Annotated in this window: 48 protein-coding genes and 1 other annotated feature (2 of these 49 cut by a window edge); of the genes, 36 read left to right on the top strand and 12 right to left on the bottom strand. The window is 52.8% G+C overall.

All coding sequences use genetic code 11. From position 1 onward, the window contains the following. Positions 1-1,216, top strand: the 3' portion of a protein-coding gene (gene sdhA, locus BLP91_RS04340; protein ID WP_091567027.1) for a succinate dehydrogenase flavoprotein subunit. 560 nt of this gene lie to the left of the window's left edge; 1,216 of the gene's 1,776 nt are visible here — the last part of the coding sequence; its start codon lies off the left edge, out of view; it ends in the stop codon at positions 1,214-1,216. Then, on the top strand, positions 1,213-1,986 hold the full coding sequence (gene sdhB / locus BLP91_RS04335; protein ID WP_091567025.1) for a succinate dehydrogenase iron-sulfur subunit: 774 nt from the start codon (positions 1,213-1,215) through the stop codon (positions 1,984-1,986). The genes sdhA and sdhB overlap by 4 nt, the downstream gene beginning before the upstream one ends. 558 nt (positions 1,987-2,544) lie before the next feature. Here sdhB and BLP91_RS04325 read toward each other — a convergent pair. The 4 genes from BLP91_RS04325 to BLP91_RS04310 all read right to left on the bottom strand — a co-directional run bounded on the left by BLP91_RS04325 (position 2,545) and on the right by BLP91_RS04310 (position 6,378). After that, complete coding sequence (locus BLP91_RS04325; RefSeq protein ID WP_245662102.1) at positions 2,545-3,417, bottom strand: DUF1002 domain-containing protein; 873 nt, start codon at positions 3,415-3,417, stop codon at positions 2,545-2,547. A 237-nt stretch (positions 3,418-3,654) separates the two neighbouring features. Next, entirely contained in the window at positions 3,655-5,193 is a 1,539-nt protein-coding gene (locus BLP91_RS04320) for a fumarate hydratase (RefSeq protein ID WP_091567022.1), read from the bottom strand. 126 nt (positions 5,194-5,319) lie between these two features. Then, positions 5,320-5,574: a DNA alkylation repair protein gene (locus tag BLP91_RS04315; RefSeq protein WP_091567020.1), complete on the bottom strand. Its 255-nt coding sequence runs from the start codon at positions 5,572-5,574 to the stop codon at positions 5,320-5,322. A 186-nt stretch (positions 5,575-5,760) separates the two neighbouring features. Beyond that, complete coding sequence (locus BLP91_RS04310; RefSeq protein ID WP_143003456.1) at positions 5,761-6,378, bottom strand: hypothetical protein; 618 nt, start codon at positions 6,376-6,378, stop codon at positions 5,761-5,763. A 334-nt stretch (positions 6,379-6,712) separates the two neighbouring features. Here BLP91_RS04310 and BLP91_RS04305 point away from each other — a divergent pair, with 334 nt between their 5' ends. Both BLP91_RS04305 and BLP91_RS04300 read left to right on the top strand, forming a co-directional pair. Further along, the gene (locus tag BLP91_RS04305; RefSeq protein ID WP_245662100.1) at positions 6,713-7,948 is read left to right on the top strand and encodes an ATP-grasp domain-containing protein; all 1,236 of its coding nucleotides are present in this window, start codon (positions 6,713-6,715) and stop codon (positions 7,946-7,948) included. A gap of 24 nt (positions 7,949-7,972) precedes the next feature. Continuing rightward, a complete protein-coding gene (locus BLP91_RS04300; protein ID WP_091567017.1) occupies positions 7,973-9,976 on the top strand; it encodes a hypothetical protein in 2,004 nt (667 codons plus the stop codon). Between the two features lie 5 nt (positions 9,977-9,981). Here the strand turns inward: BLP91_RS04300 and ablB are convergent, their stop codons facing one another. Next, the gene (gene ablB, locus BLP91_RS04295; RefSeq protein ID WP_091567015.1) at positions 9,982-10,821 is read right to left on the bottom strand and encodes a putative beta-lysine N-acetyltransferase; all 840 of its coding nucleotides are present in this window, start codon (positions 10,819-10,821) and stop codon (positions 9,982-9,984) included. 508 nt (positions 10,822-11,329) lie between these two features. Between ablB and BLP91_RS04290 the strand changes: the two genes are divergently transcribed. The 16 genes from BLP91_RS04290 (at position 11,330) to BLP91_RS04210 (ending at position 29,602) form a co-directional block, all read left to right on the top strand. After that, positions 11,330-11,797: a hypothetical protein gene (locus BLP91_RS04290; protein ID WP_091567013.1), complete on the top strand. Its 468-nt coding sequence runs from the start codon at positions 11,330-11,332 to the stop codon at positions 11,795-11,797. A 226-nt stretch (positions 11,798-12,023) separates the two neighbouring features. After that, positions 12,024-12,245, top strand: coding sequence for a helix-turn-helix domain-containing protein (locus BLP91_RS04285; RefSeq protein ID WP_040387081.1), 222 nt, complete (start codon positions 12,024-12,026; stop codon positions 12,243-12,245). A 180-nt stretch (positions 12,246-12,425) separates the two neighbouring features. Further along, entirely contained in the window at positions 12,426-12,872 is a 447-nt protein-coding gene (locus BLP91_RS04280; RefSeq protein WP_091567011.1) for a MarR family winged helix-turn-helix transcriptional regulator, read from the top strand. Positions 12,873-13,092: 220 nt separating this feature from the next. Continuing rightward, positions 13,093-13,932: a glutamate racemase gene (gene racE, locus BLP91_RS04275; RefSeq protein WP_091567009.1), complete on the top strand. Its 840-nt coding sequence runs from the start codon at positions 13,093-13,095 to the stop codon at positions 13,930-13,932. Between the two features lie 239 nt (positions 13,933-14,171). After that, the gene (locus BLP91_RS04270) at positions 14,172-15,203 is read left to right on the top strand and encodes a GerMN domain-containing protein (protein ID WP_091567007.1); all 1,032 of its coding nucleotides are present in this window, start codon (positions 14,172-14,174) and stop codon (positions 15,201-15,203) included. 127 nt (positions 15,204-15,330) lie between these two features. After that, positions 15,331-16,098, top strand: a complete 768-nt coding sequence (gene rph, locus BLP91_RS04265; protein WP_091567006.1) for a ribonuclease PH — start codon at positions 15,331-15,333, stop codon at positions 16,096-16,098. After that, positions 16,073-16,717 (top strand): XTP/dITP diphosphatase, encoded by a 645-nt coding sequence (locus tag BLP91_RS04260; RefSeq protein WP_091567004.1) that lies wholly within the window; start codon positions 16,073-16,075, stop codon positions 16,715-16,717. The genes rph and BLP91_RS04260 overlap by 26 nt, the downstream gene beginning before the upstream one ends. A gap of 7 nt (positions 16,718-16,724) precedes the next feature. Beyond that, positions 16,725-17,240: a metallophosphoesterase family protein gene (locus tag BLP91_RS04255; protein ID WP_091567002.1), complete on the top strand. Its 516-nt coding sequence runs from the start codon at positions 16,725-16,727 to the stop codon at positions 17,238-17,240. 620 nt (positions 17,241-17,860) lie between these two features. Further along, the gene (tig, locus tag BLP91_RS04245; protein ID WP_091566998.1) at positions 17,861-19,153 is read left to right on the top strand and encodes a trigger factor; all 1,293 of its coding nucleotides are present in this window, start codon (positions 17,861-17,863) and stop codon (positions 19,151-19,153) included. 497 nt (positions 19,154-19,650) lie between these two features. Next, positions 19,651-20,913, top strand: a complete 1,263-nt coding sequence (gene clpX / locus BLP91_RS04240) for an ATP-dependent protease ATP-binding subunit ClpX (protein ID WP_091566996.1) — start codon at positions 19,651-19,653, stop codon at positions 20,911-20,913. Positions 20,914-21,166: 253 nt separating this feature from the next. After that, complete coding sequence (locus BLP91_RS04235; RefSeq protein ID WP_176757809.1) at positions 21,167-22,294, top strand: lipid II:glycine glycyltransferase FemX; 1,128 nt, start codon at positions 21,167-21,169, stop codon at positions 22,292-22,294. A 12-nt stretch (positions 22,295-22,306) separates the two neighbouring features. After that, a complete protein-coding gene (locus BLP91_RS04230) occupies positions 22,307-23,509 on the top strand; it encodes an alanine racemase (RefSeq protein WP_091566994.1) in 1,203 nt (400 codons plus the stop codon). Positions 23,510-23,650: 141 nt separating this feature from the next. After that, on the top strand, positions 23,651-25,336 hold the full coding sequence (gene lonB / locus BLP91_RS04225) for an ATP-dependent protease LonB (protein WP_091566992.1): 1,686 nt from the start codon (positions 23,651-23,653) through the stop codon (positions 25,334-25,336). Positions 25,337-25,488: 152 nt separating this feature from the next. After that, positions 25,489-27,831, top strand: a complete 2,343-nt coding sequence (lon, locus tag BLP91_RS04220; protein WP_091566990.1) for an endopeptidase La — start codon at positions 25,489-25,491, stop codon at positions 27,829-27,831. Beyond that, positions 27,812-28,411 carry a ribosome biogenesis GTP-binding protein YihA/YsxC gene (gene yihA / locus BLP91_RS04215; RefSeq protein ID WP_091566988.1) on the top strand — a complete coding sequence of 200 codons (600 nt, stop codon included), beginning with the start codon at positions 27,812-27,814 and terminating at the stop codon, positions 28,409-28,411. Before lon ends, yihA begins: the two co-directional genes overlap by 20 nt. A gap of 87 nt (positions 28,412-28,498) precedes the next feature. Continuing rightward, the gene (locus BLP91_RS04210; protein ID WP_091567083.1) at positions 28,499-29,602 is read left to right on the top strand and encodes a D-alanine--D-alanine ligase; all 1,104 of its coding nucleotides are present in this window, start codon (positions 28,499-28,501) and stop codon (positions 29,600-29,602) included. A gap of 518 nt (positions 29,603-30,120) precedes the next feature. Here the strand turns inward: BLP91_RS04210 and BLP91_RS04205 are convergent. Beyond that, complete coding sequence (locus tag BLP91_RS04205; RefSeq protein WP_091566986.1) at positions 30,121-30,600, bottom strand: hypothetical protein; 480 nt, start codon at positions 30,598-30,600, stop codon at positions 30,121-30,123. Next, positions 30,573-31,508: a DMT family transporter gene (locus BLP91_RS04200; RefSeq protein ID WP_091566984.1), complete on the bottom strand. Its 936-nt coding sequence runs from the start codon at positions 31,506-31,508 to the stop codon at positions 30,573-30,575. The genes BLP91_RS04205 and BLP91_RS04200 overlap by 28 nt, the downstream gene beginning before the upstream one ends. A gap of 310 nt (positions 31,509-31,818) precedes the next feature. On the opposite strand from BLP91_RS04200, the gene BLP91_RS04195 reads away from it, so the two are divergent. After that, on the top strand, positions 31,819-33,678 hold the full coding sequence (locus BLP91_RS04195; protein WP_091566982.1) for a GAF domain-containing sensor histidine kinase: 1,860 nt from the start codon (positions 31,819-31,821) through the stop codon (positions 33,676-33,678). Then, a complete protein-coding gene (locus tag BLP91_RS04190; RefSeq protein ID WP_091566980.1) occupies positions 33,668-34,318 on the top strand; it encodes a response regulator in 651 nt (216 codons plus the stop codon). Before BLP91_RS04195 ends, BLP91_RS04190 begins: the two co-directional genes overlap by 11 nt. A gap of 50 nt (positions 34,319-34,368) precedes the next feature. Here BLP91_RS04190 and BLP91_RS04185 read toward each other — a convergent pair whose 3' ends face one another. From BLP91_RS04185 to BLP91_RS04175, 3 genes are read right to left on the bottom strand one after another with little or no spacing between them, the layout of a single operon-like run. Next, entirely contained in the window at positions 34,369-35,202 is an 834-nt protein-coding gene (locus BLP91_RS04185; protein WP_091566978.1) for an ABC transporter permease, read from the bottom strand. Beyond that, complete coding sequence (locus BLP91_RS04180; RefSeq protein WP_091567082.1) at positions 35,183-35,965, bottom strand: ABC transporter ATP-binding protein; 783 nt, start codon at positions 35,963-35,965, stop codon at positions 35,183-35,185. The genes BLP91_RS04185 and BLP91_RS04180 overlap by 20 nt, the downstream gene beginning before the upstream one ends. Before the next feature lie 31 nt (positions 35,966-35,996). Beyond that, positions 35,997-37,004, bottom strand: a complete 1,008-nt coding sequence (locus BLP91_RS04175) for an ABC transporter substrate-binding protein (RefSeq protein WP_143003458.1) — start codon at positions 37,002-37,004, stop codon at positions 35,997-35,999. Positions 37,005-37,226: 222 nt separating this feature from the next. On the opposite strand from BLP91_RS04175, the gene hemA reads away from it, so the two are divergent. The 13 genes from hemA (at position 37,227) to BLP91_RS04110 (ending at position 55,228) form a co-directional block, all read left to right on the top strand. Continuing rightward, positions 37,227-38,600 (top strand): glutamyl-tRNA reductase, encoded by a 1,374-nt coding sequence (gene hemA / locus BLP91_RS04170; RefSeq protein WP_091566974.1) that lies wholly within the window; start codon positions 37,227-37,229, stop codon positions 38,598-38,600. A 17-nt stretch (positions 38,601-38,617) separates the two neighbouring features. Next, positions 38,618-39,436, top strand: coding sequence for a cytochrome C assembly family protein (locus BLP91_RS04165; RefSeq protein ID WP_176757808.1), 819 nt, complete (start codon positions 38,618-38,620; stop codon positions 39,434-39,436). An 87-nt stretch (positions 39,437-39,523) separates the two neighbouring features. Next, entirely contained in the window at positions 39,524-40,453 is a 930-nt protein-coding gene (hemC, locus tag BLP91_RS04160; protein ID WP_091566970.1) for a hydroxymethylbilane synthase, read from the top strand. Further along, entirely contained in the window at positions 40,450-41,943 is a 1,494-nt protein-coding gene (locus BLP91_RS04155) for a bifunctional uroporphyrinogen-III C-methyltransferase/uroporphyrinogen-III synthase (RefSeq protein WP_091566968.1), read from the top strand. Before hemC ends, BLP91_RS04155 begins: the two co-directional genes overlap by 4 nt. 3 nt (positions 41,944-41,946) lie before the next feature. Beyond that, complete coding sequence (hemB, locus tag BLP91_RS04150; protein WP_091566965.1) at positions 41,947-42,924, top strand: porphobilinogen synthase; 978 nt, start codon at positions 41,947-41,949, stop codon at positions 42,922-42,924. 49 nt (positions 42,925-42,973) lie between these two features. Beyond that, positions 42,974-43,306 (top strand): hypothetical protein, encoded by a 333-nt coding sequence (locus BLP91_RS04145; RefSeq protein WP_143003455.1) that lies wholly within the window; start codon positions 42,974-42,976, stop codon positions 43,304-43,306. A gap of 14 nt (positions 43,307-43,320) precedes the next feature. Beyond that, a complete protein-coding gene (gene hemL, locus BLP91_RS04140) occupies positions 43,321-44,610 on the top strand; it encodes a glutamate-1-semialdehyde 2,1-aminomutase (RefSeq protein ID WP_176757807.1) in 1,290 nt (429 codons plus the stop codon). 217 nt (positions 44,611-44,827) lie between these two features. Then, positions 44,828-46,165 (top strand): LysM peptidoglycan-binding domain-containing protein, encoded by a 1,338-nt coding sequence (locus BLP91_RS04135; RefSeq protein ID WP_143003454.1) that lies wholly within the window; start codon positions 44,828-44,830, stop codon positions 46,163-46,165. A gap of 88 nt (positions 46,166-46,253) precedes the next feature. Continuing rightward, the gene (locus BLP91_RS04130) at positions 46,254-47,330 is read left to right on the top strand and encodes a phosphotransferase (protein ID WP_176757806.1); all 1,077 of its coding nucleotides are present in this window, start codon (positions 46,254-46,256) and stop codon (positions 47,328-47,330) included. Positions 47,331-47,783: 453 nt separating this feature from the next. Continuing rightward, positions 47,784-48,006, top strand: a binding site (T-box leader). Positions 48,007-48,052: 46 nt separating this feature from the next. Next, positions 48,053-50,707, top strand: a complete 2,655-nt coding sequence (locus BLP91_RS04125; RefSeq protein ID WP_091566956.1) for a valine--tRNA ligase — start codon at positions 48,053-48,055, stop codon at positions 50,705-50,707. A 51-nt stretch (positions 50,708-50,758) separates the two neighbouring features. Beyond that, a complete protein-coding gene (locus tag BLP91_RS04120) occupies positions 50,759-52,078 on the top strand; it encodes a bifunctional folylpolyglutamate synthase/dihydrofolate synthase (protein WP_091566954.1) in 1,320 nt (439 codons plus the stop codon). A 17-nt stretch (positions 52,079-52,095) separates the two neighbouring features. Further along, positions 52,096-53,490, top strand: coding sequence for a UDP-N-acetylmuramate--L-alanine ligase (gene murC / locus BLP91_RS04115; protein ID WP_091566952.1), 1,395 nt, complete (start codon positions 52,096-52,098; stop codon positions 53,488-53,490). Between the two features lie 214 nt (positions 53,491-53,704). Beyond that, positions 53,705-55,228, top strand: a complete 1,524-nt coding sequence (locus tag BLP91_RS04110; RefSeq protein ID WP_091566950.1) for a glycine betaine uptake BCCT transporter — start codon at positions 53,705-53,707, stop codon at positions 55,226-55,228. Positions 55,229-55,396: 168 nt separating this feature from the next. Here the strand turns inward: BLP91_RS04110 and BLP91_RS04105 are convergent, their stop codons facing one another. Next, positions 55,397-56,626 (bottom strand): ABC transporter permease, encoded by a 1,230-nt coding sequence (locus tag BLP91_RS04105; protein ID WP_091566948.1) that lies wholly within the window; start codon positions 56,624-56,626, stop codon positions 55,397-55,399. After that, positions 56,623-57,354 carry an ABC transporter ATP-binding protein gene (locus BLP91_RS04100; RefSeq protein WP_091567080.1) on the bottom strand — a complete coding sequence of 244 codons (732 nt, stop codon included), beginning with the start codon at positions 57,352-57,354 and terminating at the stop codon, positions 56,623-56,625. The genes BLP91_RS04105 and BLP91_RS04100 overlap by 4 nt, the downstream gene beginning before the upstream one ends. A gap of 181 nt (positions 57,355-57,535) precedes the next feature. Between BLP91_RS04100 and BLP91_RS04095 the strand changes: the two genes are divergently transcribed. Beyond that, positions 57,536-57,671, top strand: the 5' portion of a protein-coding gene (locus BLP91_RS04095) for a prepilin peptidase (RefSeq protein WP_176757805.1). Its footprint extends 500 nt past the window's final position; 136 of the gene's 636 nt are visible here — the first part of the coding sequence; it begins with the start codon at positions 57,536-57,538; its stop codon lies off the right edge, out of view.

The following is a 57,671-nucleotide window of genomic DNA, read 5'->3' as shown; positions in this document are numbered from 1 at the left end:
CCCGGCGGATGCGGTGATCCTGGCTACCGGCGGACCGGGGATTATCTTCGGTAAATCGACCAACTCCCTGATCAACACCGGAACAGCGGCCAGCGCCGTTTACCAGCAGGGTGCTTACTACGCCAACGGCGAGTTTATCCAGGTGCACCCCACTGCTATTCCAGGGGATGACAAACTGCGGCTGATGTCGGAATCCGCCCGCGGGGAAGGGGGTCGCGTCTGGACCTATAAAGACGGGAAACCCTGGTATTTCCTTGAGGAAATGTATCCCGAATACGGAAACCTGGTTCCCCGGGATATCGCCACCCGGGCGATCTTTAAGGTTTGTGTCGATATGAAACTGGGAATCAACGGGGAAAACATGGTTTACCTCGACCTGTCCCACAAAGATCCGAAAGAGCTGGATGTTAAGCTGGGCGGCATTATCGAGATCTATGAGAAGTTTATGGGTGAAGATCCTCGCAAGGTACCGATGAAGATCTTCCCGGCGGTCCACTATTCCATGGGTGGTCTCTGGGTGGACTACAATGGCATGACCAACATTCCGGGTCTGTTTGCCGCCGGTGAGGTGGAGTATCAATACCACGGCGCGAACCGTCTGGGTGCCAACTCCCTGCTTTCCTGTATCTACGACGGCATGGTGACCGGCCCCAGTGCCCTCGAGTATATTCGAGGTCTGGACAAATCCTATGAGGATCTGCCCTCCAGTCTGTTTGAAGCCCAGGGCAAGAAGGAGCAGGAGAAATACGACAATATCCTGCGCATGGATGGGGACGAAAACCCCTACCAGCTGCATAAGGAGCTGGGTGAATGGATGACCGATAATGTGACGGTGGTCCGTTACAACAAAAGATTGAAGGAGACGGACGATAAGATTCAGGAGCTGATGGAGCGGTACAAGCGGATTAACATCGCCGACTCCAGCACCTATAACAACCAGGCCGCCTCCTTCACCCGGCAACTGTGGAACATGCTGGAACTGGCCCGGGTGATCACCATCGGTGCCTACAATCGGAACGAAAGCCGCGGGGCCCACTATAAGCCGGACTTCCCGGACCGTAACGACGAAGATTGGTTGTATACAACCAAAGCCAAGTATACGGAAAACGGACCGGCCTTTGAATATGAAGAAGTGGACACCTCCCTCATCAAACCGCGTCCGCGTCGGTATGACGTGGCCAAGCAAGCTGACAGCAAGGGGGCGGAGAATAAATGAGTGAACAAACGAAGACGGCGGAGGAAAAACGTACCGTCCGCTTCATCATTACCCGCCAGGATTCACCGGATAGCCAGCCCTATGAGGAAGAGTTTGAGCTGGAGTATCGCCCCAATATGACGGTGAACTCCTCCTTGATGGAGATCCAGCGCAATCCAGTGAATGCCAAAGGGGAACGGGTCAATCCGATCAGCTGGGAGGCCAACTGTCTGGAGGAGGTTTGCGGTGCCTGCTCCATGGTGATTAACGGTACCCCCCGTCAGGCCTGCTCCGCACTGGTGGATAACCTGGAGCAGCCGATTCGGGTACAGCCGATGGACACCTTCCCGGTGATCCGGGACATGGTGGTAGATCGGAGTCGGATGTTCGATGCGCTGAAACGGGTGAAAGCCTGGATACCCATCGACGGGACACATGACCTGGGCCCCGGACCGCGGATGCCTGAAGTGGACCGGCAATGGCGCTATGAGTTGTCCAAGTGCATGACCTGCGGTGTCTGTCTGCAGGCTTGCCCCAATGTCAACTCCCGCTCCGACTTCATCGGTCCCTTTGCCATAGGTCAAGTGGATCTGTTTAACGCCCATCCCACCGGGGCGATGAACAAACATGAGCGGACTGACGCCCTGTTGGAAGACGGCGGCCTGCAGGAATGCGGTAACTCCCAGAACTGTGTCCAAGCTTGTCCCAAAGGGATTCCGCTGACCACGGCCATCGCCCGTATGAACCGGGAAGGAACCAAGCATATGTTCCGCAAATGGCTCTCCCGGTAAACGCATCACACAGAAAAACTCCCCTGTTCACAGGGGAGTTTTTTTATGGGCCCGTTAAGTGCGAGAGGAGGAAAGTACTTGTGCCTGTGAAAAGGAAGGTAGGTCGGTGGGCGCCTGTCCATCCGGACACACCTGCTGAGAAGCATTGCGAGAATGAGCATGGCATTTACCCAAAGCCGCTCCCACTGCTGTCCTGTAGAGAAGATGGGTTGATCCGTTCATATGATTCTGCTACGGGCAGGGGTAAAGCCGGGGTGAATTTGAAGGTGGTTGTTGCCTCTTGCCCCCTTGTTAATTCTCCGCGAGACAGGAGAGTAAGTCCCTCTTTCGGCAAACGCCCCCTCGTATCGGACCTGCCATTCATCATAAAACATCTAGTGGGCGGGCGTCTGATCATGGGGGATCACCTTTCGATGAGCGCTGGCCACCGATTGCGGGAAGTTAAAGGATTAGAAGCGAAACGCCCGAAACTGACCGACAGTTAAGAAGGGTTGTGGTATATAAACAACCCGGCGGAGCGGTTTTCTGCCGGGTTTTTAATGGATCGATCGGTTGGTTTTAAGAGGAGAAAACACCTTTCAAGGAGTTTAGCAAATCGGAGAGCCAGCTGATCAGCTTGTCGAAAAATCCTTGGGCCTCCTCGGAATTGACCACATCCTTCAATTTGTCCAGCTGGTTGGCCAGATTGTCCCAGTCGATGTTTAGTTCGGAGAACTTCACCATCAGGTTGGTGATGTTCTCGATATCCTGGTTGTTTAAGTTGATATTCATGTCGCCGGCCACGTTGACAATGATATCCTTCACTTCTTCAGGGGACTGGGGTTGCTGTTTGGCGATTTCTTCTTTTACCCGATTCATAAAATCGGCCGCTTTTTGGTTATCTCCGATGTTTTGTCCCAGTTCGGAGGTACGGACCATCTCTTCGTTGGCCACCTGTTTCTGTTCTTCATTGATGTTTTTACCGGCAGCTGATTCAAAGGCTTTCAGAATTCCGGTCAGGCCGGCAGTCCCCGAAACTTTCATCGGAGCGGTGACATATACTTCGGCATCCTTGACGCCGGCGGTGGTTAGGGCATTGGCATACATTTGTTCCGTGATGGAGGTGATGTTGTTGGTCTGCACCTGGATGCCGGATCCTTCCTCGGTCAAGGTGATTTTGGCGGAGGAAAGGGCCCGGCTGCCGATTGTGGCTTTATCCAGGTATTGCCCCAGGTATTTATGTTCCTCCTCGTTAGTCACTTGAATCTGCTTCACATTAGAGTCGGCATTCATCTCCTGCAGGATCTGTTCCTTCTGCTGCGGAGTCAAATCCTGTCCCAGCGTCACCACGGTTTCACCGGTCACCGCATCAGCGGAAACGGTGGTTGGAAGAGCAAAAGCGAATAGGAGCAGTCCGATCAATGTCCAAAGTGGCATTCGTTTCTTTATCAAAAAGAAAACCTCCTTTTCAACTTATAAAGACGAGGAAAATGTTAGTGTTGTTTCATGTATAAAGGATTTTATATGTTTTGCCCTGCTGTGGCTGTGTGAGATATTCAAGGTTTTTCCCGTCTTCCCTGAGGGAGCAATTCTCAATACAGCCTTATTTTACATGGAAATCGACAGGGTGTGAATAACAAAAAAAGGCGGTAGCGATCCCGCCTTTCATTGAAAATATTTTTGTTGCCATCAGGCAAAAACTTTTTCTTTGAACTGGGCCAGCCGTTCCAGAGAGTCCATCTCCACATCTTTGTGGAGGCTGTTGCCATGAGCATCCATGGTGACAATGGCGGCGAAATCTTTGACCTGCAGGTGCCACATGGCTTCCGGTACACCAAATTCCATAAAGTGTACGCCTTCCACTCCGGTAATGCAGTTGGCGTAATACTGCGCCGCACCGCCGACCGCGTTCAGGTAGACCGCGCCGGACTCCTTCAAGCCTTCCAGGGTGCGGGCGCCCATGCCGCCTTTTCCGATGACAGCCCGGATGCCAAATTTCTTGATGATATCCGCCTGGTAGGGTTCTTCCCGGATGCTGGTGGTAGGGCCGGCAGCTTTCACTTCCCAGTTACCCTCTCGATCCTTCAGCATCACCGGACCACAGTGGTAGATGACTCCTCCCTCCAGATCGACAGGGGCATCATGATCGATCAAGTATTTGTGCAGAGCATCTCGACCGGTGTGAATCAATCCATCCAAGACAACCACGTCGCCGACACGAAGGTTGCGGATGTCCTCTTCGGAAATAGGTGGAATCAATCGCACTTCCCGGGTGCTGGATTGGGTCTGTGGCTCCTCCGGCTCGGTGACAGTGACCGGTTCAGTGTCGGGTTCATCTTTATAGAGCCAGCGGTTGATTTTCCCCGTCTCCGGGTCGATGGTGACCCCTTGTCGGCGGAAGGCCCAGCAGTTGTAGGCGACGGACACATAAAAGCTGGCCGGAATGCGGTGCATCGAACCGATCTTGCAGCCGAGCAAGGTCGTATTTCCACCGAAGCCCATCGTGCCGATGCTCAGCTTGTTGGCATTTTCCATGATGTACTCTTCCAGGCGAGCGAGGTCGGGGTTGGGGTTGGTATCGGTGGATTTCCGGAACAGCTGTTGTTTGGCCAACTCATAGCCGGTGGTGCGGTCGCCGCCGACGCCGACACCGATAAAGCCAGCGCTGCATCCTTGTCCCTGGGCCTGGTAGACACTGTGCAAGATGCACTTCCGAATGCCGTCCAGGTCGCGGCCGGCCCGTCCCAGACCTTCCAGTTCCGTGGGAAGGCTATACTGGATATTCTTGTTTTCGCATCCGCCGCCCTTCAGGATCAGTCGGACTTCGATCTCGTCCTTTTCCCACTGTTCATAGTGAATGACCGGGACGCCTTCTCCCAGGTTGTCGCCGCTGTTTTCACCGGTGAGGGGATCGACAGCATTGGGGCGGAGTTTTCCGGTTTGGGTGGCTTCCACGATGGCCTCCCGGATGGCGCGGGTTAGCTCGATCTGGTTGATGCCGACAGGCACTTTGATATAAAAAGTGGGCATCCCTGTATCCTGGCAGATCGGAGAGACATTCTCCTCAGCTGTTTCAATATTGTCGGAAATGGTGGACAATGCCAATGCGGCCCGCGTCCCGGAATCTTCTTTTTTCTTTGCCCGTTGAATGGCAGACCGTACATCCGGAGGCAGGTTGGTGGAGGTTTCTGTAATTAATTCCAGCAAGGATTCCTTCAATGATTGCATCACTAGACAAACTCCTTTTTACATTTTCGGATTCCTCTACACTTCTATTATATAATACTGTGGGCGAAGTGCCGAGATGTATAGATAAAGAAAGACCCGGGATCTGTCCCGGGTTTTGGAGTCGTTTTATCCCTTTCGGGCATGGGATTCATGCTGAGCGGTTTTGATGAAACGCTCTTCTGTGTCCACTACGCCGCACACCCCGCACTGAACACGGACATCTTCTCCCCGGTAAGGGATATGGAGGGGGTCGGCTCTGTCCACCTCTTCCATGATTTCCCCTGTCCGAGGATCTTTTTTTACTGGTCGCGCTTTTTGTTCAATCAGGTTAAAGCGCATGCGATTGGTACCGCAGACCGGACACAGGTAAGGGTTCTCCACCGCTAGACACCTCCTCGGGGGGAGTGATCGCGAAGGGAGGAAACACCCTTGTTCAAGGCAATATCGAAACCCAGGAGATCATTCCCCCCACTGATCCCGAATCTCGCTTCTATTTTTCCGTGATTTTCCCTTCTTCATTCCCTGGGTAGGGCGGAAACACGACAAAACCCCCGCATCCAGCGAGGGTTATGTTCTTGCTTCTCGGTCGGATTCCGTGATCTTTTGATACTTTTGGTGCAAAAACTGAAAGTGTTCCCGAATTTGGCTTTTCGTCCAGCCTTTTTCCGTCAACAACAGCAGATGATCCAACCACAACGGGGACCAGGTTAAGCCCATCGCTTCCTGAGTAAAGGCGTGAGCGGCAATCTCCCTGAGCCGGTAAACCCGTTGTCGGAAAACAAGCGGTCCCCACTTTTTTTTCCTCACCTTGGGCAAACGGTAGTCGGTTCGTCCCAGTCGCGTCGACTCCAGATGATGAAACCACTCGTGATACAGATGTAGGGCGATCAGGTCTTCTTCAGCGACGCGGTACCCACATTTGGCAAAAAATTGTTCCAACTGCTCCATGGAGGAACGATACACATCGATTGTGGGCGGTTTTCGATGATACTGTGCGCGAATCCAGCCGTTTCCCTTCGCCCCGTTTTGCTCGATCAGGCGAACCCGTACACCGGATTGAATGATCCGATTGAACAGACGGGTGAGATCCCCATCATCGCTCTCATTTGTCGCCGCCTCCCGCCCAAAAGCGGTCGCCTCTTCTAAATAACGGGGAATAGCGGTGGCTGTGAGTAACGGATACATCTCATCCTGTTCCAATTCTGTCAACGCCAAAACAGCGTGTGGCAGATGGGGCCATAAATTGTCCAGCGGAATCGACGACAGGCGACGGCTTCGAGGTGGGACTGAGGTCATTCTTGAAGTGCGGTCGGTACGGTTCGTGTTCCATCCCCCCTCTTTCAGACAGGAGATATGGTCCCATCATATCTTCCGCTACCCCATGCTATGTGGACGGCGGCTTGACCTATCACAAATCCGTAAGCACGGTTCGTCTCTTTTTTCTGCCCCCGGTATTTCCCAAAGGGCCAATGGAAAAGATGAGAAATGTGGAGAAATATGAAGTGGAGGGAAACCAACTGTGGAAGCAAAACAACCTGTAGCCTTGATTGGATGGAGTTTACCGATGATGGAGGCGGCCGACCGTCTTAATCGTCCTTTTGTGGTCGTGGGACCGCCCAGTTGTGAAAGTTACGCCAGAAGATACGATATTCCCTTCGTAGGCTGGGACTTTGAGAGACTAAACAACGAGATTCCTATGGAACAACGTCTGGAGCACGCCGGTGAACTATACGACCGTTTAAAAGAGTACGGGGTTCGTTTGGCGATTCCGCTGTTTGAAGAGACGGTGGAGTGGGCCGGGGCGCTGAACGGGATGTTCAGAGAGGATCCGCGTCTCTTTTACCATTCGCTTTTGTTCCGTCACAAGGCCAAAATGAAGCGGAGGGCGTTGATCGGGGGCCTCAGCGTGGGCGTATTTGAGGAGGGGAATAATAGAGAGGATGTGCGTCGTTTTCTCCAGCGGATCAATGATGTCCATCTCCAAGCGGATAGAGAAGCACCGATTCATATCAAACCTTTCGACCGGGCCGGAGCAGCGGGCCACCGGTTGATACAGTCGGAGAAGGATATCGAAGAGAAGCTGGATGACAGCAACTTTCCGTGCCTGATGGAAAGCCACCTGGAAGGGGTGGAGGTCTCCTGTGAAGTTTTTATTCACCGGGGGAAGATCAAGTTTTTGAACATCACGGAATATGTGGTCTTCGGCTATTCCATGATGGCTCCTCCTTCGCCTGAAATTGAAAAAAAACGCCCCCAGATTCGTAAGGCCTGTCAACAGTTGATCGACGCCTTTCAATTGGAGTATGGCGTGATCCACCCGGAATTTTTTTTGGCAGATGATGGACGAATTCACTTCGGTGAAGTCGCCTTCCGAGTCCCTGGCGGCCATATCTATGAACTCATCCAAAAAACTTATGGGTTTAATCCCTTCGAAGCCCATCTCTTGTGCTTTGATCCCGATGTGAAGGATGAGGAGTTTAAAAGTCTCTTTCCCGATGAGAGGAAAGCGAACGGTCATGCGGGAAGCTTGCTGGTTTATCCCCGTGTCAAACGGATCCAGGGACTTGATATTCCGAAAGAATTGGAGGAACACCCGGGCTTTGACAGACACAATATGTTCACCCCGGTGGAACGGAAGGTCCCCGACCGGGAAGGTTACGGAAATCACCACGGCACGGTTTTTTTCTACCATCAGGATTGCGAGCAGGTGAGACAGCCGTTACGTGATTTTGTCAAACACGATTTTTACATATAACCAACATGGAGGTAGATGTGCTTTATGGCGATGGAAATGACGGAAAAAAACAGGGCGGATCGGTTTGTACAGGCACTCAACACCTTGGCGGAAGCGCAACCTTTTGCCAAACAGCTATACCAGAATCATTTTTTTCAGGAAGCGGGCCGGCAGATGGATACCTTGGACGGTATGGAGATGTTGTATTCCTATGCGGATCGCTTCGATGAAGCCGGAGTGTTTGAAGGCGGCCCTTGGCAAGATCCATCGAAGCTGCAACCCAATCTGGTTAACGGTTCCCTCAGAGTGGATGGCGTGGAATCGATTGTGGCCGCTTTGAGTGAATTGAGGATGGTGGCCATTGCCCAGGGACGGGTCGAACACGAAAAAGTGTCAGCGGAAGAGGCCAAGGAGTATGTTAACGAGGTGATGGCGCTCAATCTGGACTTTATCTTTCCTGAAGAGGTGGATGATGAAGGGGCCCAACAGGGGAAGGAGACGGAACGGGCGCAGCGCCTGTTTAAGGTGATTGTGGACCAAATGTCGCTCAAAGCCCTGTCCGGCACCTTGATCGAAGAGATAGTACGCTTGTCCGTTCAACGGCCGATCATGGTCGACCGGATCCAGTTGATGGTGGAAAAAGCGGCACAGCTGATGAACTCTAATGTGGATGAAGAGCATCGAAAAGAGATCGAACGCTATTACCGGGCCATCTCCCAGTTGACTCCACTCAGCCAAAAGCATTCCGATTACAAAGATTATCGCCAGGAACTGAAAAATCTGGATGAAGGGGAGTTGAAAAAGGAAGCAGAGGCTTTTGCTGAGTCGATGCGAGAGACAGGGCTCGTCTCTCCGTATCATGTGATTCTGATCCGCTATCTCAACCGCTCGAAGACGGATCTGCTCCCGACGGCCCTCTCCTTGAACGCCAAAGGGAAGGCCAATCTGGAGGAGAATCTTTCCCTGGTTCGAGAGCTGATCAAAGTGGCTATCCACTTGCCGACCCGGCAATCCCTCTATGGCTTTGCCCGCATGCTGGAACGGGGGGTATTGTCCTATCATCCCGTGGTTCCCGGACTGCGTCGGCTAGTCGAGCTGGATATTATCCCTAACGTGCGGCAAACCCTGTTAAACGCTTTTTCTGATACCGATGGGTTGACGGCGAACGATATCATGACCGCCGGTGTGATCAGTGTGTTGGGGCAGCCTTTGGGGGTGGGGCAAGGCTTAAACCCTACTTGTCAAAGTGCGCGGGCCCTGAGCCTGTGGTCGATCCATGCGCCGGGTTATCTTTTGGAGCTGGTCGCCAGAGCGGCCCGGGATGGGGATATCGATATGGATTTTGAAGGGGATACGATCCACTCCAAGGATCTGCCCGGCGGCCTGGCTCCTGAACTGCACAAGGAGCTGGATCCGGTCTCTCTGATCCTGGTCCCTCATCTGGACCGGATCTATGCGGAAATGGTCCGCAGGGTGCAATTCCGGCTGGATGATCCCCATAAATGGGTCAACCCGGCCTTTTACGGCCAGTGGATCCCCAATGGGTTTACCAAGGTATTTGATCATCTCACGGGGAATGTAACCGATTATGCCCCCTTTGTTCGTCTGTTTTACGCCACACACCATCCGGAATATAACGAGGGATACGAGATGACTTATCCCAATCCCGTCGGCATTTGTATTACGACGGTATACGGTAAGATGCTCGGGTTTCATGCCATCTCGATCCAACGGATCGCCAAGGATCCTAAAGGGGAATACCGAGTCTATTTTTACAACCCCAACAACGACAGCTCGCAAAACTGGGGTCAGGGAATCAAGCCGGCTGTACGGGGGCATGGCGAATACGAGGGCGAATCTTCGCTTCCTTTCCACCAGTTCGTCTCGCGGCTGTATGCTTTTCACTACAACCCCTACGAGCAGGGGGATGCATTTGCGGTTGAGGATGAAACGGTGGAACAGATTGAAAAGCTGGCCCGGGAAAGCTGGGGACAGGAATATAATTGGATCGGCAAAAACGCGCTGGGGTGTGGGTACGGTGCGATGTAACTTCCCTACAACAGCTGTTTAAACCAGATATTCATGCACTCCAACCGCCCGGCGATCTGACTGTTTTGCACCATCCGGCCGCCGTAGGTAAACCCGTGTCGGGCGGTGATCAAATTCATGCCGGCAGAGACCGCGCGGGCATAACAGAACAGGGTTTGCACCTTTTTTTGCCGCATCTGCTGCACCTGGTGAGAAAACTGGTGGGAGAGCAACAGTTGGTTTCGATGTTGTGGCAGCGTGGCACAGTCGGTGATTTCCGCGGAGTTGAAAGTAGGCAGGAGATCGGCGGAACAGGCGCTGACAATCCGGCCGCGATATCGGATAATGGAGAAAAAGACCTGTCGGTCCATCATATCGGAAATATATTGCGGATCATTCATCGGGGTGGGGTACGTTTCGAAAATCGTATCATAGAGACGGGCCATTTCCGGGGTATCCGCTTTGACGGCTTTGCTCATCACATATCCTTCGGGAAGAGACAAGCCGTCTATTTTTTTGTGATCGTTTTTCACCAGATTCATGACCCGACGTTGTTGATCATGGGAAACAGGGTGGTTGCGATCCGGGTTGAGAAACAGAGAAAAAATGTAGGCGGTCTCCCCTCGAAAAAACCCGTGGATATAGCCCTCAAACACACAACCGGTACCGATTAAACGAGGAATTTGCTCTCTTTTGACATAAAAAAGAATTTTATCGATATCATCCTGCCGCGCTAAGCGTTGGAGTCGATGAACCATCCCCGGGTTGTGCAGTTGATACACTTTCATGCGACGGCTACGTGGTTCGGTATCGACCGTCTGACCGATCGAAAGTTGGATCCGTTTGGTCATCCGAGTCGTGGTCATGGGTGAAACCCCCTTGGGTCATGATGTGGAACAACCATTCGGTAAGGCAGTTGGAAGGAGGCGGCACAGGTGAAAAAACAAAAAAGAGCCGAGGTTTAAGATGAAACCGATTTGGCCTTTCCCCCGTCTTCCCCCATGCTATGCGCGGATGACCGCTCTTATACCCTCCGACGCTCGACCTTGGGTGATAACGACGCGTTTTTCATCGATTTGTGGACTTCGGCTGAGCCGTTTTTGTCGACAGCGCTCATATCGGATCAACAAACACAGTTCCATCGGATCCCTTAACCAGAAGGAGTTTTTTAAGCGCTGGCTGATCGGCGAGCAGGTCCATCAATCGGTTTATCAGCAGGATGACGGACAACAACATTGCTGATAGGAGTATGACGATTCTCATTCCTCCTTGGCTGACTTCGGGGTTTTATAGTATACAAAGGGATGTTTTCTTAACTGACGTGGTTGGTTTTTTCCTTTATAGGGCAGGGTAACGCCAGGGAGGGTTGTGGACATGTATCTGCACGGCATTCCTTTTATCTATTTGATTGATCAATTTCCTATTCTATCCACAGAGGGGAGGAAGCAGCGAAAAAAGCCCCGGCAAAAAGAGGATGCTCGTCACCTGGTGCAGGAGCTGGGGTTTGAACCGATTCACCTCTTGCGCACGTCCAAGGATTATCCCCTGGTGCACTGTCTGAAGGAGTGTTTGCAATACGGAGATGTCGTCTTGGCCTTTTCCGGGGTTCCCTTTCCTCGGATGCAGCTGAGTCGGCATGAATGGGGACTTCCCCACTTGGACATCCGTGACACAGCCTGGGCGCTGACTACACGGAACGATGCAGAATATTGGTTTCGGCGCCACCTTCCCCACTTACCCCTGTTGGTATGGGAAGAAGGGTATATCGGAGCCCGACGACATCATGTAGGTTCTTCCTGCGCCTTTCACACAAAGCGCCAAGATCAATCTGGTTCCCGGTGATGTCCGGCCCTCGTCGTTTCCGTTGATGTCGATGCGTCACCCTTGTTTAACCCCTGACATAAGATGCAATGTCCCCTTGTTATCGAGCCGGTAAAGCCCCGACCGGGTATCGCCTAATTTTCCGCCAGGACAGCACCCCGAAACGAGCCTGTTCATAGGATAAGTTGACTGGACTGAGTCCCTGACCCTCGTGTTCTGAGAGCCCGAGCAAGGAGGGGTGACGCACTTGACGAGCAACCAAAAAGGTAAGCCTTTACTGACCAACAGGGAACGAGAAGTATTCGAATTGTTGGTTCAGGACAAGACGACCAAGGAAATTGCACAACAACTCTTTATCAGCGAAAAAACCGTCCGCAATCATATTTCGAATGTGATGCAGAAATTAAACGTAAAAGGACGGTCCCAAGCAGTGGTTGAGTTGGTCCGGCTCGGCGAATTGAAAATCTAGTTTCCCCCATGGCCCTACCGCTGGTGTAGGGTTTTTTTACTGGCGGGAAAGGGATGCTTGTCTCTACGGAGTTCATCCGGTACTATGTATTCAAGACTCGGTGTCACCGATTGCCGATTGAAAGCTGCTTTTGAGTAAGACTTTGGTTGGCCGGTGACGATACCTGAAGGAGTAACCGCCATGGATGGAAAATCAGGATTGTCACAGGAACTGGTCTCAGATATTGAACGCCTTGTAAGGGAAATCAGCAATGTTGTGAAAAGGAAGGGCCGGGAGATCTTGAACGAATTTCCCATCACGCCTCCCCAGTTTGCCGCACTCTTGTGGCTGAACCAGGAAGGGGACTTGACTATTGGCGACCTGAGTCAAAAAATGTACCTGGCCTGCAGCACCATGACAGACTTGGTTGATCGGATGGAAAAAAACGGACTGGTGGAACGGGTACGAGATGAACGGGATCGCCGTGTCGTTCGGATTCATCTCCTCGATAAAGGGAAATCGATCATCCGCGATGTGATGGCGGCCCGGCAATCCTATCTTTCCGATGTTCTGGTTCACTTTTCCGAAGCGGAAATCAAGGAAATGTCGAAGTATCTAGAGAGGCTTCACCGTGAAATGAAAAGCTAAACCGTGGGCTTGCGGGATTTGGCCTCGCGGCGGGCACCAATCGCCGGCCGACTCCCATATGGGAGTCTTTTTGTTAGAACAAACGGATCCGGTTTGCCCTTGTAGTACCCTTTGGTAAAATTGCGGCATTACGGTGGTGAGCACATACCGAATTCACTCGATCTTCATATGTTGGAAGTGAGGATGGAACCGAGCCTGATTGAATTGGAGGATGGAATGATTGACAGATCAGTACTCATCGACAAGCGCCGTCGGCATCCTGGATTCTGGTGTCGGTGGTCTAACCGTAGTCAAAGAAGTTTTTCGACAACTCCCCAAGGAACAGATCTTATATTTCGGGGATACGCTTCGCTGTCCCTACGGACCACGATCGGCGGAGGAAGTGGTTCGGTTTACGATGGAAATAATTGGTTATTTATCCCTTTATCCCTTAAAGGCTCTTGTCATCGCATGTAATACCGCCACGGCTGTCGCTTTGGAGAAGGTTCGCCACGAACTGCCGGTCCCCGTGTTGGGGGTCATCGAGCCTGGGGCACGGGCCGCAATCAAAATGTCCCGTCGGGGAAGGGTCGGGGTGATCGGGACACAAGGGACCGTACGTAGCGCAGCCTACGAATCCGCTTTAAAACGAATTGACCCCGATATTCATGTGGAGAGCCTTGCTTGTCCCACCTTGGTTCCTTTGGTGGAAAGCGGTGGAGAGGATACAGAGCAAGCACGCAGTATCGTGCAAAAAGCCCTCGCCCCTTTGAAAAAAAGTCGATTGGACTCCCTGATTCTGGGCTGTACCCATTATCCATTGATTGCTGATTGGATTGGACGGGAGATGGGGGAGGACGTGATCTTGATCAGTTCCGCCGAGGAAACGGCGAGAGAACTGAGCACAGTTTTGCATCACAAAGGCTTGCATTGCGATGGGCCGGCCCGCCATCCAGGTGAACATCAGTTTTTCACCAGTGGTCAACCGGAGCTCTTCCGATCCATTGCGGAAAGATGGCTCGGTCAAAAGGTGACGGTTAAGCACGTAGAATTGCCTGTTCTGGAAGAAAACCCGGTATAAAGAACTCCCTGAGGGTGTGTACGAGGGGAAGTATTTACCCGCAATCGCGACTTTGGTTATGCAATCCGCGGAAGGTTGTCTTCTCTAAGCAGCCGAAGCGGCTTCGGGTAAATGCAGCTGCTCACGGTACACGACACTCTCGTGGGGATTTTTTGTGGGGAGTGGACAAACAAGTGTGATAATTCATCTGGGGGCTCGTATACATGTACTAGATCAATTGTCCCAGGAGGGAAGTGCGTATGAACAAATGGTTCAGAGGGATCGCTCCCCTGTTAACCCTCCCGCTGGTCGCAACAGGGTGTCTCTTCGGTCCCGAAAAGGAATCAGCTCCCATTGATCCACCCCCGAAAAACTCCCAACAACAAGAGGAAAAACAGGAATCTTCCGATGATGAAAAAAGTGCAAAACAGAATCAATTGGAGCTGTATTTTTTGTCCGACGAGGGAATGGTGGTCCCTTACTCCTTGAATGTCCCGAAGGTGGAAGGGATTGCAAAGGAAGCCCTGGAGTATATGGTGAAAGGTGGAGCGGCGGAGAAGGAGCTGCCGGAAGGGTTTAGCGGCATATTGCCCAAAGGTACCGAAGTCCAGGGATTGGATATCAAAGACGGGACCGCTATCGTCGATTTCTCCAAAAAGTTTCTCGATTACGAAGCAAAAATGGAGGACGATATATTAAGTGCGGTCACCTGGACCTTGACCGGTTTTGAGTCGGTGAAAAAGGTGAATATCCAGGTGGACGGGCGCAAGTTGGAGACCATGCCTAAAGGGAAAACGCCTGCACAGGGGTTGACCCGGGAGATGGGGATCAACCTGGAACTGGCTCAGGGCGTCGACGCCAGCAACAGCATGCCGGTCACCCTTTATTTTTTGGGACAGTCCAAGGACAATACCGTGTACTACGTTCCGGTAACACGGATGATCAATCGGCAGGAGGATGTTGCTAAAGCGGCGATGAAAGAATTGATCAAAGGGCCTCAGCACGGATCCGATTTAGTCAGCGCTTTGGCCGAAACTACTCGGGTCAACAGTGTCAAGGTAAAAGGAGATACCGCTGTAGCCGATTTTGGAAAAGAACTCCTTCAGTACAGTGATGAAAAAAAGGCGTCCCGCAATGCACTTAACGCCATCGTCTTGTCCTTGACAGAGAATACAACTGCTGAAAAGGTGAAAATCACCGTGGACGGGAAATCGGACGTCGGAGCCAAAGGGGGAGACAACTTCGACAAGCCGGTAACTCGACCCAAACAGATCAACCCGTCCGGTATTTGAAGCCTCGCCATTGGGAAAACCTTAAACAGGAAGGCTAAAGAGGTGATGCCGCCTCTTTTTTCTTTTCGGGTTCATCGCTTCCGGCGCTGTGTTATAATGATGAGACTACATATTGGAGGGGTATGATTTGAGGGTAGACGGACGTCAATATAATCAGCTTCGAAAAGTGGAAATAACACCCGATTACATGAAACATGCGGAAGGGTCCGTCTATATTTGTGTCGGGGATACCAAAGTGATTTGTACGGCTTCGGTGGAAGATCGAGTGCCTCCTTTTCTCCGGGGGTCTGGAAAAGGCTGGGTGACGGCGGAGTATTCTATGCTGCCGCGGGCGACCCAATCCCGCACCATTCGCGAATCCAGCAAGGGCAAAGTCGGAGGACGAACCATGGAGATTCAACGATTAATCGGCAGAAGCGTCCGCTCGGTGATTCAGCTGGATCGGCTGGGGGAACGGACCATTTGGCTGGATTGCGATGTGATCCAAGCGGATGGAGGAACGCGCACCGCATCGATCACCGGTGCCTTTGTTGCGGCGGCCCAGGCGCTCCACCGGCTGGTCCAGTCCGGATCGCTTAAATCGATGCCGGTAACCGACTATCTGGCAGCAACCAGTGTGGGCATTGTGGACGGAAATCCCAGCCTGGATCTCTGCTATAGAGAAGATTCCCAGGCCAAGGTGGATATGAATGTCGTGATGACCGGCTCCGGCAAGTATGTGGAGATCCAGGGAACAGGGGAAGAGGCTCCCTTTTCGGCGGAAGAGCTGAACAATCTATTGGGTTTGGCCCGGGAAGGAACGGCCCAGCTGATTCAAGCGCAAAAAGAAGTGCTAAAAGAGGCGGGCCGTTCGATCGGGGGTGAGCCCCATGGCCAATCCGTGGCGATGGACTGAGCTGGTTTTTGCCACCCGAAATCGACATAAGGTGGAAGAGCTTGACGCGATGTTTTCCGATGCTCTCGGGATCAGGGTGGTCGGTTTGGACGGCTTTGGCGATCTCCCCGAGATTGTGGAAGATCGGGACACCTTCGAAGGAAATGCGGCCAAGAAGGCGGAAAACATCGCCGCTATTTTACAGCGTCCTGTCGCGGCCGATGATTCCGGTCTCGAAGTGGAAGTGCTGAAGGGAGCGCCAGGTGTCTACTCCGCCCGTTATTCCGGGCCCGGCGCCACCGATGCCCGCAATAATGAAAAACTTTTAAAGGAACTGACCGGGGTGCCGGAAGAAAAGCGGGATGCTGCTTTTGTCTGTGTGTTGGCCCTTGCTTTCCCTGGGGAGGAGACCCGAATCGTTCGCGGAGAATGCCACGGCAGGATCGCCATGCAGCCGCGGGGAGAACACGGTTTCGGCTATGACCCCTTGTTTCTGCTCCCAAAAAGGGGATGTACGATGGCCGAGTTGCCGGCGGAAGTGAAAAATCGAATCAGTCACCGGTCTGCGGCGACAAAGAAAATGATTCAACTGTTGAAAGAGCAGTTTCAGTTTGCGACTTCGCCAGCGTCGAAGGAGTGATGTTCACATGCGGGTGTTGATCGTCAGTGATTCTCATGGACAGGGTGAGCTGCTCCGGACCGTGGTGGATCGAGTCGATGCCGATCACGTCATCCACTGCGGCGATTTTTGTACGGAAGCTTCCCACCTCCCAACCGGGTCCCTAACCGTGGTTCGTGGCAATTGCGACTGGGAGGAAGTAAGGGAAGAGGCATATTGGGATGGCGGCCCCCATCGCTTTTACGTTACCCACGGCCATCGTCACCAGGTTCGATCCACGCTGTTGCCGATACAATACCGGGCACAGGAAAATGGGGCGGATATCGCCTGTTACGGACACACCCATTATCCTTTATGCGAACAGGCAGACGGGGTGTTGCTGATTAATCCGGGCAGCCTCGTCGATCCCCGGGGTTTTCCCCACCCTTCTTACGCCATCCTGGAGATGGAAGGGGAAGAAGCGGTGACTGTCGCCTTTTATACTCCAGATGGAACACTTATCCCGGAGAGAGGTGGAGCGTACACCCTCCATCTCCGATCTTGACGGGGAAAGGGTTCATGGTATAATATATTTTAGGATTATTATGGTGAAACTCCGTCGGGTCCCAGTAGCTCAGCAGGATAGAGCAACGGCCTTCAACAAAGGAGCCTCTATGGGGAAACGAAAACCCGTAGAGTGGACGACACTGTATCGGTGAAGCCTTAACGGGGTATGCCGCCGATGGTAACACCGAGGAAACTCACGATTCCCGCGAGGGGATGAAGGGGTTTTACAGGATCAAGCCTTAGGGTTTGAGGGTAAAAACCCTGAAAGTCACCGATATAGGTGGCCGTGAGGATCCGTAGAGACTATACGTGTCGCACCTGAAACGGTGAAGATATAGTCCAGACCACAAACAGTCTGAAACGACTGGTGACGAAAGTCATAGTGGTATGCTAAGCCGTTGGTCGGGGGTTCGAATCCCTCCTGGGACGCCATCCTGTTTGGACTGGAGTTTCACCTGGTTTTCATCGCCCCGTTCGGGGCTTTTGTTATGTTTTCAGGGGGCTTCCCTTCCCTTGCAAAGGGCGACTCATATGATATAATGAAGCAGTTGCATATGTACGGAACCCTTGTGGGAAGTACGGTTTCAAATAGAGCTGGTCAGGAGGGAAACATAGCTGATGAAGGCTAACTGGGAAAAGACCGAAAATAACCGTGGTGTGCTCACGGTTGAAGTGGATGAACAAAAATTCTCCAAAGCGCTGGATCAGGCGTTCCGCAAAGTGGTGAAAAACGTCAACGTCCCTGGTTTTCGGAAAGGAAAGGTGCCGCGTCCCATCTTTGAAAAGCGGTTTGGTGTGGAGTCTCTGTATCAGGACGCCGTGGAAATCGTAGTTCCGGAGGCCTACCAAGCTGCTGTAGAAGAAACGGGGATCGAACCGGTAGACCAGCCGGAAATCGACATCGATCAGCTGGAAAAGGACAAACCCTTTATTTTCAAAGCGACGGTGACGGTGAAACCGGAAGTGAAACTGGGTGAGTACAAGGATCTGGAAGTTCCGGAAAAAGACTTTTCCGTCAGCGATAAAGATGTGGAAGAAGAATTGAAGAAAATGCAGGAACGCCAAGGTGAACTGGTGGTCGTGGAAGATGGCCAGGTAGAAGAGAAAGACCGTGTGATGATCGACTTTGAAGGTTTTATCGATGGAGAGCCCTTTGAAGGTGGTCAGGCGGAGAAATATACCTTGGAAGTGGGTTCCGGTCAATTTATTCCCGGGTTTGAAGAGCAGCTGGTCGGTATGAAGCCGGAGGAAGAAAAAGAAATCACTGTCACCTTCCCCGAGGATTACCAAGCTGAAGAGTTGGCTGGAAAGGAAGCCGTCTTCAAGGTGAAGCTGCACGAGGTCAAACGGATGCGGCTGCCTGAACTGGATGATGAATTCGCACAGGATGTCAGCGAGTTTGATACCTTGCAGGAATTGAAGGACGATATCGAGAATAAACTAAAAGAACAGAAGTCCCAGGATGAGGACAACTACAAACGGAACACCCTAGTGGAAAAAGCGGCTGAAAATGCGGAGATCGATCTGCCGGAAGTGATGGTGGAGCATGAGATTGATCATATGCTGGGTCACTTTGAGCAGCAGCTGCAGATGCAAGGGGTGACACTGGATCAATACATGCAGTTTACCGGCCAAGAGAAATCGACTATCCGGGAACAGTTTAAAGAGGATGCGGAGAAGAAGGTTCGTGCCAACCTGGTCTTGGAAGCGATCGCCGCTGAAGAGAACGTCGAAGTGGACGATGAAGAGGTCGACCAGGAGCTGAAAAAACTGGCAGAACAGATGGGGCGGGAAGAAGAAGAAGTCCGCAAACTCCTGCAAGCACAGGGTGGAGTGGATCAGATTCGAGATGAGCTGAAGATCCGAAAAACGGTCGACCTACTTGTATCCAACAGTAAAAATGCGGCATAATGAAAATAGGACGATGTAAAAAGCGAGGCACGTTTGACACGTGCCTTGTTTTTAAACATATATGAAAGGAGGAGGGAAAAAGGACTTTTGGCGTCGGAGACGATGAGTTTGGAACGGAGCTAGGACATCGGTGTGTGAAGGATCATCAGTAATCCATATAACCTGTACATAAACAATCTTTCAGCAGGGTTGACTGTTGAGAGCTCTGCATGGTTCAAACTGAAAGATACATAACGTCCGGAAGGTGCCGGCTGCGGGTACGGGGGCATTCCTGCTGGCGGCCGGCCCAAAGGGGACATCGCGGCTCTAAACAGCGAGGTGATGATTCACCAAACGCCTGGAAAACCATGTGTGAGGAGGGGCCCGCACATGCGAATCAAGCAGAGGGATTCACAATCATCGTCGGAAACGCTAGGAACGTTGATGGGTGTATAGCCGAAATGACGGTTTGGTGGACCGGGTGATCACCCGCTAGAGAATTTGAGAGGGGTGATACAATGTTTAAGTTTAACGAGGAAAAAGGGCAACTCAAATGCTCTTTCTGTGGTAAATCCCAGGATCAAGTCCGGAAATTGGTGGCCGGTCCGGGTGTATATATCTGTGATGAGTGCATTGAGCTCTGCAATGAGATTGTGGAGGAAGAACTGGGTGGCGAAGAAGAGGTTGATCTGCAAAACTTGCCCAAACCTCAAGAGATCAACGAAATTCTCGACGAGTATGTGATCGGGCAAGATATAGCGAAGAAATCCCTGTCTGTTGCCGTCTACAACCACTACAAGCGGGTCAATTCCGCCTCTAAGAACGAGGATGTGGAGCTGCAAAAGAGCAACATCGTCATGATCGGGCCGACGGGGAGCGGGAAAACCCTGCTGGCTCAAACCATGGCCAAGATTTTGAACGTTCCCTTCGCTATCGCCGATGCCACCTCCCTGACAGAAGCGGGTTATGTTGGGGAGGATGTGGAAAACATCTTGCTCAAGTTGATTCAAGCGGCTGATTATGATGTGGAAAAGGCGGAGCGCGGGATTATCTATATCGATGAAATCGATAAAGTGGCTCGGAAGTCGGAGAACCCTTCGATTACTCGGGATGTGTCCGGCGAAGGGGTGCAGCAGGCGCTTCTGAAGATCCTGGAAGGAACGGTGGCCAGCGTTCCCCCACAGGGCGGACGCAAACACCCCCACCAGGAGTTCATCCAGATCGATACCAGCAATATCTTGTTTATCTGCGGTGGTGCCTTTGACGGTCTGGAGCCGATTATCAAACGCCGTATCGGTAAGAAAGTGATCGGTTTCGGTTCCGAAAGCAACACCGCTGACTTGAAACCGGGCGAATACCTGAGCATGGTTCTCCCCGAAGATCTGCTCCGCTTCGGTCTCATTCCGGAATTTGTGGGACGGTTGCCGGTTATCTCCACCTTGGAGCCTTTGGATCAGGAGGCGCTGGTCCGGATTTTGACCGAGCCCAAAAACGCACTCGTCAAACAGTATCAGAAACTGTTGGAGATGGATCAGGTCAACCTCGTCTTTGAAGAAGGTGCCTTAAAAGCCATCGCGGACGAGGCGATCCGTCGAAATACCGGTGCCCGAGGGTTGCGGGCGATTATCGAGTCGATCATGCTGGATGTCATGTTTGATCTTCCGTCCCGGGAGGACGTGACAGAATGCGTGGTAACCGAAGAAACGGTTCGCAACAAGGTGGCTCCGCGGTTGACGACCCGAGAAGGCCGAGAAGTGAATAAAAAAGAAGAAAGCGCCTGATTCCATGAAACGCACCCTCTCTAGGGTGCGTTTCATTATTTCGGACTCAACTCAACAATATAAAACCTTTGTGGGAGGCGTTGTTTATCCCGTTCGGAAAGAGGGGATTTATGATAGAATATGAATGGCAGTCATTTCTTCTGCCTGTCGGGTTTATTAACATTCATCCTTTTCTTTTCTACGTTCAGGTCCTGCAAGCTTGAACGATGCCGGAAATAATGATGGAATCTTTTAGAACTGGAGCGGTGGTCAGATGCTGCAAGTGGAAGTGGTTTCTCGTGAAGATTATCTATCCTTCATCCAGAAACAACCCTGGGGCAATTTTATGCAGTATCCGTCCTGGGCGGAAGTAAAAACCGAATGGAAAAATGATCTATTAGGTTGGTTCGATGCGGAAGGGCGTATGGTTGGGTGTGCTTTGATTTTATATCGGAAGCTGCCGGGCCTGAATAAATATTTAGCTTACATACCCCGGGGGCCGATGATCGACTGGGAGAGCAAACAGATCCAGGATTGGTTTGAGCCCCTGTTCGAACATTTGCGCCGAAGAAATGTTTTTAGTGTAAAAATGGAACCGCCGGTGGTTCGTGCCGAATGGGAGACAAAAACGATTAAAGGTTATCTGAAAGAAGTGCGGAAGCACGGCCTAAAAGGAAAAAGATTGCTCGATCTGGGGCCGGATCGAGTGGATCCCCACGCCGAATTCATCCAACAGGAGTTGGCGGCGATGGGATGGAAACAGAAAGAGGGAGAGGGCGGTTTTTCCGCGGTACAACCCCAGTATGTGTACCGCCTTCCCCTCAAAGACCGGTCCCTTGATGATGTGTTTGCCGGCTTTCACAGCAACTGGCGGCGCAATGTCCGGAAATCAAAAAAACAAGGGGTCGAAGTAACTGTTGGCGGCGAGCAGGACCTGCCGGAATTTTACGATCTCTTAAAGGTGACAGCGCAGCGGGATCAATTTATGGTGCGCGGATACTCCTATTTTGAAACGATGTACAAGGCCATGAGCAAAGAAGATCCGAATCGGATCCGGTTATATATGGCAAGATATGAAGGCAAACTGTTGGCTTCCACCATCGCCATCTACGCGAATGGCCATACTTGGTATTTGTACGGAGCCAGCGGGAATGAGATGCGCGAGAAGATGCCGAACCACGCGATCCAATGGCGGATGATACAGGATGCCCATGAAATGGGAGCTCATACTTATGATTTTCGGGGGATCAGTGATACCCTTGACGAATCCGATCCTCTTTATGGTTTGCTCCGTTTCAAGTTGGGCTTCGGAGGGAAGGCCTGCCAGTTGATCGGGGAATGGGATTATCCTCTTCAACCGCTTCTGCAGTGGGCTTTTGACATGTACATGAAGAAGCGATGAGGTGTTCATGCCGTGAGTCTAAGTTTATATCTGGATCGACGGAAATGGTATCGACATATTGATGAGACTGAACAGCATTATCCCGGCTTTGTCCCCGTTATCAAGGGGAACGGGTATGGCTTCGGTAATGAATATTTAGCCGAAGTCGCCTTGGAGAAGAAGAAAAAAGTGATCGCGGTGGGAACCGTGGACGAAGCGCGACAGCTGGGAAAGATAGGCACTTTTTCTGAGGTGATCGTGCTTACCCCGGTGATGACCGAACTAACCCGCGCGGACTTGGTGTCGGGGAGGACGTACACCGTAGGCAGTCGGGAACAGCTTCGCTTTCTGGTGAAGTCCTTTGACCGCCTTTTGGCCGAACAAGGAAGCGTCTGGTCTGAGATGGATGTCACCTTCCGGCTGAACATCCTGTTGAAGTGTGAATCCACCATGAAACGGTACGGATTTTCTCTTCAGGATGCGGAACGGATCCCCGATTGGATCGATGGGGTCCAGACGGACCGGGTCCACGTCGAGGTAGCGGGTATGTCCATCCATTTCCCGAAAGAAAGAATGACGGCTGCAGCGCGGGAGAAGCAGATCGGGGACTGGGTGCGGGTGATGGATCGAATCGATCCTTCCCGTCGCAAGATGTATCTAAGTCACCTGACACCGGCTCAATATCAGGCTGTGGTTGACCGCTGGCCGACGATTGACTTTTCCATTCGCCTGGGAACCGACCTATGGCTGGCGGACAAGTCTTTCGTAGAGACGAAAAGTACGGTACTCGATGTGAAACCGATTCGGCGGGGGGAACGGTTCGGCTATAAACAGCTGCGTTCCCCCCGTACGGGCCATCTCGTCTACGTCGCCGGGGGTACCGCCAATGGGGTGGGCTTGGAAGCCCCCGCCTGTGCCAGGGGCGTCAAAGATTGGGCCAAGTTGACGGCCTTTTGGCTTCTCGGGCTCGTTAACCGCCATCTCAGCCCTTTTTCCTACCGGGGAAAACGTCTGTGGTTTGCGGAACCGCCCCATATGCAGACCAGCGTGCTGTTGGTCCCGTCAGGGGCGCCCCTTCCAAGGCCAGGTGAAGAACTTCCGGTTCAGCTTCGTATGACCACGGCCGTTTTTGACCGGCAAGTGATCGTAGAGGATGAGGTTCTGGAGCTGACGGAGCGAAATCCGATACCGTCCCAACATGAAGAAAAAGGCAACGCTGTAGAGGCGATCCCGTAAAAAGAGCCCAACCGCCCCGCTCACACCCGCTTTCGGGTAGAAGCGGGGCAATTTCGGTCTGACTATCCTCCCTGTGGAGCGGTCATACTAACACCCAGAATCGAAGCGGACCGCCTTCTGGACCATGGGGAGGAATCAATGATGAACTGGACAGTTATGATTATGCTGTTGCAGGTCTTCTTTTCAATCGTTATCGGCCTGTATTTCTGGAACCTGTTGCGAAATCAACAATCCAGCCGGTCGGCGGTAGACCGGGAATCGCGAAAAGAGATGGATAAACTGAGGAAGATGAGGAGTGTATCCCTGACAGAACCTCTTTCGGAAAAGACGAGACCCTCTTCCTTCGATGAGATCGTGGGTCAGCGAGAGGGATTGCGGGCATTGAAAGCAGCTTTATGTGGTCCCAATCCCCAGCATGTGCTGATTTATGGGCCACCGGGTGTTGGTAAAACCGCCGCAGCACGGGTGGTGTTGGAGGAAGCGAAAAAAAATCCCGAATCTCCCTTTACCCGCAGCTCCAAATTTGTGGAAATCGATGCGACCACAGCCCGCTTCGATGAACGGGGGATTGCGGACCCTCTGATCGGATCGGTTCACGATCCCATTTATCAGGGAGCGGGGGCGATGGGAATGGCGGGGATTCCCCAGCCGAAGCCCGGTGCGGTCTCCAAGGCCCACGGCGGACTCTTGTTCATCGATGAAATCGGTGAACTGCACCCGATTCAGATGAACAAGTTGTTGAAGGTATTGGAAGACCGGAAGGTCCATTTTGAAAGCGCCTATTACAGCTCAGAAGACACCAACACACCGTCCCATATCCATGATATCTTCCAGAACGGTCTCCCGGCGGATTTCCGCATGGTTGGTGCGACCACCCGAAATCCAGAGGAGATTCCTGCGGCGATTCGTTCCCGTTGCTTGGAGATTTTCTTCCGTCCGCTCTTGGGTGAGGAGATCGAAAACATTGCTCGCCAAGCGATTGAACGGATTCGATTTACCTATCAGGAAAAGGCGATCGACGTCATCAAAAAGTACGCCACTAACGGCCGGGAGGCGGTCAACATCGTTCAAACCGCAGGCGGATTGGCTTTGACCGACGGGCGCAAAGAGATCAAGAGCTCTGATGTGGAGTGGGTGGTTCACAGCAGCCAGCTCACCCCTCGCCCCGATAAAAAAGTGCCTGAGAAGCCGCAGGTCGGCTTAGTCAACGGGCTGGCCGTATACGGTCCCAATATGGGCACGCTGTTGGAAATCGAGGTGACGGCGGTCCCCGCCAGCCCAGGAAGGGAAGGAACCCTTCGGATTACAGGAATGGTGGACGAAGAAGAGTTGGGTGGCCGGCAACGAACCCTGCGCAGGAAGAGCATGGCCCGCAGCTCCGTCGAAAATGTTTTGACGGTGCTCAGACGGACGGATATCGATCCCTATGCGTATCACCTGCACGTCAACTTTCCCGGCGGTGTTCCACTGGATGGCCCTTCTGCCGGCATTGCCATGGCTTCGGCTATTTATTCCGCCATCAAAGGAATCGAGGTGGATAACCGCTTGGCCATGACTGGTGAGCTTGGCATCCACGGGAAGGTGAAACCCGTCGGCGGTGTGGTATCCAAGGTGGAAGCCGCCAAACAAGGGGGAGCCACTCGGGTGTTGATCCCAGAGGAGAATATGCAGGCGATCTTTGCAGAGATAGACGGAGTTCAAGTGATTCCGGTGCGGGACATGGAAGAGGTGCTTCCTCTGATTGCTGTAGAAGATGTAGAAGAGGAGCAGGATAGCTCCTTGCCTGCTGCCGGTGTTTTGACCGCTACCCCGACACCGGCAACCTGAAGCTAACAGGATCGGCCGCATGGTTCCGTTTTTCGGGATCGGCGGCCCTGTTGTATGAGAGCCGGGCTGTCATGGACAAAAGGAAATGAATAAGATAAAATCGTTAAAAGCTTGAGTTAGTAAGCGTGAGATACGGCAACGGAGGTGCGTACATGGCTCTCAAAGAGGAGGAGCGCGTACTGCCATTGCTGCCCCTTCGCGGTTTGCTGGTTTATCCCAGTATGGTTTTGCACTTAGATGTTGGCCGCGAACGTTCCGTCAAGGCATTGGAACAGGCGATGGTGGATGATGATCTGATCTTCCTTGCAACACAGCATGAAGTTCAGCTGGAGGAGCCGACCCCGGATCAGATCTATAAAATGGGAACAGTCGCCCGGGTCCGGCAAATGCTCAAACTGCCTAACGGGACTATCCGGGTCTTAGTGGAAGGGCTGAATCGAGCGCGGCTCCAAGAATTTACAGAGACCGAATCCTATTATCAAGTACGCGTCAACGAGATCATTCAAGATGAAGAAAACGATATCAATATTGAAGCGCTGATGCGCTCAGTTCTCGATCACTTTGAACAATATCTGCGCCTCTCCAAAAAGGTTTCACCTGAAACTCTGTCGGCGGTGTCGGATATCGACGAACCGGGACGGCTGGCTGATGTGATCGCCTCCCATCTCCCCTTGAAGATCGAAGACAAACAAAAAATCCTGGAGACCATCGACATCAAAGAGCGCCTGGAAACCCTTCTCTCCATTATGAACGATGAGCGTGAAGTTCTGGAGTTGGAACGGAAGATTTCTCAGCGCGTAAAGAAGCAGATGGAGAAGACACAGAAAGAATACTACCTCCGGGAACAAATGAAAGCGATCCAGCGGGAGCTAGGGGAAAAAGAAGGCCGACTGGGTGAAGTGGAAGAGCTCAGGGAGCAGTTGGAAGGGCTGGACGCACCGGAGGAAGTGAAAGAAAAGGTCGAAAAAGAGCTGGATCGCATGGAGAAGATCCCTACGACCTCCGCTGAGGGCGGCGTTATCCGCACCTATGTGGAGTGGTTGCTGGAGCTGCCCTGGAATAAAGAGACAGATGATGATCTGGATATCAATAAAGCGGAAAAGATTCTGGATGAAGACCATTACGGGTTGGAAAAAGCCAAAGAACGGGTGCTGGAATACCTTGCGGTCCAACAGATGGTGAAGAAAATGAAGGGGCCCATTCTTTGTCTCGTCGGCCCTCCAGGGGTGGGTAAAACCTCTCTCGGTCGCTCCATCGCCCGGGCGCTCAACCGTAACTTTGTCCGTGTCTCTCTGGGTGGTGTGAGAGATGAAGCGGAAATTCGCGGGCATCGCAGGACTTATGTGGGAGCGATGCCGGGTCGCATCATTCAAGGGATGAAAAGTGCTGGTTCGTCCAACCCCGTCTTTTTGTTAGACGAGATTGATAAAATGACCATGGACTTCCGCGGGGATCCGGCTTCAGCGTTGTTGGAGGTGCTGGATCCGGAACAGAATCGGAATTTCAGCGACCACTACATTGAAGTTCCCTACGATCTGTCCAAGGTGATGTTTATCACCACAGCCAATACCCTCCATACGATTCCCCAACCGTTGTTGGATCGGATGGAAACTCTCTATATCTCGGGATACACCGAGATTGAAAAGGAGAAAATCGCCAAGGATTATTTGATCCCCAAGCAACTGGAAGAACATGGTTTGAGCAAGGATCAGTTTCAGATTCATGGCGATGCCATTCTCAAGGTGATCCGTCATTATACTCGGGAAGCCGGCGTCCGCAATCTGGAACGGACCTTTGGCCAACTGGCTCGCAAAGCGGTGAAACAGTTGGTGGGAGGCAATCGGAAACGGGTGGTGGTCACTGGGAAAAATCTATCCAAATTCCTCGGACCGGAAAAATTCCGGTATGGGAAGCTGGAGGAGACCGACCAGTTGGGTGCAGCCACCGGTTTAGCCTGGACGGCCGCTGGAGGTGACACCTTGACGATCGAAGTGACGGTGTTGCCTGGCAAAGGAAAGCTTACCCTGACCGGTAAGTTGGGTGACGTGATGAAAGAATCTGCCCAAGCCGCCTTCAGCTACATCCGTTCCCGGGCGAAAGAGCTGGAGGTCGATCCCGATTTCAATGAAAAAAATGATATCCATATCCACGTCCCCGAAGGGGCCATTCCAAAAGACGGTCCGTCAGCGGGGATTACCATGGCAACGGCCCTTGTATCGGCTTTGACCGGCCGTCCGGTCTCCCGTCACGTGGGCATGACTGGGGAGATCACGCTGCGGGGACGGGTGCTGCCCATCGGTGGGTTAAAAGAGAAATCCCTCGCCGCGCACCGGGCCGGCTTGACCCATATTCTGGTGCCCGAAGAGAACAGTAAGGACTTGGATGATATCCCTAAAAGCGTGCGTAAAGATCTGAAAATCACCTTCGTCTCCCATATGGATGAAGTGTTGAAGCTGGCAATGGTGAGGGATACCGATGAAAGTGACACAGGCTGAGTTGGTAATTAGTGCCGTAAAACCGGCCCAATACCCGACGGACGCCCTGCCGGAGATTGCTCTGGCCGGGCGTTCCAATGTGGGGAAATCTTCCCTGATCAACCGCTTGATCAACCGAAAAAACCTGGCCCGGACCAGTTCGCGGCCGGGAAAAACACAGACGCTCAATTTTTATCGGATTAACAACCAGCTCTATTTTGCAGATATGCCCGGTTACGGCTTTGCACGGGTGCCCCAATCCGTCAAGGCGGCTTGGGGACGGATGATTGAGGGATACCTGAGCAGTCGGGAGAGGTTGTGCGGCGTGATTCAGCTGATCGACCTTCGCCACCCCCCGACCCGGGATGATCGCACTATGTACGATTATCTAAAACACTATGATCTGCCGACCATCGTCGTGGCCACCAAAGCGGACAAGATCACCCGTGGTCGCCGGCAGCAACATCTGAAGGAGATCCGTAAGGGGATCGAGCTGGATCCTTCTGATCCGCTGCTTCCTTTTTCGTCCCAGACCGGACAGGGAAAAGAGGAGCTTTGGAAAGAAATTCGACGACTTACCGAAGCCGACTCCCGTTTCTGATAGAGAGGAACCATTGGGGAAATAACGGAATAGGGTACATATCACGATAGCTGAATCAAACGCATCCTTGGAGAAAGGTTGGGAGAGATGGAGACAAAAACCCGCGTAGCTGTACTATACGGGGGCAAGTCAGGAGAACACGAAGTATCGCTTTCCTCCGCCGCCTCCGTGATACAAGCGATCGATCACGAGAAATACGAGGTGTTCCCCGTACTGATCAGTCAGGAGGGGGCTTGGATACAGGGAGCTCAGGCTCTCTCTGCACTGGAGGGCAAACTGGAGCCGCGCTTGTTCACACAGTTGGGAGAAAGTATAACGGACGATGACCACCTTCCTGCCACCACCCGTCTCCCGGCACTGAAGCTGGATGAGATCGATGTCGTCTTTCCTGTTCTCCACGGAACCTTCGGTGAAGACGGAACGGTGCAGGGAATGTTGGAGATCGTCGATATCCCCTATGTGGGTGCAGGAGTTCTCGCCTCCAGTGTCGGCATGGATAAAGTGATGATGAAAAAGGTGTTCGCCGCCGAAGGCTTGTCCCAGGGTGACTTTACTTCTTTTCTCCGCTCGCAGATCGAGGAGGCAATTGATTCGGTCGTGGCAAACATCGAGTCATTATTTCCTTACCCCTGTTTCGTAAAACCGGCCAATCTCGGATCCAGTGTCGGCATTTCCAAAGCAGGGAATCGGAACGCATTGAAAGCCGCTTTGCGATTGGCGGCCAAGTATGACCGGAAGGTGATCGTCGAGGAGTTTGTCGCTGCTCGGGAAGTGGAAGTGGCGGTCCTCGGCAATGACCAACCCCAGGCATCGGTCCCCGGGGAGATTGTCTCTTCCAATGACTTCTATGATTACCGGGCCAAATATCTGGATGGAAAATCGGAGATGCGCATCCCTGCCGATCTACCGCTGGAAACGGCAGCGGAGATCCGCCGTTTGGCGATCGAGGCTTTTCGCGCCATTGACTGCAGCGGATTGGCTCGAGTGGACTTTTTCGTCCGGCATGCAGATGGCCAGGTTCTGATTAACGAAATCAACACGATGCCGGGCTTTACTCCATACAGTATGTATGCCAACCTGTGGAAACATGAGGGTCTCTCCTACTCGGAGCTGATTTCTCGTCTGATTGAGCTGGCCCTGGAGCGATATCATGAGAAAAAGAAATCGACGACCCGGTTTGGATCGGAATAATGAAACCCCCGCGTGAGGACGCGGGGTTTTTCAGTGAATGACGTTTGGTAAAAAAACGGGTGCAACAGTCCAGGATTTCGAAGTCCGGTTGTCCTTGTGATGATCGAACTTCTTCAGTCGGGCGAGCAGAAAAGCCAATCATAATGAAATTGGCCATGGCTCCCGACCATGACTCGAGCATTTATCCGAGTTCATACAGTGTTGTCGTAAACACCACCTTTCGAATTGTGGGGAAGTATCCTAACGGCTACTTATTTCCGCTAATTAGTGGGGTTTTCTTTAGGGCTTTCACATTAGGATTAAGGAAGAGTTTCATTTAACTGTACTATGAGACATACGGACACGCGGTCTCTAGCTTAGAAAACTCAGGTGAATTTAGAATAATATCTTTAGCCTTCTCTCTCTTGAGGACGACGATAGGGTCAGGTGTTGAAACAAGCTTTTCCGCATTCTCTCTAGCAAAAGAAGGTAAGATTTCTGTGAGAGACAAAAAGGCCACCGTTTCCAACAACTTGGCGCTATTTCTTTCGGAAAACCAGCATCAGTCCCAGAATGATTAGAAGACCCGGCCAGTATGTGTTCAGCCAGACCGCAAAAGGACCGATACCCGGGATCTGGTGAATACCGGGCCATGCGAAGATTCCCATACACAAGAGCAAGGTTCCGATGGTGCCGTGTCTCCGGTTTTTTTTGATGATTCCTCCGCAGATCAGGAAGGCGGCCCCGATGATAGCGGGGACCAAACTCCAATGGCTGGGCCACCATTCCAGGTGGTTGAGTCCCCAGGCGTGAAGGCCGAGTCCCACGGCAATTCCCCCCCAGATCATCATATAGGGGTGATTAGGCTTGCGCATGGCATGTAAGATGATAAAAACACCGGTAAGAATCAGTAGGAATTCCCATGTGGCCAGGTTTTGGGTCAAAGAGTAACCCAGCTCCCGGAGCAGCAACAGCACACCGGTCAAGGCGATTAATATTCCGAAGGTTTTTGCTCGCATGTGGTTCCCTCTCTCTGGTTTTGATAAAATTTGGAGGGGAGTTCGGCAATGATCATTCCGGTCAAGATCAAGGCGCATCCCACCAAACGCCATCCGGTAATGGCGGTATCCAGCCACCAGTAGTCGGTTAATGCCGCGAAGACCGGTTCCATCGAAAAGATGAGCGCTACCCGTGTCGGGCTGGTAAAACGCTGAAAATGGGTTTGTCCGACATAAGCCAATACCGTGGCAAATAGGGAGGTAACCCACACAGCCACCCAAACTCCTGGCTGTGCCCAAGTTTGGGTGGTCATTAACCGGCTCCAGGGCTCAAACAACACGGACAGGATCAGGCTGGCTACCGCCACGAAGGTGACTTGAACCGTCACCAAGGGCATAGCCTCCGCCCAGGGGGCGTACTTGGCGGTGTAGGCCACTTGAAACGCAAATCCCACTGCACAAATGGTGGCCAATATATCTCCGAGATTCACCTGGGAAAAATCGGCCAGGGCTAAAAGATATAGACCGGCGACGGCCAATCCAACGCCGATCCAGGCGTTGATTCCCGGTCGAATTCCCGAGATGAAAAAACTGAAAACGGGGATCAAGGCGACTGAAAGACCCGTGAGGAAACCGGACTTGCCGGAGGTGGTATACAGCAGGCTAAAGGTTTGAAAGGCAAATCCGACAAACAACCACAGCCCCAGAAATATGCCTGCAGATAAGTACCTGGGCTGAAAAGCTTTCCGATGATCCTTCTGCCACAGAAGGTACAGCCACAAAAGCAGGGCAGCCAACCCAAATCGGACGGTTAGAAAAGCGAAGGGCGGCAAAATTTCAATCGCACCCTGGACGAGAACAAAAGTGGCTCCCCAAACAAAGGCGATCATCAGGAGCGCCCCATCTGCCCGGATCCTGTGATGGTTCATGCGAATCCCCTCTTATGTAAATGATCGGACTAAACTTCATAGTAACACAATTTAGCCGGAAATAAGTATTGAAACCCCCGTCATCATGGTCTTTGTCTTAATAACTATGGTAAAATTATGTTAAGATTAAATAAGACGAGCGCAGGTTCCCTCGCAACCTTGTGCCGCTTATAGTCACTGCTGCAGGCGGTCGCCGAAGGGAACAGGTAACTTGTCGGAAAGGAGGTTGGGACTGCTTCACGTTCCAGCAGGAAGGAAGAAGGAGAATGCTTTACATAATCTAAACAGTATTTTAAGAGTTTGAAAAAGAATGGCGGTATGGATGAAAATGAAATGGCAGAATTGGTTGGAACGGACGAGTCGTTGGTCTGTTGTCTTTTTTGCTTGGTTTCTATCCCTTTTTACCCTCCTGAAAGATCCTGGCACCGGCTGGAGCCTGCTTCATCTGATCACGCTGTCAGCCCTGCTGATGTTTACGGAGTTTTTTCCTTTCCCCGGCCATGAAGGGAGGGTAACGGTTCACTTTCCCTTTCTGTTCACCCTCTCTTCCATGTTTTCACCGGGATTGGCAGGGGTTGTCTATACAGTGATTGTGCTGACGGTGACCTGGAGCAAGAAGCATTCCCTTTATCGGGCCGCATTCCGTACCGGTTATACCATCATCGGCTTGTACGGGGTCCAGTTATTTTTAGCCACGATCGGCATCACTTGGATCAATCAAGGCGGGATTGGCCTACCGTTTCTCGCTCTCACGGGATGTGTTCTCGTCTATGAGCTGGTTAGCAAAGGGATTCGGGATGGTGTGGAATATCTGCGTGCTCGCCCGCGTTGGTCGAGGCTCTGGTTGGCAAACTGGAAACTGGAGACAGGCGGGGCCGTCTTATCTCTGATTTATTGCCTCGCTTATTACGGGATGCTGCATGTGGGTAGGGAGACAGATCCGTTGGCCTTTCTGTTTTTCTACGCCCCCTTGGCGGCATTTGCTGTTTTGTCCCACGTGATCGTCAAACTGGCGAGGAAAGAACACAAATTGAAGATTTTGCTCCTACTCGCTAGCGATATCAACAAAAACCTGGACCTTCGGAAGGTGATGGAAAAGACGCTGCTTCCGCTGTCCAAGGTGATTCCATACAGCTTCGGTTTTTTCCATCTCATGAAAAACGGCCGCCTGCATCCGGCGGTGATAGCGGGGGACGTCCCCGTGGAATTAAAAGAGAGAAGCCTTCCCCTGAATCACGGAATCAGCGGTTGGGTAGCCGCTCATGGCGTTCCAGCCATGGTACATAACACGAAGGATGATCCGCGTTGTCACGGAGATCTAGAAGCAGCTGAAGAGCTGCGTTCGCTCCTATCCGTTCCGCTGATCATGGAAGGGGAAGTGCTGGGTGTAATCACCCTGGGTAAGACGGAAGAGCGTGCCTTCGATGATGCAGATCTCACCTTTCTCCAAGTCTTGGCTAGCCAATCAGTGGTGGCGATTAAAAACGCCAGGCTGCTGGAGGAAAGAGAACGGCGGGTCGTGGCTGAAGAAAGGAACAGACTCGCTCGGGAAATCCATGACGGAATCGCCCAATCTTTTGCCGGTGTATTGATGAAGGTAGATTCTTCATTAAAAATCTTTGATTCTCAACCGGAAAAGGTGCGGGAATGGCTGGAAGAAAGCCGTCTCAAACTGCGTGACGGTTTGAAAGAAGTGCGCCATTCCATCACAGCCCTCCGACCTTCCCCCGCCGCTAAAATCGGGTTAATCCCGGCCTTGCGTCGCCGGGTGGAAGCTTTTGAAAACGAGACGGGGGCAGATGGGATCTTTGAGCAGAAGGGAGAACGGTTCCCTCTGACATCGGAGGTTGAAGAAACGATTTATATGGTCTGTCATGAAGCGCTGTCCAACGCGGCCAAACACGCCAAAGCTGAAAACGTTCGGGTCCAACTGGCCTTTTCTAGTGATCATGTCTGTTTAACCGTGGAGGATGACGGAGTGGGCTTCTCCCTGGCCAAAGCGGTACACAAGGCGGAAGCGCAAAAACGCTATGGGATTGTCGGCATGAGTGAACGGGCCCAGAAACTGGGCTCGGCCCTGCAATTTGACAGCGAAGAAGGAAAAGGGACACGGGTGATTTTGACCATACCGATTGGAGAAGAGGAGGAGGCGGCTGTCCATGCCCATTAATGTAATCTTGGTGGACGACCATGCGGTGTTGCGGGACGGGTTGTCCAATATCATCAGCCTGGAGGAGGACATGGAGGTCGTCGGGCAGGCGAACAGTGGAGCAGAAGCTTTGCAGATGATTGATGAGCTAAATCCTGATGTGGTGCTGATGGATATCAACATGCCGGGAATGAGCGGAGTAGAGGCGATTCGGCGCATCCGGTCCAAAAATACCAAGGTCGCCGTGTTGGTGTTGACGATGTTTGATCGGGATGAATACCTGTATGAGTCGATCCGGGCCGGGGCGACGGGATATCTGTTAAAGGATGCTCCCTCCGGCGATGTTATTGAGGCGATCCGCTCTACTTATCGGGGCGAGTCGACGCTCCATCCGATCATGGCTCGGAAACTGTTGGACAATATCAGCGGCGGGAAAAAAACGGATCGCGGGAGCAGCGAAGATTCACTCACGCCGCGGGAGCTGGATGTGCTCAACCTGATGGTGAAGGGGTTGTCCAACAAGGAAATTGCGGAGCAATTGTTTATCAGTGATAAAACCGTCAAAATCCATGTCAGTAACATTCTGAAAAAGCTTCGGGTAAAAAGCCGATCCCAAGCGATTATTCACGCCATTCAACACGAATTGGTGTTGTTGGACTGATTCGGGCTACTAAAACACCCAACCGGACGGGCCTTCCCGTCCGGTTGTTTTTATGTGTTGCGGTGGCGGAGCAGACGTTTTTCCATCCGGGAGACCATATCGTACATCAAGGTAGCGAGGACAGCCACAATCAACAGACTCATCATGACCAAGGTGAGGTTGAATACTTGAAAACCGTAGATGATCAGGTAGCCCAGCCCGTTTTTGGATACGAGGAATTCGCCGACGATCACTCCGACCCAGGAGAGGCCCACATTCACTTTGAGGGCAGCGATCAAGTCCGGTATACTGGCTGGGAAGATAATCCGGGAAAAGAGTTGGAACCGGTTGGCGCCAAAGGCACGGGCCAGTCGCAGATAATCCGGGTCTACTCCCTGGAAACTGTTGTACATGACCAGTGTGGTGATAATGACCGTAATAGCGACCCCCATCGCCAGGATGGAGCCGAAGCCGGCTCCGATAGTGACGATGAACAATGGGCCGAGGGCTACTTTAGGCAAGCTGTTTAAAATGACCAGATAGGGGTCTAACACCCTTGAGAGGAAAGGAGAGGCCCAGATCAAGGTGGCCAAAGCGGTTCCTGCTGCAGTACCAAGGATAAACCCTAGCACGGTCTCGGATACAGTGATCCCAATATGGTGAAATAGCTCTCCTTTGGCGGTCATCTCAAGAAATAGCTCCCAGACTCGGGTGGGGCTGCTGAATAGAAAAGGGTCAATCCACCCTTGTCGGGCGCTCACTTCCCAGCCAGCAACAAACAAAATCAGGATGGCCGCCCGGGCGATGCCGACTCCCCAATCCCTCAACCGGTGACGCCGTAAGTAGTCAGCGTGAATCTCCGACTGTGCCCCTCTGGTGAGCCATCTAGTCAACGGTTTTATCATGACTCTCCATCTCCTTCCACAATTCGTTGAACAGCGGGCGGAAGGAGGGCATCCCACGGGCGGTCAAGGGATCGGCGGATCGCAGCTCTTCAGGCACCTCCAACGTTCGGCGGATCTCCCCTGGCTGGCCTCCCATCACCAGTATGCGATCCGACAGGGACAAGGCCTCCTCCAAATCGTGGGTGACGAGTAGTGCGGTCATCTCTCTTATTTTCAGTCCGTCAGTCAATAATTTTTCCAAGTGAAGTTTAGTTTGATAATCGACTGCGGAAAAAGGTTCATCCAGTAATAGGAGATCTGGTTCAACGGCCAAGGTTCGGACAAGAGCAACCCGCTGTCGCATCCCTCCGGAAAGCTGAGACGGAAACAACTTCAACGTGTGTCGAAGTCCCAGCAGCTCCAACAGCTGGCGCGCATCATGGGAAGTTTGTCGATTTTTCCTCCCCCTAAACTCCAGGCCTAGGGTGATGTTATCTTCCACTGTGCGCCAATCCAACAAGCAGTCCTGTTGGAGCATATAACTGACCCGATTAGAGGGAGCTGTCACTTCTTTTCCAAAAATACGTAAACATCCGGAAGATGGGCGGATCAAACCCGCCATCAGGGATAAGACGGTGCTTTTCCCACACCCGCTGGGGCCGACCAGACTGACAAATTCTCCCGGATGGATCCGGAAGGAGATTGGTTTTAATGCGTGCACTTCATCCTGTCGGTTCAAATAAACTTTGGTGACGCTATCCGCTTCGATGGCATAGGTGTCCATCAGGGTCACCCCTTCCTTCCCCTACCCGGGGTTATTTGGATGATTGGATCACCTTTTCGGCGATATCAGTACGGATCACTTTTTCATAGGGAACCTTACCGGGCAGTTCATCAGCCTCCTTCATCACTTGAAGCATATTTTCATACTCCTCCCGGTCAATGACCGGATTGGTGGCCCAAGTGTCATGGGATTTGAAGCGGTTGATCACCTTGACCAAAGTATCCTGTTTGGTATCTGGAAAGGAAGGCTGAATCGCATCGGCGATTTCTTCCGTGGAATGAGTTCTCACCCAGATCTGAGCTTTATAGAGGGCACGCGTAAAGCGTTCAAACAACTCTTGGTTTTCGTCGATATATCCTTTACGGCTCAGATAGACCGTGTAAGGCAGTTTACCGCTATCTTCACCAAAGGAGGCCACCACGTAGCCTTTGCCTTGTTGTTCGATTTTGGAGGCGAGGGGTTCAAACAGCTGAGCGTAATCGCCCGTGCCGGAGAGGAAGGCTCCGCCTAAGTTTTTGTAGTCCACGTTTTGGATGATCTTCACATCTTTGTGGGGGGTTAACCCATTTTTTCGCTGGACGTGTTCACTCACCATCTCCGGCATGCCGCCTTTGCGTTGTCCCAGCAGCTGTTTTCCTTTAAGATCCTGCCACTCAAAATCATCCACCGGTTTTCGCGAAATGAGAAAGCTGCCATCTCTTTGGGTTACCTGGGCAAAACCTACTACCGGGTTTTGGGCGCCGCGAGCCGTTACATAGACGCCGGTCTCCGCACCGACAAGTACGATGTCCACATCGCCGGACAACAGCGCTGTCATCGTTTTATCGCCGCCAAAACCGTTGGAAAGGTCGATGTCAATGCCTTCTTCTTTGAAGAAGCCTTTATGGATGGCTACGTATTGCGGAGCGTAAAAAATAGAGCGGGTCACTTCCATCACACGTACCGTATCGAGCCCGCTTCCGGAACGGTCGTTAGAACCGCAGGCCGCTGACAGCATCGCTAGACTCAGGATCAACAAGATGGCCATTACTCTTTTGATCCGGTGCATTCCCCTTCCCCCTCGAAAATCAAATTGGGCTGATGTATCCTATGCCTCCGCTTCAAAATCTGTTCACAACCATCGTCCTTCAAGAAAGAATAGCCTGTGCTATAATGGGGGATGAATGAATGTAGCTATGGTTCCATAAGAACCGAAGGGGTCAGCCTGTCTACGGGGGATGTCCGGCACATCGAATAGGCCGGGTAGATTGAGGTGAGACGATTGCATATCATTGTGACAGGATTTAATCATAAAACGGCACCAATTGAACTGCGGGAACGGATGACAGTCCCTCCTGAAACCCTGAACCGTTCTCTCCAACGGCTGTCCAATATGAAGAGCATTATGGAATGTGTGATCCTCAGCACCTGCAACCGATTGGAGTTGTATGTGGTGAGTGACCAGCCCCATACGGGCCGCTATTACTCCAAGGCATTTATGGAACAGGAATTTAACATGTCTAAGGAAGAATTTGTCGACCATTTGTACGTGAAAGAAGAGGATGAGGCGGTTCGTCATCTGATGCGGGTGACCGGCGGGTTGGATTCTATGGTGCTGGGTGAGACTCAGATTCTCGGACAGGTAAAGGATGCCTTCCAAGCTGCACAGGAACAAAAGACCACAGGGACGATATTTAACCGTCTCTTTAAAGAAACGGTCACCCTGGGGAAACGCATTCATTCGGAAACAGAGATCGGCCAACATGCCGTTTCCGTCAGCTATGCTGCGGTGGAACTGGGCAAAAAGATGTTCAGCACCTTTTCTGGCAAAACGGTTCTTCTTCTGGGCGCCGGGGAGACTGGAGAACTGACGGCCAAACATATTCATGAGGCCGGAGCGGACCGAGTGATCGTGCTGAACCGGACCTATGAAAAGGCAGAGGAAGTGGCCGATCGGTTCGGTGGTGAAGCACGTTCCATCTCCCGCCTGACGGAATCCCTGAGTGAGGCCGATATTGTGGTCAGCTCCACCGGTGCCCCGAAGGCCGTCATCCAGCGGGATGAGGTGAAACAGGCGGTAGGAAAGCGGCTTACTCCGCTGTTTTTGATCGATATTGCCGTTCCGAGGGATATCGATCCGCAGATTCACGATTTGGACAATGTGTTTCTGTATGATATCGATGACCTCAATGGAATCGTGGAGGCCAATAGGGATCTGCGTCAGCGGGAAGCAACAAAGGCTGAGCAGATGATCGGTGAAGCGGTGGGCCAATTCCGCGAGTGGATCAACACACTGGGTGTGGTTCCGTTGATCACGGCTCTCCGCAAAAAAGCGACCGATATCCAGCAGGAGACGATGAACAGCATCGAGCGGAAATTGCCGGATCTGACGGAACGGGAGAAGCGAGTCTTGCGGAAGCATACCAAGAGTATCATCAACCAGATGCTCCGTGATCCCGTGACCCGAATCAAGGAGTTAGCGGCGACGAAGGAGCAGGATCAAGCTTTGGAGATGTTTGTCCATCTTTTCGCCCTGGAGGACACCCTTCAGGAACTGGAACAGGAAGAAACGGCGAAAAGGGAAGACAAGAAAGCAACTGCCAGCCGGTCATTTCATGCGGCGACGGTTGCCGGCGAGGTTTCCATCCGTTCTTGACGGAAGGAGGAGGCCCTGTGCTTGGTGATGAGCGTCTGCTTTACGACTTTATCATTTCCCTGTATGCATTGAGCCTTTTATTCGTTTTTTCCGACCTTGTGCAACCCAATCGGCAGGGGCGTCGGTTGGGGCTTCTCTTTTTGGTGGCCGTTTGGATTTTGCAAACGGTTTTTTTCTCATGGAAGGTTTTCGATCAATATCCCGCCCTCGCCGGTAACGATTCACTCCTCTTTTATTCCTGGGCGCTGGTGACCGTCACACTGGTGATCAAACGCCTTTACCGAATGGATTTTATTGTTTTTGCCGGTAATCTATTGGGTTTCGCCTTTTTGGCCTCTCATCTGTTCATCGCTCCCACAGAAAGTTCACCACTGACGGAGCCGTTGCTGTCGGAGCTGGTATTTATCCATGCCATCATGGCCTTTTTTGCCTATGTGCTGTTTTCCTTATCCACGGTATGCGCGGCACTTTATCTGATCGGGAATTACCTGTTGAAGCGGAAAAGGTGGAACTGGACGCTTAGAAGATTACCTAGTTTAGGAACGCTTCAACTGTTTGCCTACCGGCTCAATATGATCGGTGTACCTCTGTTGATGCTGGCCTTGGTACTAGGCTTGATCTGGGCCCATGAAAAGGTGGAAGGGGGCTTCTGGTATGATCCCAAAATCTTCGGCTCCTTCCTCGTCCTGGTGGCATATGGTGTTTATCTTTACCAACGAGTGGTCAGGGGCTGGAACGGTCAACGCCTCGCTTGGTGGAGTTTGCTCTCCTTTGCGACCATTGTGGTAAACTACATCATCTCCAATGCGGGGCTTTCCTTTCATCAATGGTTGTAACCGCCGGTAGTATCACTCCGCCCGCTATAGCCGCGGGCGCTTTTTGGGAATATGAAAACATCATGTCAACTTAAAGGGGGAGAACCCATGCGAACTGTGACCGTGGGCACCAGACGAAGCGAGCTGGCCGTCATCCAAACCCAGTGGGTGATGGATCGGCTGAAAGAACATTTACCAGACCAGTGGGAACTGAAGCAGGAAAAGATCGTCACCCGAGGGGATCAGATATTGAATGTGACCCTGTCCAAAGTGGGGGGCAAAGGACTATTCGTTAAAGAGATTGAGCAGGCTCTCCTCGATGGGCGGATCGACCTCGCGGTGCACAGCATGAAAGATATGCCTGCGGACATGCCGGAAGGACTGGTCATGGGTGCTGTCACGGAGCGTGAAAGTCCCTGGGATTGCTTGGTCTCCCGGGAGGGAAAAACCTTGGACGAGCTTCCGGAAAAGGCACGGGTCGGGACGAGCAGTCTCCGACGTCAAGCTCAGGTATTGGCCCGCCGTCCGGACCTGCAGGTGGAACCGGTGCGCGGCAATCTGAACACCCGTTACAAAAAACTGATGGATGGGCAGTTTGACGCGATTGTTCTCGCCTATGCCGGTATTCAACGGATGGGCTGGCAAGATAAAGTGACAGAGGTTTTGTCCGAAGACGTGATGCTGCCATCCGTGGGGCAGGGAGCGCTGGCAATCCAGTGCCGGGCGGACGATAAAGAGATATTGGATGTTTTGCAGTCGATCAACGATCCCGGGGTGGAGCGGACGGTTACTGCGGAACGGGCCTTTCTCCACGCATTTGACGGAGGCTGCCATCTGCCGATTGCAGGCTTCGCCACCCTGGAGGAAAACCAGGTTCGCCTGCGCGGTCTTGTGGCCCATCCCACCGGTACTCAAGTGATCGAAGGGGAAGGACAACACGAGGATGCTACTGTTTGCGGTCAATATTTGGCAGATGACTTAATGAAAAAAGGGGCGGGAAAACTGTTGGATGAAGTGAGGGATGAGGCAGAACAATGACGAAGGGTAATAAGCCGGTTTATTTGATCGGCGCCGGACCAGGGGATCCCGACCTGGTGTCAGTGAAAGGCCGGGATGCGCTGCAACGAGCGGAGCTTCTCGTTTATGATCCGGCTGTTCCTCCTGCCCTGTTGCAACATCTCCCTTCCGCCACGATTCACCTGGCGGCGGAGGCAGGTTCCCGAGACGCAGTGGAAGCCTTATGGCAAGCTTTTTCCAAGGGGGAGCAGGCGGTTCGCCTCGTTCCCGGTGATCCTTTTTTAAACCCGGGTTCGCTATGGGAAGCGGAGCAGTTGGCCGGTAAAGGGGCAAGGATAGAGCCGGTGCCCGGTATTCCCGATGAAACAGCGACCGCGGTCTATGCGGGGATCGGGATCTCCTCCGGGTGGATGGTCCGTAGATATCGGGATATGGAAATGGGGGAGTGGCAAGCATTTGCCGGTTTTCACGGGACACGAATCCTGTCTCTTCAGGGCAAGGAGGCTCCCCACGCGGCGGAACAGCTCTTGGCCGCCGGGGTGGATGGGGAGACACCCGTCGCCTGGGTGGAATCGGGGACCCAGGTGGAACAACAGGTTTGGATCGGATCCCTCCACAGCTTCCCCGCTTTCGCCCAGAACCGGGGGGCAGGATGGATGATCTTGGGTGAAGCGGTCCAGTCTCGGCAGCGATTGGCCTGGTATGAACAGAAACCGTTGTTCGGACGCCGTGTTTTGATCACCCGAGCCCACGAACAGAGTGAATCCATGGCGCGGAAAGTGCGTGAGTTGGGGGGGGAGACAGTGGAGATCCCCGCGATCGAAATCCGTCCGCCAGAGCAGTTGGAAGCGCTGGATGCCGCTTTGAATCAGCTGGAGCAATATCAATGGGTGATTTTTACCAGCGTCAACGGGGTGAACCATTTCTTCCGCCACCTGAATCGGCTGGGCTTGGACGTCCGTCGTATGCACCAGGCGCGGTTGGCGGCGATCGGACCGAAAACCGCACGTGCATTGGAATGGATGGGGCTGCGGGTGGAAGTGCTGCCGCAGGAATACCGCGCCGAAGCCTTAGCGGAAACCCTCCGTCCCTTGGTGACACCAGGGGAACGGGTGTTGCTTCCCCGGGCGGATATCGCCCGCAAAATTTTAGCCCGGAAGTTGGAGCAGTTTGGTTGTCAGGTGACGGATGTGGATGGGTACCGTACGGTTCCCGCTCAACAGGGAGCCCGACGAATAGCGGAACTGTTGCGCCAAGGGAAACTGAACGTGCTCACCTTCACCAGCTCCTCTACGGTGCGCTATTTCGTGAAAGCCCTGCGCGCGGTAGAGCCGCGCTGGGAGTCTCTCGTCAAGAGGGCGCAGGTTGCTTGTATCGGCCCGATCACTGCGGATACGGCCCGTGATGCGGGAATTCGGGTGGATGCAGTTGCCGATACGTATACCATTGATGGACTGATCGATGCGGTGACCCGTCTGCCGGGACATCCTTTACGATACGAGGAGGAATGATGGATGCAATCCTTTAAACGTCATCGCCGCCTGAGACAAAATTCGGCTATTCGTCGAATGGTGCGGGAAAACCACGTATCCCCCGCTGATTTTATCTATCCGATCTTTGCCGTTGAGGGAAGCGGCATCAAGGAGGAGGTCCCTTCGATGCCGGGTGTCTTCCATTATTCTCTCGATCGGTTGCATGAGGAAGTGGACCAGGTTGCCGAGTTAGGCATCGGTTCCATTATTCTATTCGGTGTACCGGAAGAGAAGGATGCCTGCGGCAGCTCGGCCTATGCAGAAGACGGGATCGTACAACAGGCGATCCGGCAGGTGAAAGAACGCCATCCGGACCTCTATGTGATGGCGGACACCTGCCTCTGTCAATTTACCGATCACGGTCACTGCGGAGTGGTGGAAAATGGGGAGATCGTCAACGATGAATCTCTCCGTATTCTGGCCCAGACGGCGGTGTCACAAGCCAAAGCGGGTGCCGATATGATCGCCCCCTCCAATATGATGGACGGATTTGTGACGGCCTTCCGTCAAGCCTTGGATGAAGCCGGGTTTGTACACGTTCCGATCCTCTCTTACGCCATCAAATATGCCTCCGCCTTTTATGGTCCTTTCCGGGATGCGGCCCATTCCAGCCCGCAGTTTGGGGATCGGCGCACTTATCAGATGGATCCGGCTAATGCGAGAGAGGCCTTGCGCGAAGCATCCTCCGACGTGGATGAGGGAGCGGATATGCTGATGGTGAAACCGGGGCTGGCTTATATGGATATCATTCGTCAGGTGCGGGACCGTTTTGATCTACCCGTTGCCGCCTACAATGTCAGCGGGGAATACGCCATGGTGAAAGCGGCGGCGGAGCGGGGTTGGATCGATGAGCGCGGCGTCGTGCTGGAAATGTTGACGGGAATGAAGCGGGCCGGTGCGGATCTCATCCTGACCTATCATGCCAAAGATGCCGCCCGTTGGTTGGCGGAGGACGTATGAGGGAAAGGACGGGAATGATCGCACCGGGGTTGCGCGGAGGAGACCAAGGTTGTCTGACACGTACGCTCTAGGTGGACTCTGGGCGGTGATAGACGGCTATTCCCGCGCATTGTCCTTTGAGAGCGGTTGGATCCGGTTGGAGATGCCAGGTCCATCGAACCTGAAAAGCTGGTCGGTGGAAGTGATCGGGGTCGATGCCGACGGGATGGATGTCTTGGAGCATCATTACTATAACCGTCGTCAGAGGGTCATCCTGGAGATGATAACTGGAGGGGGACATCGGCTCTGGGGGGAGGCTGACATTTGCCGGGTGGCTGTCGGTCCCCGAGCCCGGGCCACCTTCTCCGGAATCGGTTTTTTGGAAGGGTTTGAATCCTTATAAAGGAGTGGATCTCGTTGGCTCGAAGCTATGAAAAATCGGCAGCCAGTTTTGAAGAGGCGAAACGATATATCGCCGGCGGGGTAAACAGTCCCGTGCGGGCATTTAAAAACGTAGATTTGTCACCGGTTTTTATTGAGCGGGGCAAAGGTTCCCGCATCTTCGATCAGGATGGCAACAAATACATCGATTATATCTGTTCTTGGGGTCCGTTGATCCTGGGGCATGCCCACCCGGCTGTGGTGGAGGCTGTGCAACAGGCTGCGGCAATGGGGACCAGTTTTGGCACCCCCACCGAAATCGAGACGAAATTGGCCCGGTTGGTGACAGAAAGGGTTCCGTCTTTGGATGTGGTCCGCATGGTCAACTCCGGTACAGAGGCGACCATGAGCGCCCTGCGCCTGGCGCGGGCCTATACCAAACGGAACAAGATCCTGAAGTTTGAGGGCTGTTATCACGGACATTCCGACAGTCTCCTGATCAAAGCCGGATCCGGTGTGGCCACCCTCGGCCTTCCTGACAGTCCGGGTGTCCTGGAAAACACGGGCCAACATACGTTGACAGTGCCGTATAATGATCTGGACAGCGCCCGGGTCGCCTTCCAGAAGTTTGGTCACGATATTGCTGGTGTGATTGTGGAGCCTGTGGCTGGCAACATGGGTGTCGTTCCCCCCGAACCTGGATTCCTGGAGGGGCTTCGCCGCTTAACCCATCATTACGGTTCTCTGCTTATTTTTGACGAGGTGATGACCGGCTTCCGTGTCGATTATCACTCCGCCCAAGGACGGTATGGGATCGATCCGGATTTGACCACGTTGGGCAAAGTGATCGGAGGAGGCATGCCCGTGGGTGCTTACGGCGGGCGGCGGGAGATCATGGAATGGGTGGCTCCCGAAGGTCCCGTCTATCAAGCCGGTACCCTGTCCGGAAACCCCCTCGCCATGGCTGCTGGTTACGCCACCCTGTCGGAAATGGGTAAACCAGGGGCTTATGAGCAGTTGGAAGAACGTGCGGCCCGTCTGGCGGAGGGGATGGCCCAAAATGCGGAAGAAGCCGGGATTCCCCATCATATTAACCGGGTCGGTTCGATGATTTGCCTCTTCTTCACTGGAGAAAAAGTTACTTCCTTTGAACAGGCGCAGACGGCGGATACGGAACGGTTTGCCCGTTACTTCCGAAACATGATGGAACAGGGGATCTCCATCGCTCCCTCCCAGTTTGAAGGGATGTTCGTCTCCACTGCCCATTCAGAGGAAGATATCGATCGGACGCTGGAAGCCAACCGTCGCGCCCTTCAAGAACTGTAACGTTGAAAATGTGTCATAGCTGCCGGAACTCATCCGGCGGCTTTTTTCTGTTTTCTCCCTGTATCCCTATATAGGGCATGGACGGGGCACAAGTATATCCGTCGGAGAAGTGCATATAGTTACAGTACAGTCGTCAACCTGTGGCTTCCCGGCGCGTACCATTCGTGCCGGCGGTCGCTGGTTTTCGCGGCGGTGATGTACAGGAGGGGGGATTTTGGTGACGGAGAGCAACCACAGCCAACTTCGGTTTGACATACTGGAGACGGTCCGATTGCATCCCCATCAGGAGGGAATTGGCAATCTGCTTAGTCTGGACTTGTATCCAGATGTCGAAATTGAAGATCAGGGGACTCACCTGAAGATCCACGGATATCTCCGTCTGAATGGGGAATACGTGGGATCGCAGGAAGAGGAGCCATCACCTGGTGGAGAGGAGGAAGATAACGAGGCAGCCTTCAAACAGCAGCGACGACAATCGAAGGTGGAAGAGATTGCGTACGTGATTCCGGTAGAAATTACACTACCGGCGGATCGAGTGGATGCGGATCGGATTTCCTCTGAGATCGACTCTTTCGATTACCAGGTGCTTTCGCCCTTCGAACTTCAGATTGAAGCGGTGCTGACCATTGATGGCTTGCGGGAGGAAGAACAGAAAAAAGAAGAGTCGGAATATGAAGTGGTCGACCGGATGGCCACCTTCTCCGTGCCGGAATCCGGCCGTATGGAAATCGGGGATTCAGAAGGAAGTGAAGAAAGCGAAGAGACGGTCGACGATGAGGAGGAGATCATTACAACAGTCGAAGACTTGAAACCGCCACAGGAGGAGTACCAGTTTGTCCATGTGGCCCGAAACGATCCGCTGGGTGAGGTTAAAGCAGTATCCAGCGACGAAGAAGAGGAACCAAAAGAGGAAACGGAAGAGGAAAGCGGCCCGAACACAGCAGCGGGCGATGAAGCCGATAAAGAGAAATGGGCTTTTGAGGAAGTGGATGCGGCTGACGACGGGGATTCGCAAGAAGCCTCGGGTGAACCGCAAGCGACAGAGAAAGAGTTGTCAGAGGAAGAGGAACCGTCTGTGGATAAGGACGCGACTGAAGCTCCGGAGGAGCAGGAAAAAACCATCGTGTTTAAGCCGGCTCCTCCAATCCGTGATCGCGAGGATCATCAGCTCACAGACCAATTTTTACGGAGCCCCCATGATGGAGAATTTGATTTTCAAGATTTGAACGGTGAAGAAAAGCGTTTTGGAGCAGAAGATAGAGTCGAATCGGCTCCGGAGGAAACGGAAGGGATTCCGGAAGAAGACGCCACCGCTGTGGAAGAGCAAGAGGAGAAGACGACGGAGGCCGGGCTGGATTGGATCAAATGGATGCTTCGGGAGGAAGAGGAATCCTTCACGAAGTTAAAAATGGTGATTGTGCACGAAGAGGATTCCATCGATTCGCTGGCGGAGCGGTATGAGGTGCCCGCGACGAAAATCATAACCATGAACCAGCTGGAGTCCCACGTGTTGGAGGAGGGTCAGATCGTTTATATTCCCACGGAAAATAAATAAATCCATGATAACGTGGCCGCTGCCGGCCCACTCTTTGGCACTTTTTGGGCAGTGGCCCTTTTGTGAAAAAACAGAGGAGGGACAGTCTTTGAAATTGGAACCCAACCGGGACGGTCCCGTGTTGCCGCGAGTGTTTCAAGCTTACGGCTGGTCCCCCCGACAAGTGCGATATATACGGGGGGTTGTTCGGGTGGAGACCGGTGATGGGGTGTTTGCCCTGAAAAAAACATCGGCCGATCCGGAGCACTTAGCTTTTCTGGACCGGGTTTTCGACCAATTGGACGAGACGGAACTTCCTTACTTTTTGCCCCGGGTGGCGACCAAAAACGGCGCTCGGGTGGTTCAAGAGGGAGAAGGCTGTTGGTATGCTCTGCCCTGGTATGGTCAAGCGGCGGAAAAGGGAGATGAGGTTCGCCCTGAGGATCTGATCCAGGGCTTGGCCCGATTTCATCAAGTGACCGAACCTTTGGTCAAGGGAGAAAAGGAAACAGGTCCACACCTGAGGACTGATCCCTTGGAGAAGAAGAGAAGTGCGGTGGACCGGTTGAAGGAATGGCATGAGATTGCCGTTTCCCGAGAATTTGTCTCCCCCTTTGAGAAGACGTTTCTATCTTATATTGATGAAATTGAAAAGGCTATCAACTTTTCGGTGCAAGGGCTGGAAAAAGTGGAAGGGAGACCCGCACCGAGAACGGCTTTGATTCATGGGCGTCTCCATCCTCATAATCTGTTGGTGGGGAAAAGCGGGTGGCGTTGGATCGATTTCGACCACGGCGGGGTGGGGAGTCCAGTCATCGATATCGCTATGTTTTTGCGCCGGTTCCTTCCCTTTGACAGTGAGGAGGTTGTCGATCCCTTCTCTCTGTTGGATATATATCAAAAGCAGAATCCCCTCAAAGAGAAAGAACAGCGCTTGCTGGCCCTCCATCTTTCCTATCCGGAGTCGGTGATGCGAGCTCTTTCTGCTTATTACCAACCACGGCCGACCGTGTCGGAATCTGCATCCGTCCGCCAGTTGGAGGGGGAAATCGATCGTTTGCACCTGTTCCAGGAATGGGTGCGTCGAGTCTGGACAGCAGAGAAAAACAATCGCAGTCAAAAAAGCCCTCGCGCGGTGGCCGGCGTCCGTGCTGCGAGAAAGAAACCATCCAGAAGCCATCCATAATCGAAATCGCTTATCCATTTGTCGGTCTTCACCGGCTTTTTTTTTTGACAGATAACAGCCTCAGGGTGAGCCTTTTCATGAAAAAAACAGTAAACAGGGTGGACAAGTCGACGGGAAAAGCGCACAATAATCCTTAGATAACGGTAGGCAAAGGAGGTTTTGTCTTAGCCGTGGTGAAATCAACTGTACGAAGTATGTACCGTGGAATTTTGATCATTTTAGCGCTCAGTTTTATGCTCCTCAGCACGGTCTTGTTGCTGGCCTTTCTCGCAAATCCACAGTTGATGTGGGAAAGTGTGCAGCAGGCCTTCGGAATGTGAAATCATTTTTTCCTGCATATCCCTACGTTTGAAGGGAGTGAATCCATGGGATCACTCCTCTTTCCTGGTGATGGAGTTGGGAAGATTTGACGCAGGACCTGTGAACAGGTTATACTTGGAGAATGAGCAAACGATATCGGCTGTGAAGGGGAGAGTAGGCAGGCTGAGCCTTTCAGAGAGGAGGTCCTCAGGCTGAAAGACCTCCAGGTGAAACCTCGCCGAATGTCACCCTGGAGCTGTCCGCCAGAAGAAGAGTAAGGCGGACCGTCGATCCACGTTACGGATATTGAGAGCACCGGTGCGACGCCGCCGGTGAAAAAAGGTGGTACCGCGGAACAACTCCTTCCGTCCTTTAGGGGATGAAGGGGTTTTTATTTTGACCGAATTAAAGGGGGTCTCATTTTGGCTGAACAACCATCCAATCTGCCCACCGCATACGACCCGAAACGGGCAGAGGACAAATGGTACGATTATTGGATTGAGGGAGGGTTTTTTGAGGCGGGCAAAGATCCGGAGAAGAAACCCTTCTCTGTGGTGATTCCGCCGCCAAACGTGACCGGTTATCTGCATATCGGGCATGCTTTGGACAATATCTTGCAGGACATCCTGGTTCGCTGGAAGCGGATGGAGGGTTATGATGCCCTTTGGCTCCCGGGGATGGACCATGCGGGCATCGCTACTCAGGCCAAGGTGGAAGCTCGCCTGCGGGAGGAAGGGGTGAGCCGCCACGATCTCGGCCGGGAAAAATTTCTGGAACAGGTGTGGGACTGGAAAGAGCATTACGCTCAGATTATCCGAAATCAATGGAGAAAGTTGGGCCTCTCCCTGGATTATTCCCGGGAACGGTTCACGATGGACGAAGGATTATCTCAAGCGGTGCGGGAAGTTTTTGTCCGCTTGTATCAAAAAGGTCTGATCTACCGGGGCAAATATATTATCAATTGGGATCCCGCTACGCAGACCGCCCTGTCGGACATCGAAGTGATTCACAAAGAGGTGCAAGGGCACCTGTATCATATGAACTATCCCTTGAAAGACGGTAGCGGATCGATTCGCGTGGCCACCACCCGACCGGAGACGATGTTGGGGGATACCGGAGTGGCTGTTCATCCTGAGGATGATCGGTACCGGGATCTGGTCGGAAAAACGGTGATCCTACCGGTGGTCAACCGGGAGATTCCGATTGTAGCCGATGAACACGTGGATGCCGAATTTGGTAGCGGTGCGGTGAAAATCACGCCGGCGCACGATCCCAATGACTTTGAAATCGGGTTGCGTCATGATCTGCCGCAAATCTTGGTGATGGACGAAACGGGTACGATGAATGAAAACGCCGGTCCCTACCAGGGCTTGGACCGTTTCCAATGTCGGGAGAAGATTGTCGATGACCTTCAAGAAGCGGGGGTATTGACGGAAATCGAAGCGCATACCCATTCTGTTGGTCACAGTGAACGTTCTGGTGCGGTGGTGGAGCCCTATCTGTCGACGCAGTGGTTTGTGCGAATGAAACCGCTGGCCGAAAAGGCGATTCAGGATATCCGTTCCGGTGAAGGCGTCCAATTTGTGCCGGAGCGGTTTGAAAAGATTTATCTCCACTGGATTGAAAATATCCGCGACTGGTGCATTTCCCGACAGCTCTGGTGGGGGCACCGGATCCCGGCGTGGTATTGCACCGATTGCAGTGAAACGATTGTCGCTAGGGAAGATCCCGATCACTGCCCGAAATGCGGCGGAGAGCATCTTCATCAGGATGAAGATGTGCTGGACACCTGGTTCAGCTCTGGTTTGTGGCCTTTCTCCACTATGGGTTGGCCGGAAGAGACGGAGGACCTGAAGCGCTACTACCCGACGGATGTGCTGGTAACCGGTTACGACATCATCTACTTCTGGGTGGCTCGAATGATCTTCAGCGGTTTGGAATTTACCGGTACCAAACCTTTCCGGGATGTGCTGATCCATGGTTTGGTGCGTGATGCCGAGGGGCGTAAGATGTCCAAATCCCTGGGCAACGGCGTCGATCCGATGGAAGTGATTGAGAAATACGGGGCCGATGCCATCCGGTTTATGTTGTCTACTGGAGTCACCCCGGGGAACGACGTCCGTTTCCGCTGGGAACGTGTGGAAGCTGCCCGCAATTTCGCCAATAAGATCTGGAACGCATCCCGCTTTGCCTTGATGCACCTGGAAGGAGTCAAGGCGGAGGATCTTTCCTTGAACGGTCCCCTGTCTACCGCGGACCGGTGGATTTTGCATCGCTTGAATGAAACGGTGGAGCGGGTGACGGCGGGACTCAACCGCTACGATTTCGGAGACGCGGGACAATCCCTGTATCATTTCATCTGGGATGAGTTGTGCGATTGGTATATCGAATTTGCCAAACTTCCCCTATACGGTGATGATGAGGCTGCTAAAGACTCCACCCGATCCGTGTTGGCTTATGTGTTGGATCAGTCCCTGCGCCTGCTTCACCCCTTCATGCCCTTTATTACGGAAGAAATCCGGCAACATCTTCCCGTGGAAGGGGATAGCATCACGGTGGCATCCTGGCCCCAGAGCCAATCCCGCTTTGAGGCGCCGGAAGCCGTGGGTGAAATGGAGATTTTGATCGAGACGATTCGGGCGGTTCGGAATACCCGGGCGGAAATGGATCTTATGCCCAAACAGCAGGTGGATCTGTTGATCCGTGCGGGAGAGGAAGCCGTGCCTGCCTTCCGGAACAACGAGGCAGCGATTCGTCGCTTGTGCGGAGTGGATCGGTTGGAGGTGGACCCGTCGCTTCGCCGTCCGGAACGGGCGATGGCTCTGGTGGTGACCGGCGCGGAAATTTTCCTCCCCTTGGAAGGTGTGATCGATATTGAACAGACGATCGCTAAGTTGGAAGGGGAGCGGAAAAAGTTGGATAAGGAAGTGGAACGGGTGGAGAAGAAGCTGGCCAATGAGGGATTTGTCAACAAAGCGCCTGCCCACGTTGTGGAGGAAGAACGGCAAAAAGGTCGGGAGTACCGGGAGAAGCGGGAGAAGGTGGTCAACCGCCTCAAAGAACTGAGAGGGGAATAATCCCGTTTTATCCCCGTTGGGAATCGATGGATAGAAAGGGGCGAAACAAACATGACAGATGATGCGTTTTTTTCCACAGCAAGCGAAGTTTTTGACTGGATGGAAACCAATTGCACTCAGGGAATCCGCCCCGGTTTGGAACGGATGGAGTGGATCCTGGAACGGTTGAATCATCCGGAGCGCCGGTTGAAGTTTATCCATATCGCCGGGACCAACGGGAAGGGATCGACAGCGGCGATGATCGCTTCCGTCCTGCAAGAATCGGGCTTTCCGACGGGGATGTTTATCTCTCCCTATATGAAAGATTGGAATGAGCGGATCAGCATGGACGGTCAGCCGATTCCTGAGAAATCCTTTGTCTATTGGGCCGGCCGTCTGGCCCCGCTGGTGGAAGAGATGGAGGGAGATCAGGTAACGCCCTTTGAATTTTGGACACTGGTGGCGATCCTTTACTTCGCCAAGGAGGCCGTGCCATGGTTTGTGGTATGGGAAACCGGGTTAGGCGGTCGTCTGGATTCCACCAATGTGGTTTATCCGTTGGTTTCCGTCATCACCAATGTCGGGCATGACCATACCTATATATTGGGGGAGGGGATTTCCGACATCGCCCAGGAGAAAGCGGGGATCATCAAACCCGGAGTGCCTGTAGTGACCGGTTGCCAGGCGGAAGCGCTGGAAGTGGTTGAGTCGGTGGCTAAGGAAAAAAGTAGCAAGTTGTACCGGCTCCGTCATGAATTTGATCTAGAGGTGCTCTCCCAGGGTGAGGAAGGCGGATCTTTTCAATTTCAGGGCCCGTTCCGCCATTTGGAACAGGTTTCTGTGCCCCTTCGGGGAGCTCACCAGTTGGAAAACGGAGCTGTCGCTCTGATGACCCTGGAGGTGTTGCGCCAGTATTACGCCACCGTGATGGATGATGAAGACATCTTGAAAGGGATGGCGGAAGTTGACTGGCCCGGTCGGCTGGAACGGGTGGCTCGACAGCCGGAAATCATTCTGGATGGGGCCCACAACCAGGAGGGATCGGAAGCCCTGGCATCGGCGATCCGGGATTTTCGATATGACCGCCTCCATCTGTTGATCGGGGTGCTCGAGGATAAGGATGTGGATGCCATTTTGCGCCCGCTTCTTCCACTGGCGGACCGTGTGATGGTGACGGGCGTCTCCCACCACAGGGGACTGGATCCTCGACAACTCCGGGAAAAAGCGCTTCAACTGTGCCCTGATGTGGAGATCGATTGGGAACCCCGAGCGGACAAGGCGCTTCAACAACTTCGAGCTGAAGCCAACGATCAGGATGCCATTCTGGTGACAGGAACGTTGTTTCTAATATCGGAAATCAAAAAAACACTGGGTCGGGAATCAAGTTTTTGAGAGTGGGTGAGTAGGTGTTGAATCCCAAGGAACATGTACATTTCATCGGTATCGGTGGCTACGGGATGAGCGCTATCGCCCGGGTACTCCTGGAGATGGGGTACCGGGTAACCGGTTCCGATGTAGCTGAAAATAAATTGATCCAACGGTTGGCAGCTTTGGGGGCGGAAATCCATATCGGTCATCAAGCCGTCCTGGTGGAAGGGGCGGATCGGGTAGTTTATTCCTCCAGCATACCCGAGGAAAATGTGGAGCTGAAAGCGGCGCGAGAGAAAGGGATGCCGGTATTCCACCGTTCCCAGATGCTGGCCAATCTCTTGAACGATAAAAAAGGAATCGCTGTTGCTGGGGCGCACGGAAAAACAACCACCTCCTCCATGATCGCTCAGACAATGGAAGAGAGTGGAGCCGATCCCACCTACGTGATCGGAGGGGAAGTGGTCAGCTTGGGCAGCAATGCCAAGGCTGGAGCGAGCCCCTATGTGGTGGCGGAGGCAGATGAAAGTGATGGCACGTTCCTGGAGTATGAACCCCAGATCGCTGTCGTTACCAACATTGAATCCGATCATCTGGAAAATTATGATGGGAGCTTTGAAAACCTAAAAGATGCCTATCGCCAGTTTCTCAGCCAAGTGAAGCCGGATGGTGTCGCCGTCCTGGGATGGGATGATCCGTACCTCAAGGAGATCGCCCAAGAGAGCGATGCTCGGATCATCACGTATGCTCTGGACACGGAGGCCGACTATATCGCCACAGATATCCGACAGGTACTGAATCGGATTCAGTTTACCGTTCGACATCACGGGACCTCCCTGGGAGAGGTGACGATTCACATTCCTGGTCGTCATAATGTGGCCAACGCCTTGGCAGCTGTCGTGGTCTGTTTGGAAGCGGGACTCACCTTTGAGCAGGCGGTTGACGGCCTGTCCCGTTTTCAGGGTGCCAAACGCCGTTTTCAGGTGATCGGTGAAGTGGACGAGATCATGGTGGTGGATGATTACGCACATCATCCCACAGAAATCATCTCCACTCTCAAAGGTTTGAAGGCACTGGATCGCCGCATTTTGGCGGTGTTTCAGCCGCAGCGTTTTTCCCGAACTCATCTGTTGATGGATGAATTTAGCCGTGCTTTTGCAGAAGCGGATGAACTGGTTTTGACTGATATCTATTCACCGCCGGGTGAGCCTCCGATCGAAGGAGTTACCTCGGAACGGCTGGCCCAGATGGTGAAGAAAAACAGCAACCCCAATACCGTCTACCGGGCAAGCAAAGAAGAAGTGGAAACTTATCTTTTGAATCATGCTCGCCCCGGAGATCTGGTGATCACCATGGGAGCCGGAGACATCTGGCGGGTGGCGCACAATCTGGTACCGGCTTTGAAAGCCCGGCAAAAGGAAAAAAGTAAAGGCTAAAAACGGTTCTTCACCGCTCGGCTTAAAGCCGGGCGGTTTTTCTTTCCATTGACAGTCCTAGATTTTTTCGATAAATTCGCTTATTGTAGTCCGTCGTGAAAAAAATGGCGCCGAATCAGACATAATAAGGACAGTCCCGAGGGTCATGATTGTGTTTATATTTTTGTTGAGAGGGAATGAACATAACGTTAATATCCTTTAAAGGTGGGTTAATGTGAAAAAGGTTTCCAAGGCTGTTTTTGGTATCTCCCTTTTGATCGCTGTGTTGTTTATCCTGTGGGGTACGGTGATGCCGAAACAGGCAGGCGAGATCACCAGTCAGATTCAGTCGTTGATTCAAGACAAATTTGGTTGGTTTTATCTGCTGTCTGCCACTGGTTTTTTGGTTTTTGTCGTTGTTCTCATCTTTACCCGTATGGGGAACATACGCCTGGGCAAAGACGATGAAGAGCCGGAATATAGCTATATCACCTGGTTTGCTATGCTGTTCAGTGCCGGCATGGGGATCGGGCTGGTGTTCTGGGGGACGGCGGAACCGCTCAGCCACTTCTCCGCCCCGCCGACGGGAGACCCTGGAACACGGGCGGCGGCAAAAGATGCGATGCAGTACTCCTTGTTCCATTGGGGATTGCATCCTTGGGGGATCTACACCCTGGTCGCTTTGGCTCTCGCTTATTTTAAATTCAGGAAAGATGCTCCCGGTGTCATCAGTGCCACCTTTTACCCGCTCTTGGGCGATCGGGTGAAAGGTCCTATCGGAAAAACCATCGATATCCTGGCGGTCTTCGCCACCATTTTCGGTGTGGCTACCTCTCTCGGCCTGGGAGCGATTCAGATTTCAGGCGGGCTTGGCTACCTAGTCGAAGGGATTCCCAATAACTTTACCACGCAAATCACCATCATCGCGGTGGTGACGGTGCTATTTATGGCATCGACATGGTCTGGGCTGAACAAAGGGATTAAATATCTCAGCAATATTAATATCGCCTTGGCCGTCCTCCTGATGCTGTTCTTGCTGTTTACGGGATCTACCAAGTTCATCATGGATTTCTTCACCACCACCTTGGGTGGTTACATTCAGGAACTGCCCCGGATGAGTCTCAACCTGAACCCCTTCCAAAGCTCGCAGCAGGCGGAATGGACGCAGAGCTGGACCATCTTTTATTGGGCATGGTGGATCGCCTGGGCACCCTTTGTGGGAACCTTTATCGCCCGGGTTTCCCGAGGACGGACCGTCCGGGAATTCGTGTTGGGCGTTTTGTTGGTTCCGACGGTGTTTAGCGCCCTTTGGTTCTCTGTCCTCGGCGGCTCCGGCCTTTACGCCGAGATGTTTGATAAGGCGGGCATCGTCGATGTGATGAACAGCCAGGGGACGGAATCCGCCTTGTTTAAACTGCTGGAATCGGTACCTCTGGGTACAGTGCTATCCATCATCGCGATCCTGCTGATCGGAACCTTCTTTATCACCTCCGCTGACTCCGCCACCTTTGTGCTGGGAATGATGACGACGAAGGGCAGCCTCAACCCTGCTCAGTCCGTCAAACTGACCTGGGGTGTGATTCAGGCAGCTTCGGCGGCGGTGCTGTTGTGGTCCGGCGGGCTTCAGGGATTGCAGACAGCCTCCATCATTGCTGCTTTCCCCTTCGCCTTTGTAATTATCGGAATGGCTTTCTCCCTGTTCAAATCGATGCAGGAGGACAATCCTCGGCCGAAGCCGATCCGATCCGGGGAAAAATAATGGCTACCAAAACCGCTGACGGAAGGTCAGCGGTTTTTTTTGTAGCGAGACCGGGAACGAAGTGACTGGCGAGACTTGTGCCCTATGGGTGCAGTCGGAGCAGCTTCGGAAATGCCGCTGCTCGCTTTTCACAACACTTCACGGTTTCCTACACATAAAAAAGCCCCCTCACAGGAGAGAGCTTTTTTTGTGCAGCCGTTTGGGCAGATAAACGCGACCGAGAAACCAGGCGATGATCCAACCGAGGAGCAGAAAAAGAGGAAGCAGCGTCACAGGTGCTTGCCACAACCACCATTGGGGCAGGAGGATGAGGACAGCCTGTACCGCCAGCAAGCCGACAGCGAGGCGGGACCAGTCCTTCTGTTTCTGCTCCACTGGACGGGGATAAAGACGGAACCAGGGTTGGTAGCGGTGAATGCGCCGGATCCAGGGCAGTTGTACTCCGGTCAGATACAGACCGCCTGCTAAGGTGAGGGCGGCCATCCACCATTCAAAGCGCAGAAAGGCCATCATCGCCGCTGTAACCAACGTCAATCGGATATAGACCCCAAAGGGTTCCCTGTACCGAAAAAAGGTGCGCAGATACAGATACAGATAGCTGTTCTCAGGTGTGGGCGGCAGCCACTTATAAAAAAAGCCTAAGGCGGGGCGGTTCTTCACTTCGTTTCCAATGTAGGGAACATCGATAAACTGATGGGCCAACCGGTAATAGGTTGAGACGGTTCGCTGTTCCCTGATGATCAAAGCCTCCCAGGGAATCAAGTGGCGGGGAGGTTGTTGTTTCAGGTGATACAGGGTCAGCCATCCGATCCAAAGGATAGCCACCAGCAGGGGCCAGCCGAAAAAGTGACCGGAGAATAACCATAAGGTGATCACTCCGTTGCTTCCCCAACGAAGAAAGCGTGGGATCCCTGGCCGGTCCCGGTGGTGAAGTTCAAACCAGTAAATCCAAACATTCCAGACCTTTAACACCGTCAAGACGGCCCACGAAGTGACAAGGCCGGCCATATCCCCCAGTCGGGTGAGGTAGAGAGGGGATAAAAAGGACAGCAAAAGAAATATTTTCAAGGATTGTATTCCAGCACTGTAGGCGAGAGAGCGGCGAAAATAGATTTTCAATCCCGCCAGATCCGGGAACAGGAATACGGGATCAGCCGGCTGCACAAAGGTGCGAATGCGGGTTCGGGACAAGGACCAGGTGAAAATAGCGGTAAACAGCAGGTAAACCGGGAAGTGGGCGGGCAGCCACTCTAAAAAAGCCCGGTAACCGAAATAGATCAGGATCAAGAGGAACACCGGGAGAAAGTGGAGCCCTTTTGCGATCAGGGCGACGTACCGGGAGCCTTTGACCCAGGCTTGGTTCATTCGTTGCCGAAAGAGGGCGGGTATCGGTGTCATAGCCCCTCCTCCCCGGCGGCCTGAATAAACAGCTCATCCAGAGAAGCCTGGGGCAATCCGGCCTGTCGCCGCATCTCGTCCAGAGTCCCTTTAAGGGCGATCTGCCCCTCCCGGAGCAGAACGAAACGGTCGCAAGTTTTTTCAGCTGTGGCCAACACATGGGTGGATAAGAGGATACCCGTTCCCTGTTGTTTCAGCGTTTCCATCTGTTCCAGGAGGTTGTGGATGGCCAGCGGGTCCAAGCCGATAAAAGGCTCATCCACAATCAGCAACGAAGGCTCCAACAGGAAGGCGGACAAAACCATCACCTTCTGACGCATCCCTTTAGAAAAGGTGTCCGGGTACCAGTCCACCCTTTTCTTCATATGAAACCGTTTTAGCAGTTTGTCCATCCGACTTCGGCTTACAGCGGGGTCGATACCATAGGCGGCGGCAGTCAACTCCAGATGTTCCCCCAGAGTCAGCTCGGGGTACAGATAAGGGGTTTCCGGTATGTAGGCGAACTGTTTCCGAAAAGCGGCCGGATCTTCCTCCAGGGTGCGACCGTTGAAGCGGATCTCTCCCTGTGTAGGGGTGAGAAAACCGAGAATTTGTTTGATGGTGGTACTTTTGCCGGCCCCGTTCAGGCCGATCAGTCCCACGATTTCACCAGGTTTTACGGTGAACGAAAGATCGTGAATCACCGGTTGTCCGGTGGAATAGCCACCAGTCAATGCTTTTACTTCCAGCAAAGACGAACCCTCACCTTTCGCGTAGATTGGTTTCACATACTTGAAATCTTATCTCAGACGATCTCCAGTGTCCAGGTTTTGCCTATGAGGTGGACATCAAGGGGATTCCCTCTTTTTATTTGTCGAAAAATGGTATAAAATGCAATTATCCCAATTTGGTCCACGAGGAGAGGAGAGCGTGGTTTGGCTGTCGATGTTGATCGGGTGGTGGGCTGCAGGATACGGAGTGGCCGGGTCGTTTCGGCTCTTTTTCAATGAGGAGGTAAAGCCTCAACCTTGGTTTTCGGCGGCAGGCGGGGTCGGTTTTGCTTTGG

It is taken from the genome of Melghirimyces thermohalophilus, assembly GCF_900102685.1.
In the GTDB taxonomy this organism is placed as follows: domain Bacteria; phylum Bacillota; class Bacilli; order Thermoactinomycetales; family DSM-45169; genus Melghirimyces; species Melghirimyces thermohalophilus.
Note: the sequence above shows the minus strand (reverse complement) of the source record. Positions and strands in the feature narration are given on the sequence as shown.

Bases quoted from the DNA above. Each gene is read 5' to 3' on its own strand.
- sdhB (WP_091567025.1), top strand. From the start codon at position 1,213: ATGAGTGAACAAACGAAGACGGCGGAGGAAAAACGTACCGTCCGCTTC.
- BLP91_RS04320 (WP_091567022.1), bottom strand. From the start codon at position 5,193: ATGCAATCATTGAAGGAATCCTTGCTGGAATTAATTACAGAAACCTCC.
- BLP91_RS04310 (WP_143003456.1), bottom strand. From the start codon at position 6,378: ATGTATCCGTTACTCACAGCCACCGCTATTCCCCGTTATTTAGAAGAG.
- BLP91_RS04300 (WP_091567017.1), top strand. From the start codon at position 7,973: ATGGCGATGGAAATGACGGAAAAAAACAGGGCGGATCGGTTTGTACAG.
- ablB (WP_091567015.1), bottom strand. From the start codon at position 10,821: ATGACCACGACTCGGATGACCAAACGGATCCAACTTTCGATCGGTCAG.
- BLP91_RS04290 (WP_091567013.1), top strand. From the start codon at position 11,330: ATGTATCTGCACGGCATTCCTTTTATCTATTTGATTGATCAATTTCCT.
- BLP91_RS04280 (WP_091567011.1), top strand. From the start codon at position 12,426: ATGGATGGAAAATCAGGATTGTCACAGGAACTGGTCTCAGATATTGAA.
- BLP91_RS04270 (WP_091567007.1), top strand. From the start codon at position 14,172: ATGAACAAATGGTTCAGAGGGATCGCTCCCCTGTTAACCCTCCCGCTG.
- BLP91_RS04260 (WP_091567004.1), top strand. From the start codon at position 16,073: ATGGCCAATCCGTGGCGATGGACTGAGCTGGTTTTTGCCACCCGAAAT.
- BLP91_RS04255 (WP_091567002.1), top strand. From the start codon at position 16,725: ATGCGGGTGTTGATCGTCAGTGATTCTCATGGACAGGGTGAGCTGCTC.
- tig (WP_091566998.1), top strand. From the start codon at position 17,861: ATGAAGGCTAACTGGGAAAAGACCGAAAATAACCGTGGTGTGCTCACG.
- clpX (WP_091566996.1), top strand. From the start codon at position 19,651: ATGTTTAAGTTTAACGAGGAAAAAGGGCAACTCAAATGCTCTTTCTGT.
- BLP91_RS04235 (WP_176757809.1), top strand. From the start codon at position 21,167: ATGCTGCAAGTGGAAGTGGTTTCTCGTGAAGATTATCTATCCTTCATC.
- lonB (WP_091566992.1), top strand. From the start codon at position 23,651: ATGAACTGGACAGTTATGATTATGCTGTTGCAGGTCTTCTTTTCAATC.
- lon (WP_091566990.1), top strand. From the start codon at position 25,489: ATGGCTCTCAAAGAGGAGGAGCGCGTACTGCCATTGCTGCCCCTTCGC.
- yihA (WP_091566988.1), top strand. From the start codon at position 27,812: ATGAAAGTGACACAGGCTGAGTTGGTAATTAGTGCCGTAAAACCGGCC.
- BLP91_RS04210 (WP_091567083.1), top strand. From the start codon at position 28,499: ATGGAGACAAAAACCCGCGTAGCTGTACTATACGGGGGCAAGTCAGGA.
- BLP91_RS04205 (WP_091566986.1), bottom strand. From the start codon at position 30,600: ATGCGAGCAAAAACCTTCGGAATATTAATCGCCTTGACCGGTGTGCTG.
- BLP91_RS04200 (WP_091566984.1), bottom strand. From the start codon at position 31,508: ATGAACCATCACAGGATCCGGGCAGATGGGGCGCTCCTGATGATCGCC.
- BLP91_RS04195 (WP_091566982.1), top strand. From the start codon at position 31,819: ATGGCGGTATGGATGAAAATGAAATGGCAGAATTGGTTGGAACGGACG.
- BLP91_RS04190 (WP_091566980.1), top strand. From the start codon at position 33,668: ATGCCCATTAATGTAATCTTGGTGGACGACCATGCGGTGTTGCGGGAC.
- BLP91_RS04185 (WP_091566978.1), bottom strand. From the start codon at position 35,202: ATGATAAAACCGTTGACTAGATGGCTCACCAGAGGGGCACAGTCGGAG.
- BLP91_RS04180 (WP_091567082.1), bottom strand. From the start codon at position 35,965: ATGGACACCTATGCCATCGAAGCGGATAGCGTCACCAAAGTTTATTTG.
- hemC (WP_091566970.1), top strand. From the start codon at position 39,524: ATGCGAACTGTGACCGTGGGCACCAGACGAAGCGAGCTGGCCGTCATC.
- BLP91_RS04155 (WP_091566968.1), top strand. From the start codon at position 40,450: ATGACGAAGGGTAATAAGCCGGTTTATTTGATCGGCGCCGGACCAGGG.
- hemB (WP_091566965.1), top strand. From the start codon at position 41,947: ATGCAATCCTTTAAACGTCATCGCCGCCTGAGACAAAATTCGGCTATT.
- BLP91_RS04120 (WP_091566954.1), top strand. From the start codon at position 50,759: ATGACAGATGATGCGTTTTTTTCCACAGCAAGCGAAGTTTTTGACTGG.
- BLP91_RS04105 (WP_091566948.1), bottom strand. From the start codon at position 56,626: ATGACACCGATACCCGCCCTCTTTCGGCAACGAATGAACCAAGCCTGG.